Here is a 55,545-nt window from a genome sequence, read left to right on the forward strand (position 1 = left end):
TCTACCGCTTCCATGCGCGTGATCTGCATCTGGTGCTGGGGCCTGGCGCTGACGGTAAGCCGGTGCGTTTCAAAGTCTTGATCGACGGCAAGGCACCGGCTGACGCCCACGGCTCTGACGTCGCCCCCGATGGCAGCGGCAGTGTGACCGAACAACGCTTGTATCAATTGGTGCGCCAGTCCGGTGGTGTCACGGACCGCACCTTCAGCATCGAATTTCTCGACCCGGGCGTGTCGGCGTATGCCTTCACGTTTGGTTGATAGTGACCTCATTTTCTAAGGAGTCAGCCCCATGAAAAACCTATTCACCTGGCGCCGTACCTTACTGGGCCTGGCGGCGGCCAGCGTTATCGGCCAATGCTCGGCATTCTCTTTGGGTGGCTCTGAAGACGCCGTGATCATCCCGCCACCTACCCTTGACGAAACCACCCAGGCCCACAGCGAAACAGCAGTCTTCGCGGGCGGTTGTTTCTGGGGCGTCCAGGGTGTGTTCCAGCATGTCAACGGCGTGAAGAAAGCCGTGTCAGGTTATGCCGGTGGCGCCGCCAATACGGCTGAATACGAGAAGGTCAGCGAAGGCGATACCGGGCATGCCGAGTCCGTCGAAGTCACCTTCGACCCGACTCAAGTCACCTACGGCACCCTGCTGCAAATCTACTTCTCGGTGGCGCATAACCCTACGGAACTCAACCGTCAGGGCCCGGACAGCGGCACCCAATATCGCTCGGCAATCTTCCCGGAAAATCAGGAACAGCAACGCGTCGCCCAGGCCTACATCGCCCAACTCGACGCCGCGCATTTGTTCAACAAACCCATCGTCACCAAACTGGAAACCTACAACGGTTTCTACCCGGCCGAGGACTACCACCAGGACTTCCTCACCGAGCACCCGACGTATCCGTACATCGTGATCAACGACATGCCGAAAGTGGCGCAGTTGAAGCAGTTGTATCCGGATCGGTATCAGGAGAAAGCGGTGTTGGTGAAGGCGGGGTTATAAGCGTTTGCCCATTTCGAAGGCGCGCATTTCATAGCCCAGCTCCTCGTACAGCCGAAGTGCCGGAGCGTTGAATGCCCAAACGGTGAGCCGTAGATCCGTGGCACCTTGTTCGATAGTCCAGGCTTGGGCGTGCTCCATCAGCGCACGCCCGACGCCTTGACCACGAGCACTGTCGTCAACGCAGACCGATCCCACACGGCCGACCTTTTGATGCTGAATCAGTGGACTGTTGAACGACGTGACTTGCACGGTGATGAAGCCAATCGCTTTGCCAGACTGCTCGGCGAGGAAGGTCACTTGATGCTCGCCGTCGAGGCAAGGCTGCCAGTGGGCGCTGTCCCGCGCGAAGTCCTCGGTGGCCGGCGCATAAATGTCGGGCCGCTCACGGTGGTGAAGGCTGTTGAGTTGCTGACCCAGTTCGCAGATGGCGAGAAGATCATCTGGCGTTGCCCGGCGATACAGGGGAGGGGATGTCATTTGGCTTTCCTTGGCGGCTGATTGTTGCAGTGATTACACGTCTGGTTACTTGCTACGCGGACGCTCCATAGCAATGGTCGATACCTCAAAACCCAAACCGGCGAAAAACTCCGAAGCACCTTCCCGACCTGCACGCAGCACCCAGGTGATATCGGAATTTTCCCCCATCAGATGCTCAACCAGCGCACGGCCTACACCTTCACGTCGATGTTTCTCACACACGACCACCATCGATAGATACCCGTTGGACAGTCCGTCGGTAATGCCTCGGGCAAATCCGACGATCCGCGAGTCCTTCACTGCAATCGCGGTGCGCTGGGAATGGGCAATCAACTGCGCAAAATGCTCGGCTGAGCCGGTCCGATGGCCCCAGCCGTTTTGCCCAAGAAACAGCCTCACGGGTTCAACTTCCGAAGGCAGCACATCTCGGATATCCAGGACCGTGCTCATCCCGAAATCACATTCTTGCCCATCATTTTCGAGCGATACAGCGCCTGATCAGCCCGCGCCAGCAGGCCGGTTTGTTGTTCCTCTTCAAAGCGCTGCGCCACGCCAAAACTCATGGTCACCTGGAAGTCTCCCACCGGCAGCAGGTTCGTCAGGTTGTGGCGGATTGTTTCCGCGATGTCCCGGGCATCGGTCAGCGGGGTATTGGGCAGGATCAGGATGAATTCGTCACCGCCCCAGCGCGACAGCAAGTCACCGTCGCGTGCACAGCTTTTCAGGCATTCGACCACCTGCACCAACGCTGCATCGCCCAATGCATGGCCGTAGTGATCGTTAATAATCTTGAAGTCGTCGATGTCCATCGCAATCAGCGACAGCGGTTGGCGGAAGCGCTGGGCGCGGTCACATTCCTGGGGCAGGGTTTTTTCCAGGCGATAGCGATTGGCGACTGAGGTCAGGGCATCGGTTTCCGCGAGTTTGCGGTTTTCTTCGAGCTGGATTTGCAGTTGCTGATTGACGCGGGACAGCTCCCGGGTGCGCTCTTCGACAAGGGCTTCGAGGGAGTGATTACGCCGCTCCAGTTGTTCGAGCAGGCGTTTTTTGTCTTCGATGCTGCGGTGCGCCCCGACCATCCGCGCCACCGAGCCATCGGCATTGCGCGCCAGGATGTAGCCGCGATCTTCGATCCAGGTGTAGGTGCCATCCTGTCGGCGGCAGCGATATTCGGCCTGATAGCCGGGCGCACGCTGATTCAGATAGTCGTCGAACAACGCCATGACCCGCGAATAATCGTCGGGGTGCATCACGGTTTCCCAGGTCAGCACGTTGTTGTGCAGCGAGTGCGGCGTGTAGCCGAGCATCTCGTACCAACCGGGGTTGCGGTAGACGAACCCGGTGTTGGCGTTCCAGTCCCAGATGCCGTCGCTGACCAGTTCCATAATGGTGTGCAGCATGTCTTCGTTGAAGTCCGACAGATTGAACTTCAACGGCTCGATATCCGTTGCGTCGCCCATCACCGCTCTCCTTGCCGCCCCTATATCGATGTGACTCGCCCGTCGAGCAGATTAGTCCATGGGGCATTGGCGCCGCTAGTGCTTGCCCCATATCTGCATGGCGAAGTCGACGAAGCTGCGCAGTTTCGGCAAACGGTAGCGATCCTGGGTGTACACCAGGTTCATCGGCCGGCTCGGCAGTTGGTAATCCTGCATCAGCGCCACCAGTTTTCCGTCCTTGAGGTCTTGTTCGACCAGCGCGTCGGGCACCATGACGATGCCCATGCCGGTGCGCGCCGCTTGGTGCAGGCCGGCCGAGCTATTGATCAGCATCGGACCGCTGACCGCAACCATCACTTCGCCTTCCGGGCCGGTCAGGCGCCATTGTTTTTCCACCGAACGCCAGTCATCGCCTTCCGGGTAGGCGAAGGCCAGGCAGTCGTGGTGTTGCAGGTCTTCAGGTTTTTGCGGGGTGCCCCGGCGCGCCAGGTACGCCTTCGAGGCGCACATGGTCAGGGTGTAATCGATGAGTGGGCGGGCAATCAGGTTGGACGGCTCGATAGCACCCAGGCGAATCGCCGCATCGAAACCGTTTTCCAGCAGGTCCGGACGGCCGTTGGTGAGCACGACGTCCAACTTGACCTGTGGACAACGCAAAGAAAACTCACTGAGTGCCGGCGCCAGCCGTTCTGTGCCGAAGGTCAACGGCGCGGTGACGCGCAGCGTGCCACTCGGTTCATCGAGGGCCTGTTCCGCCAGCCGTTCGGAATCGGCCACCAGCCCCAGCACTTCGAGGCAGCGTTGGTAATACGCGGTACCAAATTCTGTCAGACGCTGGCGGCGGGTCGTACGGTTGAGCAAGCGTACGCCGAGCCGTTGCTCCAGGGCGCGCAAATGATTGCCGGCCATGGTCGTGGACATTTCACACTGCAGCGCGGCGGCGGTCATGCTGCCGGTTTCCACGACGCGGACGTAAACGGTCATTGCCTGAAACAAATCCATTATCAAGCCCAGCTTTTAAATGATTGAAGTATTGCGGCGTTTATCCAGCTCAGGTGGCTAACCATACTGCAAAAACACCGACAATTGATGGAGCTTGATGTCATGACCGCCGCCTGCCTGATGAGCACTTACCAACCCTTGGCCCTGAGTTTCAGCAAAGGCCTGGGCACGCGCCTTTGGGATCAGGCCGGTCGCGAATATCTGGATGCAGTGGCGGGCGTGGCGGTGACCAATGTCGGCCACTCTCACCCCAAGATTGTTGCCGCCATCAGCGAACAGGCCGGTTTGCTGCTGCACACATCGAACCTCTACAGCATCGACTGGCAACAACAACTGGCGCAAAAACTGACCCGGCTCTCGGGCATGGACCGGGCGTTTTTCAACAATTCCGGTGCCGAGGCTAACGAGACGGCATTGAAACTCGCACGGCTTTACGGCTGGCACAAAGGCATCGAGCAACCGCTGGTGGTGGTCATGGAGAATGCCTTTCACGGCCGCACCCTCGGCACCTTGTCCGCCAGCGACGGCCCGGCGGTGCGCCTGGGTTTCAACGAGCTGCCGGGGGACTTCGTCAAAGTGCCGTTCGGCGATCTCAAGGCGTTGGACAAGGTACAGCAATCCCACGGCCCGAGAATCGTGGCGATCCTGATGGAGCCGATCCAGGGCGAAAGCGGCGTGCAACTGGCGCCGCCCGGTTACCTCAAGGCCCTGCGCGAACTGTGCAATCGGCGTTCGTGGCTGCTGATGCTCGACGAAATCCAGACCGGCATCGGCCGCACCGGCCAGTGGTTCGCGTTCCAGCACGAAGGCATCGTCCCGGACGTCATGACCCTGGCCAAAGGCCTCGGCAACGGCGTCCCCATCGGCGCCTGCCTGGCTCGGGGCCGCGCCGCCGAACTGTTCACCCCCGGCAGTCACGGCAGCACTTTCGGCGGCAATCCACTGGCCTGTAGGGTCGGCTGCACCGTGCTGGACATCATCGAAGAACAAGGCCTGCTGGAAAACGCCCGACTGCAAGGCGAGCGTTTGCTCGCCAGATTACGCGTCGAACTGGCCGACGATCCAAACGTCCTGGCCATTCGCGGCCAAGGCTTGATGATCGGCATCGAACTCGCCCAACCAATCCGCGACCTGACCCTGATCGCCGCCCGGGATCACGGGCTGCTGATCAACGTGACACGCGGCAAAACCATACGCCTGCTGCCACCGTTGACGATTGATGAGCGAGAAGTGGAGATGATTGTCAGAGGGGTTTGCCGGGCAGTTAGACCGATCTGAGAACATGTTCAGTAATGGTATCTGCACATAACGATCTGTATCGCGCCATCTTCGATCGCATAGACCAAGCGATGCTCCGCTGTAATCCGGCGAGACCAGAAGCCGCTCAGATTGTATTTGAGCGGCTCAGGTTTTCCGGGGCCGCTGAAAGGCTCACGCTGGATCGCTTTGATCAAAAGGTTGATTCGTTTGAGCCCGGCTTTATCGTTTTGCTGGAACCATAAGTAGTCGTCCCAACCTTCAGGAGTGAACTCGATATTCATTCTTCGATAAGGCGCCTGGCCTTGGTTTTCCCTGCTCGCAGGTTGCCAATTGATTTGATCAAGCGTTCAGCATTGGCTGGGGATCGGAGCAAATATGCGGTCTCTTCGAGCGCGTTGTACTCTGCTAGTGACATCATCACCACCGGTTCGCCCTTCTGGCGAGTTACCAGCAAGGGCGCACGATCTTCATTGACCCGATCCATGGTTTCAGCCAAGTGTGCACGCGCAGTGGTGTAGTTGATGGTTTGCATGGTGTAGTCCTCGCTTAATGCAAAGAACGTACAGAAATGAGTACAGGATGACAAGGCGCTACCTACGAGTGGTCGTTGCGCAGATGAAGTATCTGCGCCTGCATTGAGTATCGCCGAAGGTTCGTCGAGACGTTTCCGTGACTCTTGTAATCCTGTTCCGATAATCATGTGGTGTATTTGTAGGCAATCTGAAGCGAATCACCCAGCCTGACGCGCCTTCTGTTTCCTCCGCCAATGCCGAACCAACGCAATCACCACCGCCAACACCAAGACCCCCAGCGCAATCGGCAGGCGATAAGGTTTCAAATTGCCCAACATTGTTTCCAGCGCCTCGCCAGCCCAATACCCGGCACTGGCGAACAGCGTGGCCCAGACCACCGCGCCCAAGGCATTCAGAAGCGAGAACCGCAGCGGCGACAAGCCGCTGGCCCCGATCACCACCGGCCCCACCAGACGCATGCCGTACAGAAAACGCACGGCAAATACCGAGGTCGATGGATAACGTGCGATCAGCCCCGTCACTCGATCGATCGCCGCTTGTTGCCGATGCAGGCGTGGCAGTAGCCGTCCACCAAAATAACGGCCGCTCCAGAACAGCAATTGATCGCCCAACATCCCGCCGAGGCTGGCCCAGCCAATCACTGGCCACAGGTGCAACAAGTGTTGATGAGCCGCCATCCCGCCCAGAATCAGAATGGTTTCGCCCTCCAGCAAACAGCCGAAGAACACCGCCCAATAGCCGTAAGTGCCGAGCAGGTAGTTGAGATCTATGTGTTCAAACACGGTCGCTCCCCCAGACTTTCCACCAACCGGACCAGATAGCCGTCCGGATCCTGTACCAGAAATTCCCGTTGGCCGACTTCAACCGCGTCCGCGCGATACCAGACATCGGCGCAGGGACGAAACAACGGCCACTGAACTTCGGCCAGTCGCTGGAGGAGGGGTTCAACTGAATCGACGGTAATCTGAAAGTTGATGCCACGACCCAGCGGTGCTTGCAACGGCCCGGTCAACCATTGGCCTTCGCCTGGATCGTATTGCTCTAGCATCAGTTGAACGCCATTTTGATCGAGGTAGGCAAAACCAACTTCGGGACGTTCATAGGCGATGTTGAAACCGATCAGCGACGTCCAGAAGTGCAGGCTTTTTTGAATGTCGGTGACCATTAATTCGGGGACTAACTTGCTCCGTGCAAACATGACGCTTCCTTGTTTAGCGGGGTGGTAACGCATTTATAAATGCCGTGATTTCAGCCCGGCTCGTCAGTTGCAATTTCGAACCGCTGTAACCTTGGAACAAACGCTGATGAGCCTTGAATCCGCTGGACCCATCACGACGACGATAGCTGCCAGCCCAGTCCAGTAACGCTATCAGCAACTCATCATTGGCGCCGCGCCGGGCTTCTCGCTGACGGATTTGGGCGACGCAATCTTCGTCGCCCAGACTCAACCAGATCAACGCTGTCGCTCGGGGTAAGAGTTCGCTGATGATCCAGCCGTAAACCCCTTCGATCACCCAATGTTCTTCACTGGCGGCCACCCGTGCTATTTCCAGGGCTTCATTTCGAGGTCGGGCGATGCTGTGTTCGTCCGAAATCCAGTGAATCCGGTCAAGATCAATCCACGGCACATGCCGCCGTTTGGCCAGGTGCCTGGCCAGCCAACTCTTGCCCGCGCCGGAATTACCGATGATCAGGGTTCGGGTGAGGTTCATGCCGGGTTGGCTATTCAATTCAGTGCAGATCCAATGTGGGAGCGGGCTTGCTCGCGAAGGCTGCTTTACATCCAACATATATGTTGACTGTTATACCGCTTTCGCGAGCAAGCCCGCTCCCACATTGGTTCTGCATCACGCAACGCTGGCGAGTCGACGACTACTCCGGCGCAACCATTCGAGTACGCGGCGAGCCATCAGCATTGTGCTGATATATCTCGCGCGGCTGGCCCTTGTCATTAAACAGCACCTGCCCGATCCCCGCCGAATTCCACAACCGTTCACCTGCTTCAGCATGTTCGGGAATGTGCGGGACGATGCGCATGCGTCGGCGTTTGGTCAGCCAGTTCAGCGGCGAACGGGGCGAGTAGAGCCAGCGGTTGAGCCGATCAAACCATTCGAGCAAGGCCCGTGGGAATTCATTCTTGATGCCGCTGCTGGTGATCTGCCAGATGTGCGGGCCAGCCTTGCGATGTCGGATCAATACTTCGTAGACGAAGGAATAATGCACATCACCTGACAGCACCACGTAGTTACCGGGTGTGCGTGAGTGTCGGAAAATGTTCAGGATGACTTGCGCCGCGCCGCGATGGGCCATCCAGTTTTCGGCGTCCACCAGCAGTGGAAAACCGCACCAACTGAAGACCCGCTGCACCGTTTCGATCAACTTGACGCCGAAGATCGGCGCCGGTGAAACGATGATCGCCGACGGGTGATCCAGCAGTTCCTGTTGCAACTCGCTGAGGGCTTCCCAGTCGAGCAGGCCCGAGGGCTGCTTGAGGTTCATCTCGCTGCGCCAGCGTCGGGTGCGCGTATCGAGCACCACCAGGGCCGGGGTAGTCGGCAACACGTAATGCCAGTTCTGAAAGCTCAGCAGGTCATTAATCAAGTCATCCTGGAGCGTGCTGTCGAGGTAGCGTTCGGTGGTGCTTAATGTGCGGGTTTTCTCCAGCACACCGCCGAACGCATCCGGGTTGTTGCCCCAGCCCTGGCACAACAGATAAGCGAGCAGCGCGTTGCCGATGATGCGTTTGGAGAACGGATGCCCGTAGGCCGTTTCCTCCCATTGCGCGGAAAGATTCCAGTCATCGGTAATATCGTGGTCGTCGAAAATCATCAGGCACGGCAAGTGCGCCATCGCCCGGCCCACACCGCCGAGGCCGGCCTTGAAGGCATCGATGCAGGTCTGTTCGAGGGCATAGCGCTCGCGTCTTTCGGGCGTCAGTGCCGGTGGCTTCGGATCGATCAGCGTCCAGGCGGTGGGCGACCAGACCAGCAGGTACATGGCCATGACTTCGGCGAAAGTCACCAGATGATTGTCGGCACTGCTACTGGTGAAAATCGGCTTACGGGCACCGCCGAAAAATCGCTCGCGCAGGGTTTCATTGCTCTCAAGCGCCGGTAACAAATCCGCACGATGGTAGTAACTGGCCGGGTGTTCGTAGAGCTTGGCACTGTCGCTGACCACCGCGCCTTCGAGGTGCTCTTCGAACAAACCGAGGCGCTGGATCAACGCATGGATCGCCCGCAGCATCGGCCCGGCGACATCGTCGGCGTAGACCTGGTCGCCGCTCATCATCAACAGGGCCGGGCGCTCGACCGCTTCGTGTTCCCCCGCCAACAGCCGATCGACACACAACAAACCGTCCGCCGCCGGGTGATGCGGTTTACGGCAGGAACCGTGCAGCAGTTGATCAATTTTTGAGCGCAGGACGAAGTTCGGAGATTGGGCTTCTCCATAGAGCAGATGCGGCGCCCAGTCGGCGATGCCCGCGTCGTCGATCAGCAAGTCGTACTCGATCAACGTGTCCCAGGGCAGGGCAGTCTCCAGCGGCACGTCGATCAAGTGAATAAAGGCATGAGTGCCGACAGGGATGACCGTGCATTGGCCGTCATCCAGACGAATATCGCCGATACCTTGCAGACGAATCGTCAGCGACAACGCCCGGGATCCTACAAGCCACATCACCAGCCGCGTAGGCTCCAGACGCCGCAACAACGGCCCGACCAGCACGGGGGGCAGGGATTGGTGATCGTCAGGCAGTGACAAAGGCATGGACATCCGGATTCAGGCTACAAAGATGCGCGGGATAATAGCGCAGCGGATGTCAATGAATTGCAATTAGGCGTCCGACCTGATGACCCCTCGCTCACCATTCGCCACCAACCACCGAAACAAATCACTCACCGACACCGTATGACTGCGCTCCATCCAGCGCACCAGCGCCGGGCCGTAATGTTCGGTGTAGCGGCTCAGCACCAACTCGCGACAGTCCGCCGACAAGCGCAGGGTAATCTCCCGGCAGTGCAGATTGGCCGAGTCGTTCTGCGTCACCCGCTGCTGCAGAATCAGACTTTTGCTTTCAGAACCCATCAGCTGGCGCTCCTGTGCATTGAGATTGGGTGGTCTGCGGTGACCCCTGTTTGCCATCGGCCACGTAAGCCGCGCGATGTTCGGCCACCACGTTGCGTAACGCGCTGTAATAGTCCGGCAGTTTTTGCAGGCTATCGGTCAGCGGCAACACTTCTGCGCGGCCATCGACGATGCCGCCGACGGTGTTGATGGTTTTGAGCGTGTCCACGGTGTCGCTGTTGCTGCCAAACGGGTCGACCACAAAACTCAGCACGCGCCCGGCGGCGTCGCGGCTGTTGGAGGTGCCGAACAGCGGCAGTTCGACGATCGGGCCGTTGCCGATGCCCCACACGCCGAAGGTCTGGCCGAAGTCCGCATCGTGACGCGGGATGCCGACTTTGCCGGAGACGTCGATCAACCCCACCACGCCGACGGTGGTGTTAAGCGCGAAACGTCCCAGGGTATTGACCGAGCGCCTCGGGTTGCCTTGCAGCAGGTCATTGATAAACACCTTGGGCTCGCCGAAGTTGGCCACGAAGTTATGCACACCCGCCTGGAAAAAGTCCGGCAGGTAGCGATAGCCGCGTGCGACCGGTGCCAGGGCGTAGTCGTCGAGCACCCGGTTGAAGGCGAACACCCCGCGATTGAGCGGTTCCGCCGGGTCGTACACCGAGTAGTTGATTTCGGCGCAGGTCACGCTGGCGGTGGACGGCGGTTGGCTGCTGCAACCCGCCAACCCGGCGGCCAGCACGGCAATCGAAGTATTGCGGGCCAGCCAGGGAGCACATTTGAAAGGCAACATGGATGTAAGTCTCGGGAGGAATTCGCCGAGATGCTGAGCCCCAAGCCTTGCGCAAAGATGTCTGGTTTATTGCCGCGCTGACGCTTTATTGCACGATTGAAATATATGACGGGCCGGCGTGAATGGTTTTAGATGGCGGTTCCATTCGGCCCTTAAGTGACCTGCGGTGAACAGCCTGTTAATTGTGGACGACGACCTTGAGGTCCTCGATCTGCTGAAAAAATTCTTCGTGCAGCACGGCTACAGCGTCGAGGTCGCCACCGACGGCGCGTCGCTGTGGGCGGCCATTGAGCGCCAGGCGCCGGACCTGATCATTCTTGATGTGATGTTGCCGGGCGACAGCGGGTTGATCCTGTGTCAGCAACTGCGGATTCGCTACGCCACGCCGGTGATCATGCTGACCGCCATGGGTGAACTCAGCGACCGAGTGGTCGGGCTCGAACTGGGCGCCGATGATTACCTGACCAAACCCTTCGACGCCCGCGAACTGCTGGCTCGGGTGCGTGCCGTGTTGCGCCGCGTAGACGAGCGCCGTCCTGCATCCCAGGAACACCCTCGGCCGCTGATCGACTTCGCCGACTGGCATCTGGACGTCACACGCCGGGAACTGCGTTCGCCGGACAACGTGATGATTCCGCTGTCGGCCGGCGAGTTTGACTTGCTGCTGGTCTTCGTCGAACACCCACAACGGATTCTGACCCGCGAGCAATTGCTGGACCTGGCGCGAGGGCATAGCCATGAAGCGTTTGATCGCAGCATCGACGTTCAGGTCAGCCGCCTGCGACGCAAACTCGAATCCGACACCAGGCGCCCGGCGATGATTCGCACCGTGCGCAATGGCGGCTATTTATTCACCCCCAGCGTGACGCGGCGATGAACGGGCTAAAAAGACATTGGCCGCAAGACACGGTCGCGCGTTGGATCGCGTTGACGATCATCCTGGCCATGCTGATTTCACTGGCGCTCAATGGCTTGTTTATCCAACTGGCCGGGGTCTGGGCGCGGCCGCCGCTGACCGAAATCGGTTTGCTGGAAAAAGCCGGGGCCATCACCCGCGTGATCGAGGCGGCGCCCGCGCCACTGCGCAGCCAACTGGCTCAGGCCGTCAGCGATCAAGGTTTCACCGTCAGTTGGCACCTTGATCGGCACGAGCTGAATCTGCCAGCGGTGGAGGATCCCATTTCCCATGACAGCATGGACATCCTGCAACCGCTGTTCAAATCCGCCGACCGGCGAATCGAAGCCTACGAGCCGTCCGACTGGACGGAGAATCTGGCGCAGGCGCATTACGCGCTGGTGATCGAGTTGCCGGACGCGTCGTGGCTGATGTTCTCCGCGCCCTCGCGCAGTTGGGGCCTCGACGAAATGCCGCGTTATTTGATTGTCGTGCTGCTGGCGCTGATCTCGACGGCCCTGGTCGCACTGATCGCCACTCGCCGCCTCGCCACCCCTTTGCAACGTTTCGCCGAGGGCGCCCGACGCTTTGGCACGGACTTCCGCGCACCGCCCATCGAACCGATCGGCCCGCAGGAAATCCGCCAGGCGATCCTCGCGTTCAATGCGATGCAGGCCCAGTTGCAACACTTCATCCGCGACCGCACACAAATGCTCGCCGCTATTTCCCACGACCTGCGTGCGCCCCTGACGCGGATGCGCTTGCGCGGTGAGTTCATCGAAGACACCGAGCAACAGCAACGATTGTTTCGGGATGTGGATGAGATGCAGGCGATGATCAATTCGGCGCTGGAGTTCTTTCGCGACGATGCACGACTTGAGCCGGCGACGCAGTTTGACCTCGCGGAATTGCTGCAAACATTGCTGGATGATTATCGCGATCAGCAGATCGATATTGCGTTTAACGGACCGCTGCGGCTGGTGTATTTCGGGCGGCCGTTGGGGCTTAAACGGGTGATGACCAACTTGCTGGATAACGCGATCAAGTACGCGAGTGAGCCGGCGATTGAGTTGATCGCCGATGATGGGCAGGTGCGGATCAAGGTGTTGGATCGTGGGCCGGGAATTCCAGAGGCCAGCCTTGAGCAAGTGTTTGTGCCGTTCTTTCGCATGGAAGGTTCGCGCAATAAAAGCACCGGCGGCGTTGGCCTGGGGTTATCGGCGGCGCGGGCGATTGTGTTGGAACATGGCGGGGAGTTGAAGCTGCGCAATCGAACCAAGGGTGGGTTGGCGGCGTTGGTGGTATTGCCGGTGCAGGCGGGGTAGGGCCTACACCAGCCCGGTGCGTCTACTGCATCGGGACGACAGACAGCGTAATGGACAACACCACAAGCCCGACAATGAACCCGGAGACGGCCCCGGCGATGTTGCCGAAAATCATGCCCCACGTGCCACGATTGATCACTACCCAGCGCCACATGAATCCCCAGGCTGCTGCAAATATCACAAACCGTAGAAACTCCATCCGATCCCTTCCTTGCCCGCCGTTAACTTGAAACCGCGCCCGACTGTTGGAGGAGCGCTGAAGATGGACGGCACGATATCAAAATAGTCAGGCTGCGCCACTGTCCGGGCGCGCACAGACAAAACCAATCAGGGAATTAGGTAGCCTTTTGTTTCATGTCCGTTATCGTGACGGGAAATTTAACGGGCGTCGGGATCTCGTGACTCAACGTGAGTTTCAATCCCAGTCGATATTCATTCAGGAGCGTAAACGTGATCTGGTTTCTCGAAGGTCAATCCAGCCAGCGCGATATTCTTATCGGCGCGCGCGAAGCACTGCCGGCGAACGTCAGGATTTTTGCGTCCCATCGTCAGGACCGACCTGAAATCACCGCTCAGGCCGACGTCAGCTTTCAGGAACCCCTGGATAACGAGACGCGAATCGACTGGGTGATCGCCACCGCGCTTGAGCACGGCATCAAGGTGATTCTTGCCGGCCGTATCGGCAGTTACTACGAAGCAGCCCGTGAGCGCTTCGACGCCGCCGGTTTGCAGCTTGTGACGGGCGGGATGTCCATGGAGACCTTCAACAACGTGGACGACAAGAGTCGGTTCACCGCAGAGGCCGAGCGGGCGGGGCTGGCCTGCATTCCCGCCGTGACCGTCGGCAATGCCCGGGAACTGGCCGCCGCTTATGAGACGTTGTCGAGCCAGGGGGAGGTTTGCATCAAGCCTGTCGTTGGCATCTACGGGCAAGGCTTCTGGCGGTTCAAGGCGGATGTTGATCCGTTCCGCTGTCTGGAAAACCCGGACGCACGAGAAGTCGATTTTGAAACCTACCTGAACATCTATAAGTCCGGCGCGGAGCGGGCGCCGATGCTCGTCATGCCTTACTTGCCGGGTAGCGAGTGTTCCGTCGACATGGTTTGCGAAGCGGGTAAGCCAGTGGCGTTCGTCGGCAGAAGAAAGCAGGGCGTTCACCAGACATTCGAGCGCGAGTCCGCAGCCGTAGAACTTGCCCTCAAGGCCGCTGCACACTTCAAGTGCGATGGGCTGGTCAATGTCCAGACACGAGACGACCAGGACGGTGTTCCCCACCTGTTGGAGATCAATCCGCGCTATTCCGGCGGAATCGGATACACACGGGCGACCGGGGTGAACCTGGCCGGAATATTCGCCGCTCGTCGGCTGGGCCTGCCTGAACCTGCGGTTCAGTGGGTGAACGATGTCCGAGTGAAGCCAATCACTGTTGCCGTTGTAGCGCCTTCCTGATATTACAAAGCCACACAGACAGTGAATGATTGTAGCTGTCTTGGCATAATTGCCAGCATACCGATCAAGGAATGACAGGATGAAGGCGCTTACGCCTGGAGCGAACGCCGCTATATCGGGCGTAAAATGTGCTTGGACGCTGAATTGCAGCCACTCTTCCGCATTTGGGGAATACGCAGCCGTCGCGCTGCTGCCCGTCACTGAAAAGCGTCTACCGACAGGTGACCCGGCTCTGTTTCAAATCACTCAACAGTGGATGGAATGGAGCGGTACTCCGTCGTCTATTGGCTGTTCCCTGGACTTGTCCCGTCTCCCTGGCGGCAGCGAACGTCTGCTGCTGGTCGTTTATACCTTCTCGGCGGCCGGCCCAATCAGCGAACTCAAAGATTTGCGCCTGCAAGTCGACAATCAAGTCGAACTGTTCCTTGATCTGAAAAGTAATGGCGAATCAGCGATCGTCATTGGCGAGTTCTACAGCCGCAATGATCAATGGAAATTCCGCGCGCTGGCTGAAGGATCAGCTTATGGACTGGCCGCGATGGGCCGTCGCATGGGCATCACGATTGATGATGCGCATCCTACGCGCCGTCCGTACTCGGGTGATTCACCGAGCAGTCGTACCTCGGCAACGGGAACCGGATTCGCCGTTTCACCCGGTCAAGTCATGACCTGCGCGCATGTGATCGAGGGCATGCAGGAGCTGCACATTTCCTCCTTTGCCGGACGCTACCGCGCCGAAGTGGTGGTGGTCGATGAACGCAACGATATGGCCTTGCTGCGCATTCAGGATTGCCCGCCGCTGTCGCCCGTCGTGTTCAAGGACGGCGCCGGTTGTGCACTGGGCGAGTCGGTGATTGCCCTGGGCTTCCCGATGGCAGGCCTGGCGGGTGGCGGCGTTCATGTGACACAGGGCGGGGTGTCCGGTCTGTTCGGGCTGCACAACGATTCAAGTTTGCTCCAATTCACCGCGGCCATTCAGCCAGGCTCCAGCGGTAGTCCATTGTTTGATAGCAGTGGGGCGGTCATCGGGATGGTGACGTCGTCGCTGCCGGACGCGCAAAACATGAACTTCGCGGTCAAGGCCGGGTTGTTGTTGGGCTTTCTGGATGCCTGTCATGTTTCGCCGCCCAAATCTCCAACCGGTCGAATTTTCTCGACCGCCGAAATGGCTCGTGAAGCCCAGTCGTCACTCTGGCGGATCGAAGCCCGAAATCCGTAGAGGCACCCTGCTTTAAAAATAGTGAAGGGTTGTCAGTTCACTACCTCGCCTCTTTTAGGAATGTTGCAAATGGAATTCGCAGTAGAAAAAAACTCGACCACTCGACTCAGCGCGCAGCTCAAACGCGGGCTGATGGAAGTCGACGTCGATGAATCCTCCATCGAACCCCATTCTTTGTTCGGGTTCGCCGAGCGCCGAAATCCTAAACGTGCGTTCCTGTTTGTGTCCCGCGTTCTGGGCCGACATATTCCTGTTCGCCCATCGATCATGCAGATCAGCTACGAGCACCTCGCAGCCAAGATTCCCGATGACCTGCCAGGCCCCGTACTCGTCATCGGTATGGCAGAGACCGCCGTAGGCCTGGGTGCCGGCGTTCACCGCGCTTACAGCAAGACCCGCCCGGACACCGTCTATATGGTCAGCACTCGCCATCCGGTCGGGACTGAGTTGTTCACTCGTTTTGAAGAAGAACACAGTCACGCCAGCGCGCACCTGATTCACCAGCCCATCGATCCCGATGTCCGGGAAATGATGCTGAACGCACGTTCCCTGGTGCTGGTTGACGATGAAGCCTCCACCGGCAAGACGTTCATCAATTTGCATCGCGCCCTCGTGGATGCCGGGCTGAGCAAAGTGGAACGGGTCGTGACCTGTGTGCTCACTGACTGGTCTCGCGGCGCAGTGCGCAACGTTCTGGGCGAGACCGCCACTCAGGTGTCCTTGCTGCAGGGTGCTTATCGCTTCTCTGAAGATCAAGACGCGCCCTTGCCTGAAATGCCGGACGTAGGTGCGGTCGCCGTAGGTGAGTGGCCGATTGATCCGCGTAATGACTGGGGACGCTTGGGCGTGCGTCATGTCGAAGACACATTGGCCCCGGATATTCAGGTCAAGCCAGGCGAGCGCGTGATGGTCGTGGGCACCAGCGAATTCGTGTGGCGTCCGTTCCTGCTGGCCGAGCGTCTGGAGCGGGCCGGTGCTGACGTGCATTTCAGCTCCACCAGTCGCTCGCCGATTGCCTTGGGCCATGAGATCGGACACGCCTTGTCGTTCTCCGACAACTACGGTCTCGGTATCCCGAATTTTCTCTACAACGTGCGTCCGGGGCAGTTTGACCGGGTGTTGATCTGCACCGAAACGCCTGCGCAAGCGGTTCCCCGGTCGCTGATTGATGCATTGAACGCAGAGGTGATTGTCGATGAGCAATAAGCGTCCCCTGATACTCATCGATCTCGATGACACCCTGTTCCAGACCGCCCGCAAGATGCCGCAAGGTGCTGAACGGCACACCGCGACGCTGGATGTCGACGGCCAGCCCAATGGCTACATGAGCGCAGTGCAGAAAAGTTTTGTGGAATGGCTGCTGGCATCGGCAGACGTCGTGCCGGTCACGGCGCGTAGCGTCGAAGCCTACAGCCGCGTGCAATTGCCCTTCGTTGCGGGCGCCGTGTGTTCCCACGGTGGTGTGATCCTTCAGCCCGATGGCTCGCTGGATCGCGATTGGCATGGGCAGATGACCGACGCGCTGGCGGCGTATCAGAACCGCCTTCCGGCACTGAGTGCTGAAACGTTGGCCATCGGTGAGGAAATGGGTTTTTCCCTGCGCGGATGGGTAGTGGAAGAGCAGGGCCTGTTGAATTACGTCGTGACCAAGCACAACGAGTCGGATGATTCGGTGCTGCAGAAGGTTCTGGCCGAGGTCCAGGCTCGAGGTCTGCTGGACGACATGCATATCCACGGTAACGGCAACAATCTGGCCTTCCTGCCGAACGGCTTGTCCAAGCGTCTGGCGGTTCAAGAATTGCTTCGCCGTGATCGCGCCGCCAATGGCGAACGTCCGGTGCTGGGGTTTGGCGACAGCGTTACCGACCTGGGCTTCATGAACGAATGCAACTTCTGGGCGACGCCTGCCCATAGCCAATTGGCCAAGGTTGTGGAGGCGATGATCAATGGTTAATGCCTTTGCCCACCTGAGCACTGTTGGCAGTGGCAGTTACGCGCCGGATGACGTGCACTTCCTTTTGCAGCCGGTCGAAATCGAAGTGACGGATGTAGAAGAGAAAGAGCGCCTGATCCAGACGCGGCAGAAGCATTACTCCGAGATGATCAGCCTGGAGTCGGCCCCGACTGAGGTCCACAAAGGGCTGTACCAGCGCGCAATGCAGCAGAATTCGGCCCGTATGGCCCGGGATGTCCAATCCCTGGCGCTGGCGTTGGACAAGGCCTGTGACGGCCCTTCGATCGCGCTGGTTTCGTTTGTGCGCGCAGGGCTGCCCTTGGGCGTATTGCTGCGCCGGGCGCTCCTGGATCTGGGGCGTGACGCCCATCATTACGGGATCAGCATCGTGCGTGACCGGGGCATCGACATGATTGCCCTGGAAGCCGTGATCGCCGCTCACGGTGCTGAAAACATTGTTTTTGTGGATGGCTGGACCGGCAAGGGCGCCATTTCTGGAGAGATCCAGCGCAGCCTCAAGGGCGACACGCGCTTTCCAGAACAGCCACGCCTTGTGGTGCTGGCCGATCCTTGCGGTCGCGCCTGGCTGGCGGCTTCGGCCGAAGACTGGGTGATCCCGTCGGGCATCCTCGGGGCCACGGTTTCCGGCCTGGTCTCGCGTTCCATCTGGCCCGCCAACGGTGGCCTGCATGGCTGCGTGGTGTACGACCATTTGCATGAACACGACGTGACCCGAGACTTCATCGATCAGATCGAAGCCGTGCGTCAGGCACAGCCTGCGGTCGAGGCCGCTGCCCCATGGACCGAGGCGCAACGCAGCGAACTGCAGGCTTCGGCGCTGGGTGTGATTGACGCGATTGCCGCGCAATTTGGCATTAGCAATCTGAACCGGGTGAAACCCGGCATTGCCGAGGCGACGCGAGCCGTCCTGCGTCGTGTCCCGGATCACGTTCTGGTCCGCGATCGCAGCGATCCGGACGTGCAACTGCTAATGCACCTGACCGAGCGAGCAAACGTGACGGTTGAAGAAGTGGGGGCAGCCCTGGGTCCTTATCGTGCGGTGACCGTCATCCGGAGTTTGAGCTGATGAAAACACTATCGCCCTACGCCCTCGGTGCAACGCTCTACATGCCGGCAACCCGCGAGGACATCCTCGACGTGGTCCTGCATAAAAAGTTGCCTGAACTGCGCTCGATGGTGGTGTGCCTTGAAGATGCAGTCGCGGACATCGACGTCGAGACCGCGTTGGCCAATCTGCACAAGTTACTGCTCTCGATTGAGCAACAGGGCGGCCGTTCGGTAGATGGCCCCATGCTGTTCGTGCGACCGCGTGATTCGCAGATGGCCGCCGTGCTCAACGAATGGCCGTTGATGGCGCATGTGGATGGTTTTGTGTTGCCGAAACTGAGCCTGTCCAATCTGCGCGCATGGGAATTGGCGGTCACCAATCCCGACATCTTTCTTATGCCGACCCTGGAAACCCGGGAAGTCTTCAATCCTGTGGCGATGGTCGAACTGGGTGAGGCGCTCAAGCAGACGCTGAACCATCGCATCATTGCGCTGCGGATCGGCGGGAATGACTTGCTGGGCTGTCTGGGCCTTCGACGCAATCCGGCAACAACGCTTTACAGCACACCCATGGGTTACGTGATCCAGATGTTGGCCGGGGTCATGGGCTCGCAGGGGTTTGCCTTGACCGCCCCGGTGTTCGAGCGTTTGGCGACGCCGCATCTATTGCTGGAAGAGCTGAGCCTCGATATTGCCCACGGTTTGGTGGGCAAAACGGCGATTCATCCAAGTCAGATCAGCAGTATTCAGGACAGTCTGCGCGTCAGCCTTGAAGATCTAAATTGTGCCAAATTGATGCTGAACGAGGTCGCGCCGGCCGTCTTCAATCACAATGACACGATGTGTGAACCAGCAACTCACTTCAAATGGGCCACCAACATTCTTGAACGTGCCAAATGGCACGGCGTCAGGCATGCGGAGCCGAGCCAAACCGATCAATCGATTCGTCTTGCGGAGGCGGGCCGATGACTCAGGAAATGCTCGAGATGGGCCCAGCCGGGGCCAAGGTACTGTCGGTTTTTGACTTCGACGGCACGTTGACCCGGCACGACAGCTTCGTCCCCTTTCTGAAATATGCGTTTGGCAAACTTGAGTTCGCCAAGCGCTTGCGCCTGCTCGCCGGGCCAGGGGTGCGTTACCTGACGCGCCGCTTGTCTCGAGACGAACTCAAGGCACGGCTGATCGCCGCTTTCCTGACCGACGCCAAAGAAGAGTGGGTCCGGCACAAGGCCGCAGAATTCTGCGGATTGCATTGGACTCGCCTGATGCGTCCTGCCGGCCTGGCCTCTGTGGCCGCCGAAAGACAGGCAGGCAGCGAGGTCACGCTGTGCTCGGCCTCGCCGGCGCTGGTCCTGAAACCGTTTGCCGATCGGCTCAATATCAAGCTGATCGCGACTGAACTGGAAGTCGTCGATGGGCGCCTCACGGGGCGCATATCGGGCGACAACTGCCGCTGTGAAGCAAAAGTGCGACGACTTGAAGCGGTCTATGGAGATTTGACGCAATACCGATTGCGCGCCTGGGGCGACACCCGCGGCGACCACGAACTTTTGGCCGCTGCGCAAGACGCGCACTGGCGACATTTCCACCCCGCATGGCGTCGAGGACGCCTTCGGGTCACCAAGACCTTGGCTCGAGACGCAGGCGTTGTGCCGACGGCGACTCATCCGGTTGAGGGAAGCAGCGAAAACCACGAGCAACCGACGATCAACAAGGAGCGTACCGATGGCCCTAACTCTGACTAAAAACCAAACAATTTCCCTGGAAAAAACTGCTGGCGGTGGCCTCACCGCTATCACGCTTGGCCTGGGCTGGGATCCGGAAAAAGCCGGGTTCATGGGGCGGTTGATGGGTAACGGTGGTGATGTCGACCTGGATGCTTCCTGCATTCTTTTCGATGCAGATTACAAACCAGTGGACCTGGTGTGGTTCCGTCAACTGACTTCCCGCGATGGTTCGATCCAGCATTCGGGTGACAACCGCACTGGCGAAGGCGATGGCGACGACGAAACGATCCGGGTTGATCTGCAGCGTCTGCCGGCCACCGTCAAATCCCTGGTGTTTACCGTGAACAGCTTCACTGGCCAGACCTTCGAAAAGATTGCCAACGCCTATTGCCGTATCGTTAACGCGAGCAACAAGACCGAACTGGCGCGCTTCAATCTTTCCGAGAAAGGTCGTCACACCGGTGTGGTCATGGCCAGTCTGGTACGTGAAAACGGCGGCTGGGAATTCAAGGCGATCGGTCAGGTGACCAATGGCCGTACCGCTGACGACCTGGTCAATCTGGCTGTGCAGGCGGTGCGTGCATGACAACCCTGGTACCTGGCGGAAACGCGCCGGTAGCCACCGGTCAGGTACGGATCGATATCAGCTACTCGGCCATCCCGGGTGCCGATATCGACGTGTCTGCATTCGTCCTGGGGGCCGCGGGGAAAGTCCGCGGCGACACCGATATGTGTTTCTACGGCCAGACCAACGTGCTGGGCGGAACGGTGCAGATGACCGAGTCCTCGGCCGGTCGCGCGGTCTTCACCCTTGATTTGTCGCGCCTCGATGCGGCGGTCGAGAAGGTGGCGCTGACGGCGACGATCTACGAGAACAAAGCCAGTTTTGACCGCGTGTCTCAGCTTTCGCTGGCCGTCACTGGCGGCATCGAAGCGCAGATTCCCACGGGTGGAATGAAGGAAACGGCCCTGATCCTCGGCGAGTTTTATCGCCGCCAGGGTGAGTGGAAGTTCCGTTGTGTCGCCCAGGGTTTCGCCGGTGGCCTGGAGCCGTTGGCCAAGTACTTCGGCGTTGAAATTGCCGCGCCGACTCCGGCTCTGGTTGCTGCTCCTGCGCCTGCTCCTGTTGCGGCGCCTGCCGCGCCTGCCGCGCCAGCACCGGCGGCAGCGAAGTCTTCGGTCAGCCTCAGCAAAATCACCCTCGACAAGACCCGCTCCTCCATCAGCCTGGAGAAAACGGCCGGAGGCTTCGGCGAGATCAAGGTCAACCTCAACTGGAACAAAGGCAAGTCCGGTGGCTTCTTCTCGCGAAACAACGCCATCGACCTCGACGTCGGTTGCCTGTTTGAGTTGCAGGACGGGTCCAAGGGCGTTGTTCAGGCGCTGGGCAATTGCTTCGGCGAGCTCAATCACGATCCGTACATTCAGTTGATGGGCGATGACCGTACCGGTGCCGTCAGCGATGGCGAATGGCTCCACATCAACGGTAAGCATTGGGGGGAAATCCGCCGGGTTCTGGTGTTTGCCTTCATCTATGAGGGTGCACCGAACTGGCGGGAGACCGATGGCGTCGTGACCATTTATGTCCCGGGCCAGCCACCTATCGAAGTTCGCCTGAATGAAGAGGGCGGTCGCCTCGGCATGTGTGCAATCGCTCTGCTGGAAAATGAGGGCGGCGGCGTCAAGGTGAGTCGACGCGTCGACTTCCACAAGGGGCATTCGTTCATGGACAAGGCTTACGGCTGGGGCATGCGCTGGGCGGCTGGCTCCAAGTAATTATTTGAATACGGCGGGCCGGTCCGGCCCGCCCTTGAGGTGAACAACATGTTGTCATGGTTGAAAACGAACGCGGCACTTGCCCGCGAAAAACTGACCACCGAAGTGGCCAAGTTCAAGAACAAAGAGTTCATGGAAGCGGTCGCCAATAGCTGTGCCATGGTTGCGGCGGCTGACGGTGAAGTCACCTCGGCAGAAAAAATGAAGATGACCGGGTTCATCAACAACTCGCCAGAGTTGAAGGTGTTCAACCTGACCGACGTCATCAAAGTCTTCAATGACGCGTGTGGCAAGTTCGAGTTTGACTTCCAGATCGGTCAAGCCGAAGCCCTGAAGAACATCAGCAAGATCAAGGGCAAGGACGGCGCAGGTCGCCTGCTCGTGCGCGTTGCGTGCGCCATCGGCGCGTCGGACGGTAATTTCGACGACAAGGAAAAAGCCGTTTGCCGCCTGATTTGCCTCGAGCTGGGTCTACCCCCAGCTGACTTTGAACTGTAAGGAAACAAAACTGTGGAAGTTTCTCACCTGGGTTTCCCCCCGCTGACCATCGCTGTGTTTGTGGCGCTGGCGCTCGGCGCGATGATCCTCGACATGTTCACCCATCGCGGTGACCAGCCGATCAGCCTCGCCAAAGCGTCGGCCTGGTCGGTGTTCTGGATTCTCATCTCGTTTGGCTTTGCAGGGTTTCTGTACGTCGAACACGGTCCGGATGTCGCGACCCTGTTCATCACCGGCTATGCGCTGGAAAAAGTCCTGAGCGTGGACAACCTGTTCGTGTTCATGGCGATCTTCGCCTGGTTCAAAGTGCCGAATGGCTTGCGCCACCGGGTCCTGTACTGGGGCATTATCGGCGCGATCGTTTTCCGCCTGATCTTCGTGGCTATCGGTACTGGCTTGCTGGCGCTGGGGCCGTGGGTCGAAGTGGTCTTTGCCCTGATCGTGGCCTGGACGGCAGTCATGATGCTCAGAGGCGGCGGTGACGACGAAGAAGAAGAGGATTACTCCACGCACATGGCTTACCGCTTCGCGAAGAAGCTGTTCCCGGTGTGGCCGAAACTGCATGGTCATGACTTCTTCGTGCGCCGCAAGACGCTGGAAGCCGAACTGACCAAACCGGAAAACAAGGGCATGTCGCTGGCGGCCAAGGGCGGTCTGTTCGCCACGCCACTGTTCCTGTGCCTGGTGGTCATGGAAGTGTCCGATGTGTTGTTTGCCTTCGACTCCGTCCCGGCGGTTATCGCGGTCAGCCGCGAACCGCTGATCGTGTTCTCGGCGATGCTCTTCGCGATCCTCGGCCTGCGGACCATGTACTTCGTACTGGAAGCCCTCAAGCGCTACCTGGTTCACCTGGAAAAAGCCGTCATCGCGCTGCTGTTTTTCATTGCGGTGAAGCTCGGCCTGAATGCGACTGACCACCTGTTCCATCACGGTTACAACATCGACCCGAACACCAGTCTGCTCATCGTTGTTGTGGTGCTGGCCATCGGCATCTTCGCCAGTGTGATCTTCCCGGAAAAGGAAGTTGCCCCGGCTGATAACCAGTAATTCAAAACGCATTAACCACAAGGAGCTGTACTCATGGCATTGACTCTTCAAAAAGGCGGCAATCTGTCCCTATCGAAGACCGATCCTTCGCTGACCAAGATTCTGGTCGGTCTGGGTTGGGATCCTCGCGCAACTGACGGCACGGAGTTTGACCTGGACGCAAGCGCGTTCCTGCTGGGTGCCAACGGCAAAGTGCGTGGTGACGCCGACTTTATTTTCTACAACCAGCTCAAAAGCGCTGACGGTTCCATCGAGCACACCGGTGACAACCGCACCGGTGCTGGCGATGGCGACGACGAAGTGCTGAAAATCGATTTGAGCCGCGTTCCGGCTGATATCGACAAGATCGCATTCACCGTCACCATCCACGACGCTGATGCACGCAAGCAAAACTTCGGTCAGGTCGGTGGTTCGTTCATTCGTGTAGTCAACGAAATCACCGGTGCCGAGATCGTTCGTTACGACCTGGCAGAAGACGCTTCAACTGAAACCGCGATGATCTTCGCCGAGCTGTATCGCAACAACGGCGAATGGAAATTCCGTGCCGTTGGTTCGGGCTATGCCGGCGGCCTGAAGGCACTGGCTAACTCGTACGGCATGAACTTCTAAAACCCCTCGGTCTACTGAATAAGGAATTTATCCATGGCTGTAAGTCTTTCCAAAGGCGGCAACGTATCCCTCTCCAAAGAAGCGCCAGGCCTGAGCGAAGTGCTCGTGGGTCTGGGCTGGGATCCTCGTGTTACCGACGGCACCGAGTTCGACCTCGATGCGTCGATTTTCATCGTTGGTGAAAACGGCAAAGTGCTCGACGACAACAGCTTCATTTTCTACAACAACAAAAAGTCCACTGACGGCTCCGTTGAACACATGGGCGACAACCGCTCCGGTGCCGGCGAAGGCGACGATGAACAAGTGACCGTCAAACTGACTTCCCTGGCTCCGCTGGTGAAGAAGTTGGTATTCGCAGTCACCATCCACGACTCCGATGCACGCAAACAAAACTTCGGCCAGGTTTCCAACGGCTACATCCGCGTTGTGAACAAGGCTGACGGTAAAGAACTGGCACGTTTCGACCTGAGCGAAGACGCTTCGACCGAAACCGCCATGATCTTTGGCGAGCTGTATCGCAGCGGTGAAGAGTTCAAGTTCAAGGCGATCGGCCAGGGTTTTGCTGGCGGCCTGAAGCCTCTGGCTGAATCCCACGGTGTCAGCATCGGCTAACCCTTACGGGTTAAAAAAGCCCCGCTTTCGAGCGGGGCTTTTTTTTGCGTGTCGATCTCGTCAAAACCTGTGGGATCGCGTTTGGGTCAATGGAAAAAGAACTCGCTGCAGGAGAGGCTGAAATCAGGATTAAAAAACAATCCCTTTAGCCTTCGCGTCCTTCAGCCATTGTGGGAACTCTTCCATCAGCTTGTCGTAAAGCTGTTCTTCGCTGATGTCGTGCAGGTCATCCAGGGCGAAGAAACCGCAGTTGTCGACGACTCGGCCGGTCATGGTGTCGAGTTTTTCCAGGATGCCGTAGTTGTGCCCACCAATCCCGACGAACTGCCAGAAGATCGGCAGTTTGGCCGCTTCTATCATCAGCTTTTTGATCGCGCCACTGGCTGACACACCTCCATCACTGATGAACAGGATGTAGATCGGGGTGGTGTCCCGGGACTGCTTGTAAAAGTCGATCACTTTCTTGATGGCTTTGGGTTCGTCGTTGTAACGAGCGCCGATCTTCCAGTCTTTCCAGCCTCGGCTGTCGGTGTTGATGAAGTCTTTGTGGTTGGCCAGTGTCACGGCAGACAACTGCAATGTTTCGGCGCCAAAAGCCCAGCAATCGAGAGTGCCATCGTCGTCAAAGTGCAGCGCCAGCGGCAGCAGCCGATTGACCACTTCCTGAACGCGACCGGTTTGGTATTGGTTATTCATGGAGCCGGACGCGTCCAGCACCAGGCCGACCCGCGCCTTAACATCCGTCAGCTTGGCTTTTTCGAGGCTGACCTGAGCTTTCTTCGCCAGGCTGATCAGGTGAGGCGCAGCATCGCCGATCTTCTTCTCAAGGGAAATTTTGTTTGTGACGGGGGCCGTTACAGGGGCAGGAGCGGGTGCCGGCGCCGGCTCATCAGCCACATCGCCGCCGAAATGTTTCACCAGCGCTTCCAGACCCGCGTTGAACCCTTGCAGATTGGACGCCAGGCGCCATTCGCCCGACTTGCGATAAAGCTCGACGATCATGATTGCCTTTTCGTCGGCGAAGGTCGCTCCCGAAAACGCGCATTGCGCCAACACATCGCCAGACAGGCTCTTGATGCTGAAACTGCTGGCCTGGATATCGCGCATCGCACCGGCGCCGTCGATCGAGGTGGTGAAGACCAGACGATCAATCGTGGCGGGGAGTTTTGAAAGGTCGAGGGTGAAATCACCGCCGGTCGCCATGCTCACGCCATTGCACGGCGTCGTCGGCTGATTGAAAAACACCATGTAGCGATCATCGGACAGCTTGCCCTGGGCATCGATGCCGAAGCATACAAAGTCGAGCACATGGGGCGACTGGACGTTGATCGAAAGGGTAAGTTGCGAGCCCGGCATGAGGCTGGACAAGGGTAACCGTTGTCCTTGGCTGATTTGCATATTGCGTCCTTGTAATGGTTGCACCGTGGAACTGGCATTCATGGGAAGTGCAGGTGCGCGATTATGCGGGAGTAAGGGATCGATGGGGGCGAAGTTTATAAGGTGGGCGTTGCCCTGATTGTCTGCCCTGCGCGACCACGCTACCCTTCGCATCGCTCGGTATATCGACTTATCAACAGGGAAAAATAATATGGACGTTAAGCACTCTCCTTCAGTGCGTCGTTTGATACAGGTTCAAGCGATCCTCTTGCTTCTCATCACACCGCTATTTGCTCATGCCGATGTTACGGAAGAAGAGGCGGCTGCCAACTGCCTCAAGATCAGTGAGTATTCCGCCGAGGGCGGGAAGTATTACAAGCTCAAGCAATATGCCAAGGCCCGGGAGCAGTACGAGCGGCAGGCTGGCTGGTCGGAGAGTTGTCAGCTGGACGAAGATAAAATCGCGATGGCCTACAACAACGTTGCGCTCACCTACATCCACGAAGGCAATTACCTTAAGGCCCGTGCGTGGCTGAGCATTTTACCGAACGACAAAAAGTCGATCTTCAACCTTGGCAAGATCAGTGGCGACATAAAGAACTCACTGGAGAAACTGTCGAGTAAGCCAGCAGGGCAATATTGGCAATATGCCGGGGCTGCGTTGTGGAACAGCATGACGATCAAGCCACAAGGTTCGCAGTTCCAAGTTGATTTTCAGGGTTATTACGCTGGCCTGATGGCGATGTATTACGGTCCCAATATCGGGGAGTTTTCCACCGTATTGGCGATTAACAACGGCAAGGCTCATTACGCCATGACCGGCGATGATGTTGGCGACTGTGCCTACGACTTCGAGATCAAAAAAGACCTGCTCACGGTAAAGCGTACGGCCGGTGAGTGGTGTGGTTTTGGCCACAATGTCGGCGCTGAAGGGAGTTATAACCGGGTCGAGCTGTAGTTTGAAACTGGGGAAAGCCCCGAAAAACTCGGGGCTGACTCCAGGGGATCGTTAACCTAAGCCTCCCATCCCGCCCCACTGACCGCCGCCTGCGCCAGCGGGTGCATGTCCGCCCCTTGATGCTCCGTCTGCCACGCCAGCAATTCCTTGCGCATGCCCGGCGTCCAGTACATCTGCAGGTGATTGCGCACACCGAGCACGGCCAGTTGCTGATCCGGTTCGGTGGCGAAGTACTGGGCGATCTGGTTGGCCATCTTGATCAGATTGTCCGTGCTCATCGACGCACCTCGGCTTTGGCACCGCGTGCATGCCGACGGTCTTTCAGCAAACGATCCTGTTCATCGCTGAAGGCCTGATAGCGTTTTTGCCATTCCGAAGGGTGGTAGACGCGGCTGACTTCCACCGCCGTGACCTTGTACTCCGGACAGTTGGTGGCCCAGTCGGAGTTGTCGGTGGTGATCACGTTGGCCCCGGATTCCGGGAAGTGGAACGTGGTGTACACCACGCCCGGCGCGACCCGTTCGGTAACCCGCGCACGCAGCACGGTCTGGCCGGCGCGGCTGCCGATACCGACCCAATCGCCTTCGTTGATACCACGGCTCTCGGCGTCGGTTGGGTGAATTTTTAGGCGATCTTCATCGTGCCAGGCGACGTTCTCGGTGCGCCGGGTCTGCGCGCCGACGTTGTACTGGCTGAGGATGCGCCCGGTGGTCAGCAGCAGCGGATAGCGATTGTTGACCTTCTCTTCGGTGGGCACGTAGCCGGTGAGCATGAAGCGCCCCTTGCCGCGCACAAATTGCTCGATGTGCATGGTCGGCGTGCCATCCGGCGCGGCGGCGTTGCACGGCCATTGCAGGCTGCCGTGGCTGTCCAGCGCGGCGTAGCTGACGTTGGTGAAGGTCGGCGTCAGGCTGGCGATTTCATCCATGATTTCTGACGGATGTTGGTAGCTCATTGGATAGCCCAACGCGTTGGCCAACGCCACCGTGCCTTCCCAGTCGGCTTTGCCGCCCAGCGGTTCCATGACTTTGCGCACGCGAGAGATGCGGCGCTCGGCGTTGGTGAAGGTGCCGTCCTTTTCCAGGAACGAACTGCCCGGCAGGAACACGTGGGCAAACTTCGCGGTTTCGTTGAGGAAGATGTCCTGCACCACCACGCATTCCATGGCCGACAGGGCGGCGGTGACGTGCTGGGTGTTCGGGTCGCTTTGCGCGATGTCTTCGCCTTGGCAATACAAGCCTTTGAAACTGCCGGCCAGTGCCGCTTCAAACATGTTCGGAATGCGCAGGCCCGGATCAGGTTGCAAGGTGACGTTCCATGCCTGTTCGAACTGCGTGCGCACCACTTCGTTGGAGATGTGGCGGTAGCCGGGCAACTCGTGAGGGAAGGAACCCATGTCGCAGGAACCCTGGACGTTGTTCTGTCCACGCAGCGGGTTCACGCCGACGCCTTCGCGCCCGATATTGCCGGTGGCCATGGCCAGGTTGGCGATGCCCATGACAGCGGTGCTGCCCTGGCTGTGTTCGGTGATGCCCAAGCCGTAGTAAATCGCGGCATTGCCGGCGTTCGCGTACAAACGGGCGGCGGCACGGATGTCGCCAGCGTCTACGCCGCAAATGGCGCCAAGCACTTCCGGCGAGTTTTCCGGACGGCTGACAAATTCGCTCCAGCGTGCGAAGTCGCTGCCCTCGCAACGCTCATCGATAAAGGCTTGGTTGAGCAGGCCTTCGGTAACGATGGTGTGGGCCAGCGCGTTGAGCATGGCGACGTTGGTGCCCGGACGCAGGGCCAGGTGCAGTTCGGCGCGGGCGTGCACCGAGTCCACCAGATCAATGCGCCGTGGGTCGATCACGATCAGTCGCGCGCCTTCACGCAAGCGGCGTTTGAGCTGGGAAGCGAACACCGGGTGGGCGTCGCTCGGGTTGGCGCCCATCACCAGGATCACATCGGCCTTCATGACCGAATCGAAACTCTGGGTGCCGGCAGATTCGCCCAACGTTTGTTTCAAGCCATAACCGGTCGGCGAGTGGCAGACCCGCGCACACGTATCGACGTTGTTGTTGCCGAACGCGGCGCGCACCAGTTTTTGGACGAGGTAGGTTTCTTCGTTGGTGCAGCGGCTAGAAGTGATGCCACCAATGGAGTCGCGACCGTATTTTTGCTGCAACCGGCGGAATTCGCTGGCGGCGTAGGTCACCGCTTCATCCCAACTGACTTCCTGCCACGGATCGTTGATGTGATTACGGATCATCGGTTTGGTAATGCGATCCGGGTGCGTGGCGTAGCCCCAGGCAAAACGTCCTTTGACGCAGGAGTGCCCGTGGTTGGCCTGGCCGTTTTTGTCCGGAACCATGCGCACCAGTTTGTCGCCTTTCATCTCGGCGCGGAACGAACAGCCGACGCCGCAATAGGCGCAGGTTGTGATCACGCTGCGTTCGGGCTGACCCAGTTCGACCACGCTTTTTTCCATCAGCGTCGCGGTCGGGCATGCCTGCACACAGGCGCCGCAGGACACGCATTCCGAGTCGAGGAAGTTATCGCCACCGGCCGCCGCGACCCGGGATTCGAAACCGCGCCCGGTGATGGTAAGGGCAAACGTGCCCTGGGTTTCTTCGCAGGCGCGCACGCAGCGGTTGCAGACGATGCACTTGCTCGGGTCGTAGTCGAAGTAGGGGTTGGACGTGTCCTTCACATCCGCCAGATGATTCTCGCCTTCATAGCCGTAACGCACTTCCCGCAAGCCAACCTGGCCGGCCACGGTTTGCAGCTCGCAGTTGCCGTTGGCCGAGCAGGTCAGGCAATCCAGCGGGTGATCGGAGATGTACAGCTCCATGACGTTGCGCCGCAGCGTGGCAAGTTTCGGCGTCTGGGTGTGCACGCTCATGCCTTCAGTGACCGGCGTGGTGCAGGACGCCGGGTAACCGCGCATCCCGTCGATTTCCACCAGACACATGCGGCACGAGCCGAAGGCTTCAAGGCTGTCGGTGGCGCACAGTTTGGGAATGGTGGTGCCGAGCAGCGCGGCGGCGCGCATCACCGACGTGCCTTCGGGCACGCTGATGCTGCGACCGTCGATGTTCAGGGTGACCTGCACCTGACTTTCGCGGGCCGGGGTGCCCAGATCGATATCGGTTTTCGGGTCGAAGAGGGTGATCATTGGTCGGCCTCCGAGGGCTGCAGACCGAAGTCGGCGGGGAAGTACTTGAGGGCGCTGGCCACCGGGAATGGGGCCATGCCGCCCAACGCGCACAGCGAACCGTATTGCATCGTGTCGCACAGGTCCTTGAGGATGATCGCCTGCTCATCGCGACCGCTTTGGTCCGGCGCGGCGAGCAGGCGATCGATCACCTCCACACCGCGGGTCGAGCCGATGCGGCAAGGCGTGCATTTGCCACAGGATTCCTCGGCGCAGAACTGCATCGCGAAACGCGCCATGTGCGCCATGTCCAACGTGTCGTCCGCCACCACCACACCACCGTGACCGAGCATCGCGCCCATGGCGGCGAAGGCTTCGTAATCTAGCGGCGTGTCGAATTGCGACGGCGGCACCCACGTGCCGAGAGGGCCGCCCACTTGTGCGGCTTTCAGCGGCCGGCCAGTCGCAGTGCCTCCGCCATAATCTTCCACCAGTTCGCGCAGGGTCAGGCCAAACGCCCGTTCCACCAGGCCGCCGCGAAGAATATTGCCGGCCAACTGGAACGGCATGGTGCCCAGGGAACGGCCCATGCCGTAGTCGCGATAGAACTGCGCACCCTTGGCCAGAATCAGCGGCACCGAAGCCAGGGTCAGCACGTTGTGCACCAGCGTCGGCAGGCCGAACAGGCCCTGCAACGCCGGGATCGGCGGCTTGGCGCGCACGATCCCGCGTTTGCCTTCGAGGGAATCCAGCAGCGCGGTTTCCTCACCGCAGATGTAGGCGCCGGCACCGACCCGCACTTCCATATCGAACGCCTGACCGCTGCCGCCGACATTGGCGCCGAGGTAGCCGTTGGCCCGGGCAATCTCCAGCGCCTCGCGCAGGGTGGCCACGGCTTGTGGATATTCCGAGCGCACATAGATGTAACCGTAACTGGCGCCGACGGTGATGCCGGCAATCGCCATGCCTTCGATCAGCAGGAAGGGATCGCCTTCCATCAACATGCGATCGGCAAAGGTACCGGAATCGCCTTCGTCGGCGTTGCACACAATGTATTTCTGCGCGGCTTGGGTGGCGCGCACCGTGCGCCATTTGATCCCCGCCGGGAACGCTGCGCCGCCACGGCCACGCAGGCCGGAGTCGAACACTTCCGTTGCGCTCTGCTCGCCGCCAATGCTGACGGCCCTTTGCAAACCCTCGAAACCACCGTGAGCCCGGTAATCATCCAGGGACAGCGGCCGGGTAATGCCGGCGCGGGCAAACAGCAGGCGTTGTTGGGTTTTCAGATACGGCAATTCTTCCACCAGGCCCAAGGCCAGTGGATGCGCGGACGGCTCGCCTTGCAGCGCATCCAGCACCGACGGCACGTCGGCAGCGGTCAGCGGGCCAAAGCCGATCCGACCTTGCGGGGTGTCGACTTCCAGCAGCGGTTCCAGCCAGTAGAGGCCACGGGAACTGGTGCGTTGCAGATCCTGACCGGCAAGGGCCAACGCCACCTCATCGGCACCTACGGCGCGGGCCAGGGAATCACTCGGCAAATAGAGGCTCATACGTCCTCCCGGCAAGCGTCGAGCAAGGCATCCAGACGCTCGGCACTCAGCCGCGCATGCACCTTGCCATCCAGCTCCAGGGCCGGCGAACAGGCGCAAGCGCCGAGGCAATACACCGGCCGCAAACTGATGCTGCCGTCGGCACTGCTGCCGTGGTCGTCCAGTTGCAGACGGTCGCGCAACTGCGCCGCAAGCTGCTCGGCGCCGCGACTCTTGCACGACTCGGCCCGGCACAGCCGCAAGATATGCCGGGCGGGCGGCGCGGTGCGGAAGTCATGGTAAAAGCTGATCACCCCACGAATCTCGGCCTGACTCTGGTTGAGGGCGTGGGCAATCTCGGGAATGGCAACATCGGGGATGTAACCGATGCCCTCCTGAATCTCATGGAGGATCGGCAACAGTGCACCCGGAGAGCGTTTGTGGCGCTCCAGCAAGCTGTTGACCATCGGCAGGTGCAACAACATCTCATCAGGCATACAGCATTCCTCACGGTCACGGACAAACCAGAAGGTCGTCGGTTGTCCGAAAGTGTCGGCTGCGGCGTTCACACCACGTCACGGTATCGTGGCATTTTTTGCCGTTGGCCAGGCACCCTGAGCGGGCATCTTGTTGGGCCCGGTACGGTCTTCGCCGCACCTCTTCAGGGCATAAATTGCAGCTTGCCACGCCGGCATTGATTCAACGGTACAAAAGCGACGTGCTCGGTTCTTTCCACGACCACCCGTTAAGTCTAGAAGAGCACTGACGAAGGCGCGCACTGTCTGAAATGTTTTGTGGCACAAGCACTGCGCACCCATCCACTACAGTGAACGTACGATGCCGTTCGGCGCGAACTGATCGCCAAGGAGTCAACATGAAGAGAGCTATCCTGCCGGCGCTGGCCATCCTGATCGCGGCGCAATCCCCGGCCTACGCCATCAACGACAAATATCGCAAACAACTGGAGCAATCCGGCTGCACCCAAGTCAGCGAAACCCAAGGCTGCGACATCCACAAAACCAAAGCCGAAAACGCCAAGGCCGGCTTCACCAACCCCGCCGCCGACAATCCAGGCACCCAGACTCCTTACGCCGGGCAGTGGGTGGCCAAGAGTGAAGCGGGCACGACCGTCGCCACCATCCGCATCGATGCCAAAGAACAAGTGTGGGTCAACGGCAAACGGGTCAACGCCAAACGCACCGACGGCACATTGCAGTTTCGCGAGGGTAAGATCGTCTTCACCATTCAGGGTGATCGGCGATTGCAAAATCAGGACTATTGGACCGACCGCGATGCAGGGACCAAAGGACCGATCCAAATTGAATAACAGGAGCGACACATGATTGATTTCAACAACAAGGGATTCTTCAAACTCAAGCAAAACGATGAATACGCCGAACGCGTTGCCGATCTTTTGCTCAACGGCGAACAGGTCATCGACTCGTACAAATCCATGCGCGATGGCGTGGTCTTCACCAACAAACGCATCATCGCCGTAAACGTCCAGGGCATCACCGGCAGCAAAAAAGACTTCACCTCGCTGCCATACAAAAACATCGTCGCGTACTCGGTGGAAACGTCTGGCACGTTCGATCTGGATTCCGAACTGGAGATCTACTTTTCGTCGCTTGGGAAGGTGAAATTCGAATTCACCGGCAGGACATCAATGGTGGAAATCTCAAAACTCATCTCCCAACACGTCCTCTGACCCCAACACGAAAAAGCCCCGAAAACTCGGGGCTAAAACTGGCTAAACACATGCCCTTGTAGGAGCGAAGCTTGCTCGCGAAAGCGCCAGCCCAGCCAACACCAATGCTGAACCTACTACGACCCTCCCAAACAACCCGCTCCCCCGTTTCTACTTCTCCGCCGCCCGCTTAGGCGGCACAGTAGAATCCCGCCCCCGCGTCAACACCTTCACCGCATCATCCACCAACGCCTTACTCATCGACGTCAAATAATGCGCAGCCCAGGCATGACGGTCGGTGTCCCTGTCAAAGGCAGCCTCTTCGGTAAGCGACTTAGCCAAACGCAGAAAGTCAGAAGCCATGGACAACGCATCACCAAGCGGCACATCGCGAGTGACGTGGAACAGCGGTTGATCTGCACAGTAAATGGCCGGGGTCAGGCCGATGGTTTTGAGTTCGGTTGGATCGGTCATTGGGCTTCTCCGGTGATGGAGAGGCGATGGGGTAGGGCGGGTGAGGCGTTACGCGAATGGGGACTGCGTAGAGGGGAAAGGCAAAGTTTGTACGGATTGCTGGTGATAGTCATGGTCAACGTCCTTGATATGAGGAGCTGCCACGTTCGTTACCACACGAATGGGTGACAGCTGTGCGCAGGGTGGTAAACCGGGAATCAAGGAAACCGGCACGTCCGAAGACGTCCCACGCACAGCTGCCATAACTCACGCTTGCTGGCATAAAAAAAGCGCCGGCAGACGTGATTGGGGCGCTGTAGCGCCTTGAATAACACGGGTTACCACACCCGGTCACTGAATTGGCAGCGACGGTGGGAGGTTATCGTGCATGCTCTTTTCCCGCAACCTTAGAAATCCCATACGCAAACTGCTGAGATGAAAAAAGCGGTTTGTCACCTTTTCTGCAGGTAGCATCCGTGGAACAAATCTGTCCCTTATCGCCGTTAATTAAAGGTCATGGCTCTATTTTTTAGATTGATACGATCAACTATTTTGCCTGAGCGATTAAATTTGTAGTTCATATAGCTTGATATGTTTGTGTCGTGCGTTGAAAGTATAAACTGGTGTTCGCTGAACTCGTAACGCAATAACTGAGTGAGTGAAGCCATATTTATTTCGTCCATAGACTGCATTGGGTCGTCAATGAGGACGCATTTTAGTTTTGAAGGGTAAAGTTTGTTCATTGCAAGGGCGAATGAAATAATTAATCCGGAAAGTTGACCGGAGCTCATTGTGTACCAGGCATCGTGGTCATCATTTCGCTCAGAGCAAAATCGTATATAAGGTATGGAACCTTTGCTTCCAGTGTCGAGGGTCTTTAAAAATATCCCGGTTCCTTCTGGTCTGGTTTGTAAGACTTTGGAACTGTAGACGTAGAAAGGAATTGCTATTTTTGCAGCGACTATAGACTCATAACTTTGGATTTCTTTTTTGTAAATAGTCGAAACTTCTAATATGTCTAATTTTCTATCCGATATTTTTGATAGTCTATTGTTTAGAGTGTTTTGAAGGTCGAGGTTTCTGTTTATTAGCTCATTTTTGTTATGCAGATCAATTTGGGTTAGGAAGTTATAATCGTTAGTTATATCGTTGTTCGTGATTGTCATAAGAACCGCCTTATCCATTTCAAGAAATTTCGCTGCTGTAATAATGTCTTGGAATTTTGGTAGTTCGTCGCTGATAGGGATCTTTGTCTGGTTTATAGATGATTTTAGCCGTGCTAGTTGGGTCGAGTAATCGGCTCTAAATTTATAAATACCGTTATCGATTAGTGCTGATGTGTCTATATTTTTATCGTTTAGCCAAGACTGAACTTTCTTGAATTTTTCAAATCTATCCTCGTTGATTAGCTTCTGTTCAAAAAAAACCTTCTGACTATTTGTAAAATATTTTGAGTATTTATCAACGATGTGTTGGCATCGATTAATGGTTTTAAGAATGTAATCAGGAATGAGCTTTTCTAAAATTTCAGCTATGCGCTGCGTGCTTTGGGATGCTTGACTCATGAGTCGCGAGTAATGAGTGTCTACGTCGCTAATTAACTCGGATAGTCCGGATTTTTTTACGTCGCCACATAATGGGCAAGACACCTCGCCCTCGGGTTCTTTTTGGTTGAGCGCTTTATAAGCATCTATAAGTGAGATTCGGCTGGAGTTGATTTGGTTTAATGCCAGAGATAAGCCTTTATTTTGTAGCCGTACACTATTTAGTTCTTGAACGCTTTTAAGTGTCGCATTGTCAGGTGGATAATGACTGGTTATCTTGTCTATAAAGTTTTCGCTAATCGCATTGTTATCCTCTTGATGCATGCTAATTAGCATTCTTGCCGCATCTACTTTTGTGGAAAGGGTTAGCCACTTGTTTTGCGTTCTATAAAGTTTTTGGATTTCTGAAAAGGAGTCTGCTGAACCCAAACGTATAAGATCATTTAACTGCTGGTCGCGATCTAAAAGCAAAATATCAACGGTATTGTTTGAGCTTAACGTTGTATAGATACCAGGTGCGTCTGCAATGTGGCGTACGGTATCCAAGCTAGCCTTCAAAAAGGTTATTTTCTCGGTATCAATAGTGTTTATGTTTGGCTGTAGGAGCAATGGGCACTTGCCTGATGGGAGCGAGTTTGTGTTTTTCTCAGTTGTAGTTTGGTTTGGGGTGATAAACGATGAGGCGAGTTTCTTAAGTTCGGCGAGTTCAACCGTTGTTTTTTTGAAAGCAAAATCAAGAGCTTTTCTTAGTTTTTCAATTTTTTCGAATTCAGTGGTCTGTTTTTCGGTGCCGAATAAGTGACTTAACTGCTTATGTCTGCTGCCTTCATTATTGTTTTTTAAAAAGCCAGCAGTTTCTTCTTGTTGTATATAATGCTGGATGTGAAATAATGATTCTATGGACTTTAGTCCTATGAAGTCTCCGAGGTTATTTTGAGTCAGTTCTAGCCATTTATCGTCTGTTTCCCAAGATCGTTTGTAAGTTCGTAAAATACACAGATGATAGTCTCGGACTGAAGCTTTTATTCCTTTTATGTCGGGAGAAATGTACGCCTTTATCACAAGAGTGGTTTTGTCAATTGTATTGATTAATTCAAGTATGATTGTGGTTGATTTACTGTTGTCATATTTAAGTATGTGAGAGTTCTTTGCTTTTTGATCGCTCGATCCTGTGGCAGACTCAAATCTTGAGATTTTTCCGGTGAAGCAAAGTTCTATGGCGTCGAATAAAGTTGTTTTTCCGAAACCGTTCGGTCCATCAAAAATGACTGTGTCAACTTCTGAAAAGTTTAGTGAAAGTTTCTTGCTTATGGATTTGAAGTTTTCAATTTCAAAGCGTCCGATTTTATACATTTTTATCTTCCTTTGATGAGGCTATCCACGCCTCAAGCGCATCAGCGCTATCTATGTCTAATTCAAGTGCCTCGTCTCGAATAGTATAAAGATTTTTCAACTGAAGCTTTTGGTCGATTTCGTTGCCTAATTGAATTTGGTCTTCTGGCTTTAGATTGTAGGTTAGAAATGGTAGCTTGGTATATAACTTAGTTACTACGCTGAATAGGGGGTTGGTGTTATGATCGCGGAACTCTATGAAATCTTCATAGTTGTGCATTACTTCTTCAATCGTAGTCGCTAGATTTTTATCTGGTGTTTCTAAGATTTTTGAAGATAGAGCTTCCATCTCCTCGATGGTGTAAGCTAAAACACTTTTCTTGAAAAAATATGGGTTTTCTTCTATTTCAGATATTTTGCGATTCAATAGTGTAGCTTGAGCGTTGGTTGGGGCTGGGTGGCATTTCATTAGTATAAGATTTGTGTTTTTTTCTGCTCCTTCAACTAAAGAGAAGAAAGGAGCTAGGCTCAAATAAATATCTGATTGTAGTTCGTCTATTATCTGGCTGCTTTCTGTAGAAAAATCTTTGACAATAAAAAACTCGTCTTGGAGTGCGCCGGTTCGTCGATACAGTCTAGCGTCGAAATCGTTAGGATAGTCAGCGCGAGAATATCCGGCGCCATCGAAGATTAGCTCAATTAGATTTATCATGAAGCACCGTCGATAGTAGTTACAGCGTCTGCAATGGAAATTAACCTGGTGTGAAGTTTTTTACCAAAATTTGGATGTGGTGATGCTTGATCATCACTGTAGTCGTTGCCAACTTTTGGAAGTTCGATAGGTGTATTTGTTGATTCTCCAGGCTTAGTTCTAATAGTTATGAAATGATAATTATAGATTAGTGCATCTATAATTGTGTCAGTATCACAGGCGTGAGTTATACTCTGTGCTATTTTTTTGTATGCTCTATCTGGATGTCCGATTTCATGCTCTAGGTTAATGCAGCTTGGAGAATAGCGAAGGTTTTTTTTGCATACTGGATGAAATTCTTTTAGCGTTGTAGATAGTGACGTAATAAATTCTAAAAACACGTTTTTGAATTCAGAGTGTTGCAGTATTTCGTTGAAATATATATCTAGTGGCGATGTTTTTTTTATGTGTGGTGAGGCTTGCTGTAGTTTTGTTAATAGTTCTGTTGGTGTTAGTTTTTCTAGGATGTTTGTTTTGTAGTTTTGCAGTCTTTGCAATTTTTGGGAAAGCTGAATGCCAGTTTCGCTCGTGGTAGATTCAGTTTCGAGTTCCTCTGATAGTGCTTGCTCTATTTTTGAGATTATATTTGTAATTGTGTATTCTGCTCTTGTTGCGAAATATGTTGTATCGTGTTCTCTGATTTCCTTTTCTAAAATATTGAGCACTGTGGTTAGGTAAAAAGGAGTCACCGGTCTGTTGAACTTTCCAACGGTCGCTCTAGGTCTTAAGTTTTCGTGTCTTTCGCAAATGTGTTTGTCTACAGACTCTAGTAATGCGCCCATGTAGCAGGTATAGCTTGCCTCGGATATTAATGTTGTTTCTTTGGGGGTTATTATTGTTTTTATAGATTTAATATTTTCCAGGATTGAATGGTTGAGCTCAATATCATTTAGCGCAAGAATGTAAGGCGTGTTTGTACTCTGTCTAAAAAAAATATTGTAGTTGTCGAGTGTCTTGTCTGGAGATATGGGCGTACTTGCAGTTGAAGACCATGTGTATTTGTCTAGCTCTTGGCTGGGTTCTGAAATTGGGAGTGATGTGTGTACGTAGTTGGGAACCTTGTCGGAGTAGGCGTTGATTAATAAATTTTGATATTCTTGTAGGCAGCTATTTGTTGGTAGGCGGAGTGATTCTTCAAGTAGTGGGATTTTTTTTTGCCAGTCTACTAGAAGTGAATGTTCTGGGGATATTAGCCCGTATGCTATGAGGTCTCGTAGAAGTTGTGTCGATTTTTTTTTCTGGTTCAGAGATGTCGTGCACACTTAAGTAGTCTAAGAGGTCGTTTTTAGATATTGTGCCTGATCTTCTGGTAAGTATTGTGTCGATTGCATCTTTGTACTTGCTGAAGTTTGTTTCTTTGTAGTGTTTAACTTGGTGGAGGGATTCGTATTGATCTCCATTTTTAATGGAAAAGTCTTCGAGCCACTCATACTCTAGTTTTATATGCTCTATTTCCTTTTCGAAGGAGTATTTGTCGTACGCCTTTAAGGTTAGCAGTTTGAGTATTTTTGTCAGGGCAGTGTTTAAGCCAACTTTACCTTGGTAGTTGAATCCATTCCAAGAGGGAGTAGCGTCATGGAGCGATGATTTACTTCCATTTTGATTCATCTGATCGATGCCATTCGTTCTGTTTTATTATGATAATTAGATTTAACATTACTCTATATTTTGCAGTGATGTCAAATTGATATTTCTGAGTTGTTTTGGTGTGAGGTTTTTCGGTTCTTTGAGCTTCGTATGGTGTGGAAGTAAATATTCGATGCTCTTAATTTCTTAAGTTTAGCTTTAATAATAAAGTGCAGCAGTGTGCAGTGTTTTTTTGCTTGTTAAAAACATGTAACTATAGGAAAGGCGGCAGATTATTGGCTACCGTTGACATTAAAAAGGAGCTGCTCATGGTAAAGCGCACGTGGGGGGCAGTGCGGTATTTGGCAGAAGTTAACGCAGTAGGTGTGTATCACAGTGTTGAGTTGTAGCAACTTTAGGGAAACTCACACAACTTGGCAAAGACGCGAAAGCCGACATACTCAGATGGGTATTTGTACAGGCGACGATAGTAGCAATCCCAATAACTGATCATGCGTGCATGCGTCGTTTGAAAGTACACCTGATTGTCACGAATGAAGCGACCGTAAAGCGCCGGATCAAGCGTCGGCAAATGCGCTTCAACGGTTTCAAGAATCTGAATGACGTACTCGCCCATCAGTTGAACCACGAACGGAACAACCCACGGTTCACGCACTGAGAGAATTCGTTCCAGATGCCGTTGGCGCATGTGACCATCGTGATGCCGTGTCAGAAGACATGAGTACAAAATGCTCTGGGTTTCAGTCAGGTGGTCAAAGACGACCTCATAACCTTGGTCATAAATCCGGTAGGGAATGACCAATTCCTCCCCACCGACTCTGACCTCTATGAATCGATGCATTGCCTCGCGCGCCTGGCTGAGCTGGCCCAAAACCTGGTCGAGAGCCTTCGATTCTTGTTCAAGACAAGACGGAAACGCCCGGTGTGCAAGCTGCATCATCATTCACTGGATGTCTTTCAAATAATCCCTAAGCGCAATGACCGGCGCTTCAAGCTGCTCCATCGTCCGAGCATCACTGAAATCAGCAGCCAACCGATGCAGCTCACGCCCAAGCGGCGTATCAACACCACCGATAGCCTCCAACGCCAACCCAACACAATGCCCCACCCGAAACTGAATCCCCTCAACATCCCCCCGCCGCACCAGCAACCCAAACACCTCTCGCTCATAATCACTCATGATCGGATCGTCCCGCAGGATCGGGCTTTCACCCTCCCGCTCATACGCCAGCTTGAGGGCGAACAGGGCAACGGTTTCCAGGTGCAATTCCATTGTGTGAATCCTTGATTCGTTAGCCGAGCGGTTTGGTTTTTGGCGCCTCAAGGGCAAGATCAAAAGATCGCAGCCTTCGGCGGCTCCTACGGGGTGGTGGGGTGTCGGCCACTTTATCGCAGGCGAAAAAAAAGGCCTTGCTAAGCAAGACCTTTCTTAATTTTGGTGCCCCGAGGGAGACTCGAACTCCCACTCCTTTCGAAAACGGATTTTGAATCCGCCGCGTCTACCAATTCCGCCATCAGGGCTCAATGGCGGCGAAGTATAGAGATGAGATTACCGTCGGTCAATCAGGTACATAGAGAATTTTCACTATTTCGGCTAGACTTCCGGCCCCTGCTAGACGAACCCCATCATGCGCGTTGCTGACTTTACTTTCGAACTCCCTGATTCGCTGATTGCTCGCCACCCTTTGGCCGAGCGTCGCAACAGTCGCCTGTTGACCCTGGATGGGGTCAGCGGCGCCCTGGCGCACCGTCAATTCACTGATTTGCTCGAGCATTTGCGCCCGGGCGATTTGATGGTGTTCAACAATACCCGGGTGATTCCGGCGCGGCTGTTTGGCCAGAAGGCTTCCGGCGGCAAGCTGGAAATTCTGGTGGAGCGGGTGCTCGACAGTCATCGCGTGCTGGCGCATGTGCGCTCCAGTAAATCGCCGAAGCCTGGTTCCAAGATCCTGATCGACGGCGGCGGCGAGGCAGAAATGCTGGCGCGGCACGACACGTTATTCGAGTTGGGTTTCACCGAAGAGGTGTTGCCGCTGCTCGACCGCGTCGGGCACATGCCGCTGCCTCCTTATATAGATCGCCCGGATGAAGGCTCGGACCGCGAGCGTTATCAGACGGTGTACGCCGAGCGCCTGGGCGCGGTGGCGGCGCCGACGGCGGGGCTGCATTTCGATCAGCCGCTGATGGAGGCGATTGCCGCCAAAGGCGTCGAGACCGCTTTCGTGACCTTGCACGTCGGTGCGGGCACGTTCCAGCCGGTGCGGGTCGAGAAGATCGAAGATCACCACATGCACACCGAATGGCTGGAAGTCGGCCAGGACGTGGTGGATGCGGTGGCTGCGTGCCGCGCGCGCGGCGGTCGGGTGGTTGCGGTGGGGACCACCAGCGTGCGTTCCCTGGAAAGCGCTGCCCGCGATGGCGTGCTCAAGCCGTTCAGTGGCGACACGGACATCTTTATCTACCCGGGCCGGCCGTTTCATGTGGTCGATGCCTTGGTCACTAACTTCCATTTGCCCGAATCCACGCTGTTGATGCTGGTTTCGGCGTTCGCCGGTTATCCCGAAGCCATGGCTGCCTACAAAGCAGCGGTGGAGCATGGTTACCGCTTTTTCAGCTACGGTGATGCGATGTTTATCACCCGTAATCCTGCGCCGACTGCCCCTAAAGAATCGGGCCCTGAGGAAACTGTATGAGTCGTATGTCGTTTGAACTGCTGGCCACTGACGGCAAGGCGCGTCGCGGTCGTTTGACCTTTCCGCGCGGCACCGTCGAGACCCCGGCCTTCATGCCGGTGGGCACGTACGGTACGGTCAAGGGCATGTTGCCACGGGATATCACCGCCACTGGCGCGGAAATCATTCTGGGCAACACCTTCCACTTGTGGCTGCGTCCTGGCACCGAAGTGATCAAGAAGCACGGCGACCTGCACGATTTCATGCAGTGGAAAGGCCCGATTCTTACAGACTCCGGCGGTTTTCAGGTGTTCAGCCTGGGCGCGATGCGCAAGATCAAGGAGGAGGGCGTGACCTTCGCTTCCCCGGTCGACGGCGCCAAAGTGTTCATGGGCCCGGAAGAGTCGATGCAGGTCCAGCGTGACCTGGGCTCTGACATCGTGATGATTTTCGACGAATGCACTCCGTACCCGGCCGACGAAGACGTCGCTCGGGTGTCCATGGAGCTGTCGTTGCGTTGGGCCCAGCGTTCGAAAAACGCCCATGGCGACAACACGGCAGCGCTGTTCGGCATCGTGCAGGGCGGCATGCACCAGGACCTGCGCATGCGCTCCCTGGAAGGCCTCGACAAGATCGGCTTCGATGGCCTGGCCATTGGCGGTCTGTCGGTGGGCGAGCCCAAGCACGAGATGATCAAGGTGCTGGATTATCTGCCAGGCCTGATGCCGGCTGACAAACCTCGTTACCTTATGGGCGTTGGCAAACCGGAAGATCTGGTTGAGGGTGTGCGCCGCGGTGTGGACATGTTCGATTGCGTGATGCCAACCCGTAATGCCCGCAATGGGCATCTGTTCATTGATACAGGCGTGCTGAAGATCCGTAACGCGTTCCATCGCCATGATGATTCGCCGCTGGATCCGACCTGCGATTGCTACACCTGCCAGAACTTCTCCCGTGCTTATCTGCACCATCTGGACAAGTGCGGCGAAATGCTGGGTAGCATGTTGAATACCATCCACAATTTGCGCCATTACCAGGTGCTTATGGCTGGTTTGCGCGAGGCTATTCAACAGGGTACATTGGCCGCCTTTGTCGATGCCTTCTACGCCAAACGCGGGCTACCTGTTCCGCCTTTGGACTGAGTTTTCTGACCCCAAGATTCAACATTTGCAACTGGAGTGCTAAATGAGCTTTTTTATCTCTAATGCCATGGCCGACGCTGCTGCACCGGCAGCTGCAGGCCCAATGGGTGGCGGCTTTGAGTGGATTTTCCTGGTCGGTTTCCTGGTCATCTTCTACCTGATGATCTGGCGTCCACAGGCCAAGCGCGCCAAAGAACAGAAGAACCTGCTCGGCAGCCTGCAAAAAGGCGACGAAGTTGTGACCACCGGTGGTATCGCCGGCAAGATCACTAAAGTGGCAGACGATTTCGTGGTTCTGGAAGTTTCCGACACCGTGGAAATGAAGTTCCAGAAAGGCGCCATCGCCGCCACGCTGCCAAAAGGCACGCTAAAAGCGATCTAAGTTTCAACTTCTACTCAATCGACGGGGCGCGCAAGGCGCCCCGCGTCATAAGCGGGCGGCGTGATGCTGAACAAATACCCTCTGTGGAAATACATTCTGATCCTGGCGGTGCTGGCGGTCGGTCTGATTTATTCCGCTCCCAATCTTTACCCTGATGACCCGGCCATTCAGGTCAGCGGTGCAAGTACTGCACTGTTGGTCAATCAGGCTGATCTGGATCGTGTGAGCACTGCGCTCAAGGAATCCGGGATCAACGTCAAGGCAGCCACGCTGTCGGCCAACGGCAAGGGCGGCCTGATTCGCCTGACCAAGGCTGAAGACCAATTGCCTGCCAAGGATGTTGTGCGCAAGGCATTGGGTGATGACTACGTCGTTGCACTGAACCTGGCACAAACCACTCCACAATGGCTGCGTAGCCTCGGCGCGCACCCGATGAAGCTGGGTCTGGACTTGTCCGGTGGTGTGCACTTCCTGCTGGAAGTGGACATGGACAAAGCCCTCGACGCACGCCTGAAAGTCTACGAAGGCGACGTCAAGAGCCTGTTGCGTAAAGAGAAACTGCGCTATCGCAGCCTGCCGCAACTCAATGGCGCCATTCAACTGGGCTTCACTGATGAAGCTACCCGCGAACAAGCCCGCGCGCTGGTCCGCAAGAACTTCAACGATTTCGACATTGTTCCGGCCGACCTGAATGGTCAACCGGTGCTGCGTCTGGCGATGACCCCGGCCAAGCTGGCGGAAATCCGTGAATACTCCATCAAGCAGAACTTGACCACGGTACGTAACCGCGTCAACGAACTGGGTGTTGCTGAGCCGATCGTCCAGCGTCAGGGCGCCAACCGCATCGTGGTTGAGCTGCCGGGCGTGCAGGACACCGCAGAAGCCAAGCGTATCCTCGGCAAGACGGCCAACCTTGAGTTCCGTCTGGCTGCAGAGCCAGGCGCTTCGAAAGCCACTTCCGAAAGCTTCGAGTTCCGTGAAGGCAAGCGTCCGCCGGCACAGATCGAGCGTGGCCTGATCATCACCGGTGACCAGGTAACTGACGCCAAGGCTGGCTTCGGCGAGCACGGCACACCAGAAGTGAACATCCGTCTGGATGGCCACGGTGGTGAGCTGATGAGTCGTGCGACTCGCAGCAACGTCGGTCGCAGCATGGCGGTAATCTTCATCGAGCAACGTCCGGTTACCACTTACTCCAAGCAAGTGGTTGATGGCGTCGAAAAAGACGTAGCCGTTCAAACGTTTAAAGAAGAGAAGAAGATCATCAGCCTGGCGACCATCCAGTCGCCGCTGGGTGCTCAGTTCCGCATCACTGGCCTGAACGGTCAGGGCGAGTCGTCCGAACTGGCGCTGTTGCTGCGTGCCGGTGGTCTGGCCGCGCCGATGTACTTCGCTGAAGAGCGCACCATTGGCCCGAGCCTGGGTGCTGACAACATCACCAAAGGTATCGATGCATCGCTGTGGGGCATGCTGTTTGTCTCGCTGTTCATCATCGCCATCTACCGCTTCTTCGGCATCATCGCCACGGTCGCTCTGGCCGTGAACATGGTGTTGCTGCTGGCCTTGATGTCGCTGCTGGGTGCAACGCTGACCCTGCCGGGTATCGCCGGTATCGTATTGACCATGGGTATGGCGGTCGACGCCAACGTTCTGATCTTCTCGCGGATTCGTGAAGAGATTGCGGCGGGCATGACCGTGCAACGGGCAATCAACGAAGGCTTCGGCCGGGCATTCACCGCGATTCTCGACGCCAACCTGACAACATTGCTGGTCGGCGGGATTCTCTTTGCGATGGGCACCGGCCCGGTCAAAGGCTTCGCAGTGACCATGTCCCTCGGGATCTTTACCTCGATGTTCACGGCCATCATGGTGACCCGCGCGATGGTCAACCTGATCTTCGGCGGTCGGGACTTCAAGAAGTTGTGGATTTAAGGGGCTGCCATGTTACGTACAATCAACTTCATGGGCGTTCGCAACTTCGCGTTCGGCGTCACATTGTTCCTTACCGCACTGGCGTTGTTCAGCTGCTGGCACAAGGGCATGAACTGGGGCCTGGACTTCACCGGCGGTACGCTCATCGAGCTGACCTACGAGCGTCCGGCCGATGTATCCAAAGTGCGTACCCAACTCACTGAGTCGGGTTACCACGAAGCCATCGTGCAGAGCTTCGGTGCAACTACCGACCTGCTGGTGCGTATGCCTGGCGAAGACCCGCAACTGGGTCACCAGGTCGCTGAAGCACTGCTGAAAGTCGGCGGCGATAACCCGGCGACGGTCAAGCGCGTCGAGTTCGTCGGCCCGCAGGTCGGTGAAGAGCTGCGCGACCAGGGCGGCCTCGGCATGCTGATGGCGCTGGGCGGCATCCTGATCTACCTGGCTTTCCGCTTTCAGTGGAAGTTCGCGGTTGGCGCCATTGTTTCGCTGATCCACGACGTGATCGTGACCATCGGTATCCTGTCGTTCTTCCAGATCACCTTCGATCTGACGGTGCTGGCGGCGGTATTGGCGATCATCGGTTACTCGCTCAACGACACGATCGTGGTATTCGACCGGGTTCGTGAGAACTTCCGTGTGCTGCGCAAGGCGACCCTGATCGAGAACATCAACATCTCGACCACGCAAACCCTGCTGCGGACCATGGCGACGTCGATCTCCACCTTGCTGGCGATCGCGGCACTGCTGTTCTTCGGCGGCGACAACCTGTTCGGCTTCTCCATCGCCCTGTTCATCGGTGTTCTGGCGGGTACCTACTCGTCGATCTACATCGCGAACGTGGTGCTGATCTGGCTGAACCTGAGCAGCGAGGATCTGATTCCTCCTGCGGCGACCGAGAAGGAAATCGACGACCGTCCATAACGGCCATCGTTTTTCCAGTTGTCTGCCAAAAAAGGCGCGAGTTGAACTCGCGCCTTTTTTTATGCTCCAAGGCTGGGAGAAGCGCGGACAACGATCCGCATGTGATGGTCAGGAGGTTCATGTGAACAAGTCGTTGCTGGTTGGTGCGGTACTGGGTGCTGTCGGTGTGACTGCCGGGGGCGCTGTTGCCACCTACAGCCTGGTTAAAAGCGGCCCTGAGTATGCGCAAGTATTGGCCGTTGAACCGGTTAAGACACAGATCAAGACTCCACGTGAAGTATGCAAGGATGTTGCAGTAACCCGTCAGGCACCGGTCAAGGATCAACACCAGATCCTCGGTACGGTCCTGGGTGCGGTAGGCGGTGGTTTGCTCGGCAACCAGATCGGCGGCGGTAACGGCAAGAAGCTTGCTACCGTGGCGGGTGCTGTTGGCGGTGGCTACGCGGGTAACAAGGTCCAGGAAGGTATGCAGAATCGCGATACCTACACCACGACCCAGACTCGCTGTAACACTGTGAATGACATCAGCGACAAAGTTGTCGGCTACGACGTCCGTTACTCGCTGGATGGCAAGGAAGGCAAAGTGCGGATGGACCGCGATCCGGGGAACCAGATTCCGGTCGACAAGGAAGGTAAATTGATCCTGTCGCAGAATGAGCCGGGTCAGTGATGAGCTGATTGCCAGGTACAAAAAGAAGCACCCGGAAGGGTGCTTTTTTTATGCCCTCAATTCTTCCATCCACCAAAAATCCCCTGTGGGAGCGGGCTTGCTCGCGAAAGCGGTGTATCAGTCGACATCTATGTTGAATGTAAGACTGTATTCGCGAGCAAGCCCGCTCCCACATGGGTTTTGTGGTGGTCTTGAGGCAAATCCAAGGCATAAAAAAAGCACCCCGAAGGGTGCTTTTTTTGTGGGCGTTCGCTTAGCGCTTCAGCGAAGCCGGCAGGTGCGGCTGGATGGCCGTCAGGACTGCTTTGAAGCATTTGGTGTTACCAGCAACGACGTGGCCTTTTTCAAGGAAGTCGTGACCGCCGGTGAAGTCGCTCACCAAGCCGCCGGCTTCCTGGATCAGCAGGGCGCCTGCAGCCATGTCCCATTCGGACAGGCCCGACTCCCAGAACGCGTCGAAACGACCGGCAGCCACGTAGGCCAGGTCCAGGCTTGCCGAACCTGCGCGGCGGATGCCGGCGGTCTGGCCAACCAGGGCGCGGAACATACCCAGGTAGTTGTCGAGGTTGTCCATCTGGTCGTCACGGAACGGGAAGCCGGTGCCCAGTAGGGCGCCGTCGAGGCTGGTGCGACCGCTGACGCGCAGACGACGACCGTTCAGTTGAGCGCCGCGACCACGGCTGGCGGTGAATTCTTCCTGGCGAACCGGGTCCAGAACAACAGCGTGTTCCAGGCGACCGCGGTATTTGCAGGCGATGCTGACAGCGAAGTGTGGAATGCCGCGCAGGAAGTTGGTGGTGCCGTCCAGTGGATCGATGATCCACAGGTATTCTTCGCCTTCGCCGCTGCCCGGGTGCATGCCGGTTTCTTCACCGAGAATGCCGTGGGTAGGGTAGGCCTTGCGCAGCGCGTCGATGATTTTCTGTTCGGCGGCGCGATCCACCTCGGATACGTAATCCTTGGCGTCTTTTTCGTCGACCTTGATGGTATCCAGGCGCTCGATGGAGCGGAAGATCAATTCACTGGCGCTGCGGGCGGCGCGCAGCGCGATATTCAGCATGGGCTGCATGGATGTGTCACCTAAGGTTGTTAAAGAAAGCCGGGCATTCTATCAGAACTTTTCTACAGGTGAAGGTCGGTGTTCGCTTTCATAGCTTAACGGTAGCGTGAGCTGTAAGATTCGGCTCCCCAATTCTGTGTTCGAGATCGCCTCCCGTGCTGCATAACATTCGTGTCGTCCTGGTCAATACCAGCCATCCCGGCAACATCGGCGGGGCTGCGCGTGCCATGAAGAACATGGGCCTGTCGCGGCTGGTGCTGGTCGAACCGCGGTTGTTCCCGCATCACGAGGCCGATGCCCGTGCCTCTGGCGCCGGGGACATCCTTGAAAACGCGCAAGTCGTCGCCACTTTGGAAGATGCCTTGGTCGGCTGCAATCTGGTCCTCGGCACCAGTGCCCGTGACCGTCGCATCCCTTGGCCGCTGCTCGATCCCCGCGAATGCGGTACGAAAGTCGTCGAGGAAGCCGCTCAAGGTGCAGAGATCGCCTTGGTCTTTGGTCGTGAAGATTCCGGCCTGACCAATGAAGAGCTGCAGCGATGTCATTATCACGTGCACATCCCATCAGACCCTGAGTTCAGTTCGCTGAACCTAGGGGCAGCGGTGCAGGTGTTGAGTTATGAAGTGCGCATGTCCTGGCTCGCGGCCCAAGGCCAGCCGAGCAAGGTCGAGAAGGATGAAGTGGCGTCCACCAAGAGCGGTGAGCTGGCGACCATGGATGAGTTGGAGCGATTCTATGAACACCTGGAGCAAACTCTGGTGGCCATCGAATTCCTCGACCCGGAAAAGCCACGGCACTTGATGGCGCGCCTGCGCCGGTTGTACGGACGAAGCTCGGTCAGCCGGGCGGAAATGAATATATTGCGTGGCATCCTCACGGAAACCCAGAAAGCGGCCCGTGGCGAGCTTCTTAAGCGGAAGGATTAAAAATGTTCGAGCGTTTGCGTGAAGATATCCAGAGTGTTTTCCACCGTGATCCGGCTGCGCGTAACGCTTTTGAAGTCCTGACCTGCTACCCCGGCATGCACGCGATCTGGATCCATCGCCTGTCGTCGGCCCTGTGGGGCATGGGCTGGAAGTGGCTGGCGCGGTTGGTGTCGAACTTCGGGCGCTGGTTGACCGGGATCGAGATTCATCCGGGTGCCAAGGTGGGTCGTCGCTTCTTTATTGACCACGGCATGGGCATTGTCATCGGCGAAACCGCTGAAATCGGCAATGACGTCACCCTTTATCAGGGTGTGACCCTGGGTGGCACCAGTTGGAACAAGGGCAAGCGTCACCCGACCCTGGAAGACGGCGTAGTGGTGGGGGCGGGCGCCAAGGTGCTCGGTCCGTTCACGGTCGGCGCCGGCGCTAAGGTCGGTTCCAATGCGGTGGTGACCAAGGCTGTTCCGCCGGGTGCGACGGTTGTTGGGATTCCGGGGCGGATCATCGTCAAGTCCGATGAAGAGCAGGACGCCAAGCGCAAGGCCATGGCCGAGAAGATCGGTTTCGATGCTTATGGTGTTGGTGAAGACATGCCGGACCCGGTGGCGCGTGCCATCAATCAATTGCTCGATCATTTGCAGGCGGTTGATGGCCGTCTGGAGGGGATGTGCGGGGCGCTGAAGGATCTGGGCAGTAATTACTGTGCGAAAGATCTGCCTGAGCTGCGCGAAGAAGATTTCGCTTGTGTGAAGGACAAGGATCAGAGCCAGGCCAGCTAAACCGTTTCAAATGCTTCGCGGGCAAGCCTCGCTCCTACTGGGCGGCGTAATCCATGTAGGAGCGAGGCTTGCCCGCGAAGAACGATAACGCGCATTTGCTGGTGGTACGCAGCCAGCATTTGCTATGATGCGCGCGCTCTTTTGCGGGTAAACCTGACTAAAGTACTAGGTCTTATAGTTGACTTAAATACTCGGGAATAGCATACTCGCCCCCATTCCGAACTCCGTGGTAATTGTCCATGAGACTGACTACAAAAGGCCGATACGCCGTGACCGCCATGCTTGACCTGGCGTTGCATGCGCAGCACGGGCCGGTGTCCCTGGCCGATATCTCCGAGCGCCAAGGCATCTCCCTGTCCTACCTCGAACAGCTTTTCGCCAAATTGCGTCGTAGCAATCTGGTTTCCAGCGTTCGCGGCCCGGGCGGCGGCTACCAACTGTCCCGCGACATGCAGGGCATCCAGGTCGCCCAGGTGATCGATGCGGTAAACGAATCGGTCGATGCAACCAAATGCCAGGGGCAGGGCGATTGCCATCAAGGTGACACCTGTCTGACCCACCACTTGTGGTGCGATCTGAGCCTGCAGATTCACGAATTTTTGAGTGGTATCAGCTTGGCTGACCTTGTGACTCGCCGTGAGGTGCAAGAAGTAGCCCAGCGTCAGGACCAGCGCCGTTGCAATGGCAAGGCGCCACGCCTGGACAAGATTGAAGCGTCCGCCGTCGAATGACAGCCAAAGAGCTAGCGGCACGCCAGCCAGCCTGATTTAGGAGATAGTCCATGAAATTGCCGATTTACCTTGATTACTCTGCGACCACCCCGGTTGATCCGCGTGTCGCGCAAAAGATGAGTGAATGCCTGCTGGTCGACGGAAACTTCGGTAACCCGGCGTCCCGTTCCCACGTGTTCGGCTGGAAAGCTGAAGAGTCCGTCGAAAACGCTCGTCGTCAGGTCGCAGACCTGGTCAACGCCGACCCGCGTGAAATCGTCTGGACCTCCGGTGCCACCGAGTCCGACAACCTGGCAATCAAGGGTGCGGCGCATTTCTATGCGACCAAGGGCAAACACCTGATCACCACCAAGATTGAGCACAAGGCTGTCCTCGACACCATGCGCCAACTGGAGCGTGAAGGCTTCGAAGTGACTTACATCGAGCCGCGCACCGATGGTCTGGTGACGCCTGAGATGGTTGAAGCTGCCCTGCGTGACGACACCATCCTGGTTTCGATCATGCACGTGAACAACGAAATCGGCACCGTCAACGACATCGCCGCCATCGGCGAACTGACCCGTTCCAAGGGCATTCTGTTCCACGTTGACGCTGCTCAGTCCACCGGCAAGGTCGACATCGACCTGTCGAAGCTGAAAGTCGACATGATGTCGTTCTCTGCCCACAAGACCTACGGTCCTAAAGGTATCGGCGCACTGTACGTCAGCCGCAAGCCGCGTGTTCGCATCGAAGCGACCATGCACGGCGGCGGTCACGAACGTGGCATGCGTTCCGGCACCCTGGCGACCCACCAGATCGTTGGTATGGGTGAAGCCTTCCGCGTAGCCAAGGAAGACATGGCTGCCGAGAACGTGCGCATCAAAGCCTTGAGCGACCGCTTCTTCAAACAGGTCGAAGGCCTGGAAGAGCTGTACATCAACGGCAGCATGACCGCTCGCGTACCGCACAACCTGAACCTGAGCTTCAACTACGTTGAAGGCGAGTCGCTGATCATGGCCCTTAAAGACCTGGCGGTTTCGTCCGGTTCGGCCTGCACCTCGGCTTCCCTTGAGCCTTCGTACGTACTGCGCGCCCTGGGCCGCAACGACGAACTGGCACACAGCTCGATTCGCTTCACCTTCGGCCGTTTCACTACCGAAGAAGAAATCGACTACGCCGCGCAGAAAGTCTGCGAGGCCGTTACCAAGCTGCGCACTCTGTCGCCGCTGTGGGACATGTACAAAGACGGTGTCGACATTTCGAAAATCGAGTGGGCGGCACACTGATTTCAAGTCGCCGCAAATCGGCCCTGTAAACCACGGTTCGCAGGGCTTCAAGAGCGACTCTCTGATGAGTGAGGATTAAGAATCATGGCTTACAGCGAAAAGGTCATCGACCACTACGAGAACCCGCGCAACGTCGGCAAGATGGACGCGGAAGACCCGGATGTCGGCACTGGCATGGTCGGCGCTCCGGCGTGCGGCGACGTGATGCGTCTGCAGATCAAGGTTAACGAGCAAGGCATCATCGAAGACGCCAAGTTCAAGACCTATGGTTGCGGTTCGGCTATCGCCTCCAGCTCCCTGGCGACCGAGTGGATGAAAGGCAAGACTCTGGATGAAGCAGAGACCATCAAGAACACTCAACTGGCCGAAGAACTGGCCTTGCCGCCAGTGAAAATTCACTGCTCCGTACTCGCTGAAGACGCTATCAAAGCGGCCGTTCGCGATTACAAGCAGAAGAAAGGCTTGATCTGACTTTCAAGATTTGGCGACGAGTAAGGAGTCACCGATGGCTATCAGCATGACAGAAGCGGCAGCTCAACACGTGCGACGCTCCCTCAACGGGCGCGGCAAAGGTGAAGGGATTCGTCTGGGTGTTCGCACCACAGGCTGTTCCGGCCTTGCCTACGTGCTGGAGTTCGTCGACGAGGTGGTTGCAGAGGATCAGGTGTTCGAAAGTCACGGCGAGAAAGTGATTATCGACCCGAAAAGCCTGTCGTACCTGGACGGCACCGAGCTCGATTTCGTCAAGGAAGGGTTGAACGAAGGCTTCAAGTTCAACAATCCCAACGTACGCGGTGAATGTGGCTGCGGCGAAAGCTTCAACATCTGAGGCTGCGCGTGGGTACTCCTTGTCATTTCGCTTTATTTGAACTGCAGCCGAGCTTCCGTCTGGATCTCGAGCAGTTGGCCACGCGCTATCGTGAGTTGGCGCGCGGTGTTCATCCAGACCGCTTTGCCGACGCTCCCGAGCGCGAGCAGCGGCTGGCGCTCGAGCAATCCGCGAACCTCAACGAGGCTTACCAGGCGCTCAAAAACCCCCCGAAACGCGCGCGTTATTTGCTCGCCATGGGTGGTCGCGAGTTGCCACTGGAAGTCACCGTGCATGATCCGGAGTTTCTTCTGCAGCAGATGCAATGGCGCGAAGAGCTCGAAGACCTGCAAGACAGCGCCGACCTGGCCGGCATTGCCGTGTTCAAGCGTCGCTTGAAAGTTGCGCAGGATGAACTGAACGAAAGCTTCGCAGCCTGTTGGGATGATGCAGCGCAACGTGAACAGGCCGAACGCCTGATGCGGCGCATGCAGTTCCTCGACAAGCTCACCTACGAAGTGCGCCAGTTAGAAGAGCGCCTCGACGATTAACCCAGTGCCGCTCCGGTCGCACGCCTGATATACAGATAAGTCCTGATTACGATGGCCCTACTGCAGATCGCCGAACCCGGCCAAAGTCCTCAACCGCACCAGCGTCGTCTGGCTGTGGGGATCGACTTGGGCACTACCAATTCGCTGGTCGCTGCATTGCGCAGTGGTCTTTCCGAGCCTCTGGCTGACGACAACGGCCAGGTCATCCTGCCGTCTGCCGTGCGCTATCACGCCGATCGCGTGGAAGTGGGCGAGTCCGCCAAGCTTTCAGCCGCTACCGATCCCTTGAACACCGTGCTGTCGGTCAAGCGCTTGATGGGTCGTGGTCTGTCCGACGTCAAGCAATTGGGCGATCAACTGCCATACCGCTTTGTCGGTGGCGAGTCGCACATGCCGTTCATCGACACTGTGCAAGGCCCGAAAAGCCCGGTCGAAGTCTCCGCCGAAATCCTCAAGGTGCTGCGTCAGCGCGCCGAAGCGACGTTGGGCGGTGAATTGGTCGGCGCGGTGATCACCGTTCCTGCCTATTTCGACGACGCTCAGCGTCAAGCCACCAAGGACGCGGCCAAACTGGCCGGCCTGAACGTGCTGCGTCTGCTCAATGAGCCGACTGCTGCTGCGGTGGCTTACGGTCTGGATCAGCATGCTGAAGGCCTGGTCGCGATTTATGACCTGGGCGGCGGCACCTTCGATATTTCGATTCTGCGCCTGACCGGCGGTGTGTTTGAGGTCTTGGCCACCGGTGGCGACAGCGCCCTGGGCGGCGATGACTTCGATCACGCGATCGCTGGCTGGATCATCGAGAGCGCCGGTCTGTCCGCCGACCTCGATCCGGGTGCGCAACGTAATCTGCTGCAAACCGCGTGTGCGGCCAAAGAAGCGCTGACCACTGTGTCGAGCGTTGAAGTCGCTTACGGTGACTGGAAAGCCCAACTGACCCGTGAAGCCTTTGATGCGCTGATCGAGCCGATGGTCGCTCGCAGCCTGAAAGCCTGCCGTCGCGCCGTGCGTGATTCCGGCATCGAGCTGGAAGAAGTGCACGCCGTGGTCATGGTCGGTGGTTCGACGCGTGTTCCTCGGGTTCGCGACGCTGTTGCAGAAGCCTTCGGTCGCCAACCGCTGACCGAAATCGATCCGGATCAAGTGGTGGCCATTGGTGCCGCGATCCAGGCCGATACCTTGGCTGGCAACAAGCGCGATGGCGGCGAATTGCTGCTGCTCGACGTGATTCCGTTGTCCCTGGGGTTGGAAACCATGGGCGGCCTGATGGAGAAGGTGATTCCGCGCAACACCACCATCCCCGTCGCCCGCGCCCAGGACTTCACCACTTATAAAGATGGCCAGTCGGCCATGGCGATTCACGTCTTGCAGGGTGAGCGCGAGCTGATCAGCGACTGCCGCTCCCTGGCCCGTTTCGAACTGCGTGGCATTCCAGCAATGGTGGCCGGTGCGGCGAAGATTCGTGTCACCTTCCAGGTCGATGCTGACGGTCTGCTCAGTGTCGCGGCCCGCGAACTGGGTTCAGGCGTGGAAGCCAGCATTCAGGTCAAGCCGTCCTACGGCCTGACCGATGGCGAAATTGCCAAGATGCTCAAAGATTCGTTCCAGCACGCCAACGACGACAAGGTCGCCCGTGTGTTGCGTGAGCAACAAGTCGATGCCCAGCGCCTGATCGAAGCGGTACAGGGCGCCCTCGAGGTCGATGGCGAACGCCTGCTCGACGCCGAAGAGCGCATGGTCATCGAGATGCAAGTGCAGGAACTGACCGAATTGATGAAAGGCACCGATGGTTATGCCATCGAGCAACAGACCAAGCGTCTGTCGCAAGTGACCGATGCCTTTGCTGCCCGCCGCCTGGACTCGACGGTGAAAGCCGCGCTGGCGGGGCGCAACCTGAATGAAATCGAGGATAACTGATGCCGCAGGTCATTTTTCTGCCACACGATAAGTTTTGCCCGGAAGGCATGGTTGTCGAGGCTGAGCCGGGGACTTCCATCCTCGAGCTCGCCCATGAGCACCATATCGAGATGGAAAGCGCCTGTGGCGGCGTCTGTGCGTGCACCACGTGTCATTGCATCATTCGTGAAGGCTTTGACTCGCTGGAAGAAGCGGACGAACTGGAAGAAGATTTTCTTGATCGGGCCTGGGGTCTGGAAGCGCAATCGCGTCTAGCCTGTCAGGCACTCGTCGGAAATGAAGACCTGACCGTCGAGATTCCGAAATACTCGCTCAACCATGCAGCTGAAGCGCCGCACTGATTCAAGGAAGTGTTTTATGAGTCTGAAATGGGTTGATGTGCTGGAAATCGCGATCCAACTGGCTGAATCCAAGCCAGAAGTGGACCCGCGCTACGTGAACTTCGTCGATCTGCACAAATGGGTGCTGGCATTGCCGGAGTTCAGTGATGATCCGACCCGCGGTGGCGAGAAGGTACTTGAAGCCATTCAGGGCGCCTGGATCGAAGAAGCAGAGTAGGAGCTGACGAGCGCAGCGAGGCTGCGATCTTTTCCCGATGCCACTTGAATCTCAAGCGCAAGATCAGGATCAAAGGATCGCAGCCTTCGGCAGCTCCTACAGAGGCCGCGACCTTACT

62 protein-coding genes and 1 tRNA gene (1 of these 63 cut by a window edge) are annotated in these 55,545 nt (G+C 56.9%); 37 read left to right on the top strand and 26 right to left on the bottom strand.

Annotation, left to right across the window (positions count from 1 at the left end; all coding sequences use genetic code 11):
• Both NK667_RS00830 and msrA read left to right on the top strand, forming a co-directional pair.
• A protein-coding gene (locus NK667_RS00830) for a cytochrome c biogenesis protein DipZ (RefSeq protein WP_054613580.1) crosses the window boundary here: on the top strand, positions 1-260 show its 3' end. The gene continues 1,504 nt to the left of window position 1, outside the view; only the last 260 of its 1,764 coding nucleotides appear in the window; its start codon lies off the left edge, out of view; the stop codon is at positions 258-260.
• A gap of 31 nt (positions 261-291) precedes the next feature.
• On the top strand, positions 292-999 hold the full coding sequence (gene msrA / locus NK667_RS00835) for a peptide-methionine (S)-S-oxide reductase MsrA (protein ID WP_054045475.1): 708 nt from the start codon (positions 292-294) through the stop codon (positions 997-999).
• Here the strand turns inward: msrA and NK667_RS00840 are convergent.
• The 4 genes from NK667_RS00840 to NK667_RS00855 form a co-directional block, all read right to left on the bottom strand.
• Positions 994-1,476, bottom strand: a complete 483-nt coding sequence (locus NK667_RS00840) for a GNAT family N-acetyltransferase (protein ID WP_054613581.1) — start codon at positions 1,474-1,476, stop codon at positions 994-996. The genes msrA and NK667_RS00840 overlap by 6 nt on opposite strands.
• A 45-nt stretch (positions 1,477-1,521) precedes the next feature.
• A complete protein-coding gene (locus NK667_RS00845; protein WP_054045471.1) occupies positions 1,522-1,926 on the bottom strand; it encodes a GNAT family N-acetyltransferase in 405 nt (134 codons plus the stop codon).
• A complete protein-coding gene (locus NK667_RS00850) occupies positions 1,923-2,936 on the bottom strand; it encodes a sensor domain-containing diguanylate cyclase (protein WP_054613582.1) in 1,014 nt (337 codons plus the stop codon). The genes NK667_RS00845 and NK667_RS00850 overlap by 4 nt, the downstream gene beginning before the upstream one ends.
• 75 nt (positions 2,937-3,011) lie before the next feature.
• Positions 3,012-3,917: a LysR family transcriptional regulator gene (locus tag NK667_RS00855; protein WP_054613583.1), complete on the bottom strand. Its 906-nt coding sequence runs from the start codon at positions 3,915-3,917 to the stop codon at positions 3,012-3,014.
• A 102-nt stretch (positions 3,918-4,019) separates the two neighbouring features.
• Between NK667_RS00855 and NK667_RS00860 the strand changes: the two genes are divergently transcribed.
• On the top strand, positions 4,020-5,195 hold the full coding sequence (locus tag NK667_RS00860; protein WP_054613584.1) for an aspartate aminotransferase family protein: 1,176 nt from the start codon (positions 4,020-4,022) through the stop codon (positions 5,193-5,195).
• 8 nt (positions 5,196-5,203) lie between these two features.
• On the opposite strand, the gene NK667_RS00865 is transcribed toward NK667_RS00860, so the two are convergent.
• The 8 genes from NK667_RS00865 to NK667_RS00900 all read right to left on the bottom strand — a co-directional run bounded on the left by NK667_RS00865 (position 5,204) and on the right by NK667_RS00900 (position 10,577).
• Positions 5,204-5,458, bottom strand: a complete 255-nt coding sequence (locus NK667_RS00865) for a Txe/YoeB family addiction module toxin (RefSeq protein ID WP_054613585.1) — start codon at positions 5,456-5,458, stop codon at positions 5,204-5,206.
• Positions 5,455-5,709: a type II toxin-antitoxin system prevent-host-death family antitoxin gene (locus tag NK667_RS00870; protein WP_054613586.1), complete on the bottom strand. Its 255-nt coding sequence runs from the start codon at positions 5,707-5,709 to the stop codon at positions 5,455-5,457. Before NK667_RS00870 ends, NK667_RS00865 begins: the two co-directional genes overlap by 4 nt.
• A 198-nt stretch (positions 5,710-5,907) precedes the next feature.
• Positions 5,908-6,492, bottom strand: coding sequence for a DedA family protein (locus tag NK667_RS00875; RefSeq protein WP_054613587.1), 585 nt, complete (start codon positions 6,490-6,492; stop codon positions 5,908-5,910).
• Positions 6,477-6,908, bottom strand: a complete 432-nt coding sequence (locus NK667_RS00880; protein ID WP_054613588.1) for a bleomycin resistance protein — start codon at positions 6,906-6,908, stop codon at positions 6,477-6,479. Before NK667_RS00880 ends, NK667_RS00875 begins: the two co-directional genes overlap by 16 nt.
• Before the next feature lie 13 nt (positions 6,909-6,921).
• Positions 6,922-7,422, bottom strand: coding sequence for a P-loop NTPase family protein (locus tag NK667_RS00885; protein WP_054613589.1), 501 nt, complete (start codon positions 7,420-7,422; stop codon positions 6,922-6,924).
• Between the two features lie 160 nt (positions 7,423-7,582).
• Positions 7,583-9,484, bottom strand: coding sequence for an alkaline phosphatase D family protein (locus tag NK667_RS00890; protein ID WP_054613590.1), 1,902 nt, complete (start codon positions 9,482-9,484; stop codon positions 7,583-7,585).
• A 60-nt stretch (positions 9,485-9,544) separates the two neighbouring features.
• The gene (locus tag NK667_RS00895) at positions 9,545-9,796 is read right to left on the bottom strand and encodes a hypothetical protein (RefSeq protein WP_054613591.1); all 252 of its coding nucleotides are present in this window, start codon (positions 9,794-9,796) and stop codon (positions 9,545-9,547) included.
• Positions 9,786-10,577, bottom strand: coding sequence for an MlaA family lipoprotein (locus NK667_RS00900; protein ID WP_054613592.1), 792 nt, complete (start codon positions 10,575-10,577; stop codon positions 9,786-9,788). The genes NK667_RS00895 and NK667_RS00900 overlap by 11 nt, the downstream gene beginning before the upstream one ends.
• Before the next feature lie 166 nt (positions 10,578-10,743).
• On the opposite strand from NK667_RS00900, the gene NK667_RS00905 reads away from it, so the two are divergent.
• Together NK667_RS00905 and NK667_RS00910 are read left to right on the top strand one after the other, a co-directional pair.
• Complete coding sequence (locus NK667_RS00905) at positions 10,744-11,454, top strand: response regulator (protein WP_054613593.1); 711 nt, start codon at positions 10,744-10,746, stop codon at positions 11,452-11,454.
• Positions 11,451-12,797 carry a sensor histidine kinase gene (locus tag NK667_RS00910; protein WP_054613594.1) on the top strand — a complete coding sequence of 449 codons (1,347 nt, stop codon included), beginning with the start codon at positions 11,451-11,453 and terminating at the stop codon, positions 12,795-12,797. Before NK667_RS00905 ends, NK667_RS00910 begins: the two co-directional genes overlap by 4 nt.
• Positions 12,798-12,819: 22 nt before the next feature.
• On the opposite strand, the gene NK667_RS00915 is transcribed toward NK667_RS00910, so the two are convergent.
• Positions 12,820-12,996: a hypothetical protein gene (locus NK667_RS00915; RefSeq protein WP_156339444.1), complete on the bottom strand. Its 177-nt coding sequence runs from the start codon at positions 12,994-12,996 to the stop codon at positions 12,820-12,822.
• Positions 12,997-13,247: 251 nt separating this feature from the next.
• Here NK667_RS00915 and NK667_RS00920 point away from each other — a divergent pair, with 251 nt between their 5' ends.
• The 13 genes from NK667_RS00920 (at position 13,248) to NK667_RS00980 (ending at position 24,756) form a co-directional block, all read left to right on the top strand.
• Positions 13,248-14,246 carry an ATP-grasp domain-containing protein gene (locus tag NK667_RS00920; RefSeq protein WP_054613595.1) on the top strand — a complete coding sequence of 333 codons (999 nt, stop codon included), beginning with the start codon at positions 13,248-13,250 and terminating at the stop codon, positions 14,244-14,246.
• Between the two features lie 79 nt (positions 14,247-14,325).
• Positions 14,326-15,465, top strand: a complete 1,140-nt coding sequence (locus tag NK667_RS00925; RefSeq protein WP_054613596.1) for a trypsin-like peptidase domain-containing protein — start codon at positions 14,326-14,328, stop codon at positions 15,463-15,465.
• Positions 15,466-15,534: 69 nt separating this feature from the next.
• Complete coding sequence (locus NK667_RS00930; RefSeq protein ID WP_054613597.1) at positions 15,535-16,671, top strand: phosphoribosyltransferase domain-containing protein; 1,137 nt, start codon at positions 15,535-15,537, stop codon at positions 16,669-16,671.
• A complete protein-coding gene (locus tag NK667_RS00935) occupies positions 16,661-17,419 on the top strand; it encodes an HAD family hydrolase (RefSeq protein WP_054613598.1) in 759 nt (252 codons plus the stop codon). Before NK667_RS00930 ends, NK667_RS00935 begins: the two co-directional genes overlap by 11 nt.
• The gene (locus tag NK667_RS00940; RefSeq protein ID WP_054613599.1) at positions 17,412-18,506 is read left to right on the top strand and encodes a cysteine protease StiP family protein; all 1,095 of its coding nucleotides are present in this window, start codon (positions 17,412-17,414) and stop codon (positions 18,504-18,506) included. The genes NK667_RS00935 and NK667_RS00940 overlap by 8 nt, the downstream gene beginning before the upstream one ends.
• Positions 18,506-19,456, top strand: coding sequence for an HpcH/HpaI aldolase/citrate lyase family protein (locus tag NK667_RS00945; protein WP_054613600.1), 951 nt, complete (start codon positions 18,506-18,508; stop codon positions 19,454-19,456). The genes NK667_RS00940 and NK667_RS00945 overlap by 1 nt, the downstream gene beginning before the upstream one ends.
• Positions 19,453-20,232 (top strand): HAD-IB family hydrolase, encoded by a 780-nt coding sequence (locus NK667_RS00950; RefSeq protein ID WP_083471268.1) that lies wholly within the window; start codon positions 19,453-19,455, stop codon positions 20,230-20,232. Before NK667_RS00945 ends, NK667_RS00950 begins: the two co-directional genes overlap by 4 nt.
• Positions 20,213-20,800, top strand: a complete 588-nt coding sequence (locus tag NK667_RS00955) for a TerD family protein (protein ID WP_054045436.1) — start codon at positions 20,213-20,215, stop codon at positions 20,798-20,800. The genes NK667_RS00950 and NK667_RS00955 overlap by 20 nt, the downstream gene beginning before the upstream one ends.
• Complete coding sequence (locus tag NK667_RS00960; RefSeq protein ID WP_054613601.1) at positions 20,797-21,990, top strand: TerD family protein; 1,194 nt, start codon at positions 20,797-20,799, stop codon at positions 21,988-21,990. Before NK667_RS00955 ends, NK667_RS00960 begins: the two co-directional genes overlap by 4 nt.
• Positions 21,991-22,038: 48 nt before the next feature.
• Positions 22,039-22,488 carry a tellurite resistance TerB family protein gene (locus tag NK667_RS00965; protein ID WP_054045432.1) on the top strand — a complete coding sequence of 150 codons (450 nt, stop codon included), beginning with the start codon at positions 22,039-22,041 and terminating at the stop codon, positions 22,486-22,488.
• A gap of 12 nt (positions 22,489-22,500) precedes the next feature.
• On the top strand, positions 22,501-23,535 hold the full coding sequence (locus NK667_RS00970) for a TerC/Alx family metal homeostasis membrane protein (RefSeq protein WP_054045431.1): 1,035 nt from the start codon (positions 22,501-22,503) through the stop codon (positions 23,533-23,535).
• Between the two features lie 33 nt (positions 23,536-23,568).
• The gene (locus tag NK667_RS00975) at positions 23,569-24,144 is read left to right on the top strand and encodes a TerD family protein (RefSeq protein WP_054045429.1); all 576 of its coding nucleotides are present in this window, start codon (positions 23,569-23,571) and stop codon (positions 24,142-24,144) included.
• 33 nt (positions 24,145-24,177) lie between these two features.
• Positions 24,178-24,756, top strand: a complete 579-nt coding sequence (locus tag NK667_RS00980) for a TerD family protein (protein ID WP_054045427.1) — start codon at positions 24,178-24,180, stop codon at positions 24,754-24,756.
• Positions 24,757-24,885: 129 nt separating this feature from the next.
• On the opposite strand, the gene NK667_RS00985 is transcribed toward NK667_RS00980, so the two are convergent.
• The gene (locus tag NK667_RS00985) at positions 24,886-26,154 is read right to left on the bottom strand and encodes a VWA domain-containing protein (RefSeq protein ID WP_054613602.1); all 1,269 of its coding nucleotides are present in this window, start codon (positions 26,152-26,154) and stop codon (positions 24,886-24,888) included.
• A 190-nt stretch (positions 26,155-26,344) separates the two neighbouring features.
• On the opposite strand from NK667_RS00985, the gene NK667_RS00990 reads away from it, so the two are divergent.
• The gene (locus NK667_RS00990; RefSeq protein WP_054613603.1) at positions 26,345-27,091 is read left to right on the top strand and encodes a tetratricopeptide repeat protein; all 747 of its coding nucleotides are present in this window, start codon (positions 26,345-26,347) and stop codon (positions 27,089-27,091) included.
• A 56-nt stretch (positions 27,092-27,147) separates the two neighbouring features.
• Here the strand turns inward: NK667_RS00990 and NK667_RS00995 are convergent, their stop codons facing one another.
• The 4 genes from NK667_RS00995 to NK667_RS01010 are packed head-to-tail and all read right to left on the bottom strand — an operon-like array spanning position 27,148 to position 32,253.
• Positions 27,148-27,369, bottom strand: coding sequence for a formate dehydrogenase subunit delta (locus NK667_RS00995; protein ID WP_054045421.1), 222 nt, complete (start codon positions 27,367-27,369; stop codon positions 27,148-27,150).
• Positions 27,366-30,248, bottom strand: coding sequence for a formate dehydrogenase subunit alpha (fdhF, locus tag NK667_RS01000; RefSeq protein ID WP_054613604.1), 2,883 nt, complete (start codon positions 30,246-30,248; stop codon positions 27,366-27,368). The genes NK667_RS00995 and fdhF overlap by 4 nt, the downstream gene beginning before the upstream one ends.
• The gene (locus NK667_RS01005) at positions 30,245-31,777 is read right to left on the bottom strand and encodes a formate dehydrogenase beta subunit (protein WP_054613605.1); all 1,533 of its coding nucleotides are present in this window, start codon (positions 31,775-31,777) and stop codon (positions 30,245-30,247) included. The genes fdhF and NK667_RS01005 overlap by 4 nt, the downstream gene beginning before the upstream one ends.
• Entirely contained in the window at positions 31,774-32,253 is a 480-nt protein-coding gene (locus NK667_RS01010; protein WP_054045416.1) for a formate dehydrogenase subunit gamma, read from the bottom strand. Before NK667_RS01010 ends, NK667_RS01005 begins: the two co-directional genes overlap by 4 nt.
• 377 nt (positions 32,254-32,630) lie before the next feature.
• Between NK667_RS01010 and NK667_RS01015 the strand changes: the two genes are divergently transcribed.
• Both NK667_RS01015 and NK667_RS01020 read left to right on the top strand, forming a co-directional pair.
• Positions 32,631-33,083, top strand: coding sequence for a hypothetical protein (locus NK667_RS01015; protein WP_054613606.1), 453 nt, complete (start codon positions 32,631-32,633; stop codon positions 33,081-33,083).
• A gap of 12 nt (positions 33,084-33,095) precedes the next feature.
• Positions 33,096-33,464 (top strand): PH domain-containing protein, encoded by a 369-nt coding sequence (locus NK667_RS01020; protein ID WP_054613607.1) that lies wholly within the window; start codon positions 33,096-33,098, stop codon positions 33,462-33,464.
• 150 nt (positions 33,465-33,614) lie between these two features.
• Here the strand turns inward: NK667_RS01020 and NK667_RS01025 are convergent, their stop codons facing one another.
• The 7 genes from NK667_RS01025 to NK667_RS01055 form a co-directional block, all read right to left on the bottom strand.
• Entirely contained in the window at positions 33,615-33,917 is a 303-nt protein-coding gene (locus NK667_RS01025) for a DUF3077 domain-containing protein (RefSeq protein ID WP_054613608.1), read from the bottom strand.
• A 482-nt stretch (positions 33,918-34,399) separates the two neighbouring features.
• On the bottom strand, positions 34,400-36,793 hold the full coding sequence (locus NK667_RS01030) for an ATP-binding protein (RefSeq protein WP_054613609.1): 2,394 nt from the start codon (positions 36,791-36,793) through the stop codon (positions 34,400-34,402).
• Entirely contained in the window at positions 36,786-37,484 is a 699-nt protein-coding gene (locus NK667_RS01035; RefSeq protein ID WP_054613610.1) for an ABC-three component system middle component 1, read from the bottom strand. The genes NK667_RS01030 and NK667_RS01035 overlap by 8 nt, the downstream gene beginning before the upstream one ends.
• Positions 37,481-38,785, bottom strand: coding sequence for a hypothetical protein (locus NK667_RS01040; RefSeq protein ID WP_254744539.1), 1,305 nt, complete (start codon positions 38,783-38,785; stop codon positions 37,481-37,483). The genes NK667_RS01035 and NK667_RS01040 overlap by 4 nt, the downstream gene beginning before the upstream one ends.
• A 719-nt stretch (positions 38,786-39,504) precedes the next feature.
• Entirely contained in the window at positions 39,505-40,053 is a 549-nt protein-coding gene (locus NK667_RS01045; RefSeq protein ID WP_152980828.1) for a hypothetical protein, read from the bottom strand.
• A complete protein-coding gene (locus NK667_RS01050) occupies positions 40,054-40,383 on the bottom strand; it encodes a hypothetical protein (protein ID WP_054613611.1) in 330 nt (109 codons plus the stop codon).
• A 163-nt stretch (positions 40,384-40,546) separates the two neighbouring features.
• Positions 40,547-40,631, bottom strand: a tRNA-Leu gene (locus NK667_RS01055).
• Positions 40,632-40,738: 107 nt separating this feature from the next.
• Between NK667_RS01055 and queA the strand changes: the two genes are divergently transcribed.
• The 6 genes from queA to NK667_RS01085 all read left to right on the top strand — a co-directional run bounded on the left by queA (position 40,739) and on the right by NK667_RS01085 (position 46,832).
• Entirely contained in the window at positions 40,739-41,803 is a 1,065-nt protein-coding gene (queA, locus tag NK667_RS01060; protein WP_054045401.1) for a tRNA preQ1(34) S-adenosylmethionine ribosyltransferase-isomerase QueA, read from the top strand.
• A 5-nt stretch (positions 41,804-41,808) separates the two neighbouring features.
• A complete protein-coding gene (gene tgt / locus NK667_RS01065; RefSeq protein WP_161807656.1) occupies positions 41,809-42,924 on the top strand; it encodes a tRNA guanosine(34) transglycosylase Tgt in 1,116 nt (371 codons plus the stop codon).
• A gap of 43 nt (positions 42,925-42,967) precedes the next feature.
• Positions 42,968-43,306, top strand: coding sequence for a preprotein translocase subunit YajC (gene yajC / locus NK667_RS01070; RefSeq protein WP_003185175.1), 339 nt, complete (start codon positions 42,968-42,970; stop codon positions 43,304-43,306).
• Positions 43,307-43,369: 63 nt separating this feature from the next.
• Positions 43,370-45,238 (top strand): protein translocase subunit SecD, encoded by a 1,869-nt coding sequence (secD, locus tag NK667_RS01075; protein ID WP_054613612.1) that lies wholly within the window; start codon positions 43,370-43,372, stop codon positions 45,236-45,238.
• 9 nt (positions 45,239-45,247) lie between these two features.
• On the top strand, positions 45,248-46,162 hold the full coding sequence (secF, locus tag NK667_RS01080; RefSeq protein WP_054613613.1) for a protein translocase subunit SecF: 915 nt from the start codon (positions 45,248-45,250) through the stop codon (positions 46,160-46,162).
• A gap of 121 nt (positions 46,163-46,283) precedes the next feature.
• On the top strand, positions 46,284-46,832 hold the full coding sequence (locus NK667_RS01085) for a glycine zipper 2TM domain-containing protein (protein WP_054045393.1): 549 nt from the start codon (positions 46,284-46,286) through the stop codon (positions 46,830-46,832).
• Positions 46,833-47,085: 253 nt separating this feature from the next.
• Here NK667_RS01085 and suhB read toward each other — a convergent pair whose 3' ends face one another.
• Entirely contained in the window at positions 47,086-47,901 is an 816-nt protein-coding gene (suhB, locus tag NK667_RS01090; RefSeq protein WP_008147729.1) for a type III secretion system regulator SuhB, read from the bottom strand.
• Between the two features lie 146 nt (positions 47,902-48,047).
• Here suhB and trmJ point away from each other — a divergent pair, with 146 nt between their 5' ends.
• The 10 genes from trmJ to iscX all read left to right on the top strand — a co-directional run bounded on the left by trmJ (position 48,048) and on the right by iscX (position 55,427).
• Positions 48,048-48,818, top strand: a complete 771-nt coding sequence (trmJ, locus tag NK667_RS01095; RefSeq protein WP_054613614.1) for a tRNA (cytosine(32)/uridine(32)-2'-O)-methyltransferase TrmJ — start codon at positions 48,048-48,050, stop codon at positions 48,816-48,818.
• A 2-nt stretch (positions 48,819-48,820) separates the two neighbouring features.
• The gene (gene cysE, locus NK667_RS01100) at positions 48,821-49,597 is read left to right on the top strand and encodes a serine O-acetyltransferase (protein WP_007903579.1); all 777 of its coding nucleotides are present in this window, start codon (positions 48,821-48,823) and stop codon (positions 49,595-49,597) included.
• Between the two features lie 239 nt (positions 49,598-49,836).
• Positions 49,837-50,328, top strand: a complete 492-nt coding sequence (iscR, locus tag NK667_RS01105) for a Fe-S cluster assembly transcriptional regulator IscR (protein WP_054045389.1) — start codon at positions 49,837-49,839, stop codon at positions 50,326-50,328.
• 50 nt (positions 50,329-50,378) lie between these two features.
• Positions 50,379-51,593 (top strand): IscS subfamily cysteine desulfurase, encoded by a 1,215-nt coding sequence (locus tag NK667_RS01110; protein WP_054045387.1) that lies wholly within the window; start codon positions 50,379-50,381, stop codon positions 51,591-51,593.
• A gap of 84 nt (positions 51,594-51,677) precedes the next feature.
• A complete protein-coding gene (gene iscU / locus NK667_RS01115) occupies positions 51,678-52,064 on the top strand; it encodes a Fe-S cluster assembly scaffold IscU (protein ID WP_003443374.1) in 387 nt (128 codons plus the stop codon).
• Positions 52,065-52,098: 34 nt separating this feature from the next.
• On the top strand, positions 52,099-52,422 hold the full coding sequence (gene iscA / locus NK667_RS01120; RefSeq protein ID WP_054045385.1) for an iron-sulfur cluster assembly protein IscA: 324 nt from the start codon (positions 52,099-52,101) through the stop codon (positions 52,420-52,422).
• An 8-nt stretch (positions 52,423-52,430) separates the two neighbouring features.
• Positions 52,431-52,952, top strand: a complete 522-nt coding sequence (gene hscB, locus NK667_RS01125) for a co-chaperone HscB (protein WP_054613615.1) — start codon at positions 52,431-52,433, stop codon at positions 52,950-52,952.
• A 51-nt stretch (positions 52,953-53,003) separates the two neighbouring features.
• Positions 53,004-54,869 carry a Fe-S protein assembly chaperone HscA gene (gene hscA, locus NK667_RS01130; RefSeq protein WP_054613616.1) on the top strand — a complete coding sequence of 622 codons (1,866 nt, stop codon included), beginning with the start codon at positions 53,004-53,006 and terminating at the stop codon, positions 54,867-54,869.
• On the top strand, positions 54,869-55,210 hold the full coding sequence (fdx, locus tag NK667_RS01135; protein ID WP_054045379.1) for an ISC system 2Fe-2S type ferredoxin: 342 nt from the start codon (positions 54,869-54,871) through the stop codon (positions 55,208-55,210). The genes hscA and fdx overlap by 1 nt, the downstream gene beginning before the upstream one ends.
• Before the next feature lie 16 nt (positions 55,211-55,226).
• Positions 55,227-55,427: a Fe-S cluster assembly protein IscX gene (iscX, locus tag NK667_RS01140; RefSeq protein WP_054613617.1), complete on the top strand. Its 201-nt coding sequence runs from the start codon at positions 55,227-55,229 to the stop codon at positions 55,425-55,427.
• The last annotated feature ends 118 nt before the right edge of the window (positions 55,428-55,545 follow it).

Origin of the sequence: Pseudomonas nunensis (assembly GCF_024296925.1) — a bacterium.
GTDB classification, from domain to species: Bacteria; Pseudomonadota; Gammaproteobacteria; order Pseudomonadales; family Pseudomonadaceae; genus Aquipseudomonas; species Aquipseudomonas nunensis.

Coding starts and splice junctions, on each gene's coding strand:
- msrA (WP_054045475.1), top strand. CDS start 292: ATGAAAAACCTATTCACCTGGCGCCGTACCTTACTGGGCCTGGCGGCG.
- NK667_RS00840 (WP_054613581.1), bottom strand. CDS start 1,476: ATGACATCCCCTCCCCTGTATCGCCGGGCAACGCCAGATGATCTTCTC.
- NK667_RS00845 (WP_054045471.1), bottom strand. CDS start 1,926: ATGAGCACGGTCCTGGATATCCGAGATGTGCTGCCTTCGGAAGTTGAA.
- NK667_RS00850 (WP_054613582.1), bottom strand. CDS start 2,936: ATGGGCGACGCAACGGATATCGAGCCGTTGAAGTTCAATCTGTCGGAC.
- NK667_RS00855 (WP_054613583.1), bottom strand. CDS start 3,917: ATGGATTTGTTTCAGGCAATGACCGTTTACGTCCGCGTCGTGGAAACC.
- NK667_RS00860 (WP_054613584.1), top strand. CDS start 4,020: ATGACCGCCGCCTGCCTGATGAGCACTTACCAACCCTTGGCCCTGAGT.
- NK667_RS00865 (WP_054613585.1), bottom strand. CDS start 5,458: ATGAATATCGAGTTCACTCCTGAAGGTTGGGACGACTACTTATGGTTC.
- NK667_RS00870 (WP_054613586.1), bottom strand. CDS start 5,709: ATGCAAACCATCAACTACACCACTGCGCGTGCACACTTGGCTGAAACC.
- NK667_RS00880 (WP_054613588.1), bottom strand. CDS start 6,908: ATGTTTGCACGGAGCAAGTTAGTCCCCGAATTAATGGTCACCGACATT.
- NK667_RS00885 (WP_054613589.1), bottom strand. CDS start 7,422: ATGAACCTCACCCGAACCCTGATCATCGGTAATTCCGGCGCGGGCAAG.
- NK667_RS00890 (WP_054613590.1), bottom strand. CDS start 9,484: ATGTCCATGCCTTTGTCACTGCCTGACGATCACCAATCCCTGCCCCCC.
- NK667_RS00895 (WP_054613591.1), bottom strand. CDS start 9,796: ATGGGTTCTGAAAGCAAAAGTCTGATTCTGCAGCAGCGGGTGACGCAG.
- NK667_RS00900 (WP_054613592.1), bottom strand. CDS start 10,577: ATGTTGCCTTTCAAATGTGCTCCCTGGCTGGCCCGCAATACTTCGATT.
- NK667_RS00910 (WP_054613594.1), top strand. CDS start 11,451: ATGAACGGGCTAAAAAGACATTGGCCGCAAGACACGGTCGCGCGTTGG.
- NK667_RS00915 (WP_156339444.1), bottom strand. CDS start 12,996: ATGGAGTTTCTACGGTTTGTGATATTTGCAGCAGCCTGGGGATTCATG.
- NK667_RS00925 (WP_054613596.1), top strand. CDS start 14,326: ATGAAGGCGCTTACGCCTGGAGCGAACGCCGCTATATCGGGCGTAAAA.
- NK667_RS00930 (WP_054613597.1), top strand. CDS start 15,535: ATGGAATTCGCAGTAGAAAAAAACTCGACCACTCGACTCAGCGCGCAG.
- NK667_RS00935 (WP_054613598.1), top strand. CDS start 16,661: ATGAGCAATAAGCGTCCCCTGATACTCATCGATCTCGATGACACCCTG.
- NK667_RS00940 (WP_054613599.1), top strand. CDS start 17,412: ATGGTTAATGCCTTTGCCCACCTGAGCACTGTTGGCAGTGGCAGTTAC.
- NK667_RS00945 (WP_054613600.1), top strand. CDS start 18,506: ATGAAAACACTATCGCCCTACGCCCTCGGTGCAACGCTCTACATGCCG.
- NK667_RS00950 (WP_083471268.1), top strand. CDS start 19,453: ATGACTCAGGAAATGCTCGAGATGGGCCCAGCCGGGGCCAAGGTACTG.
- NK667_RS00955 (WP_054045436.1), top strand. CDS start 20,213: ATGGCCCTAACTCTGACTAAAAACCAAACAATTTCCCTGGAAAAAACT.
- NK667_RS00960 (WP_054613601.1), top strand. CDS start 20,797: ATGACAACCCTGGTACCTGGCGGAAACGCGCCGGTAGCCACCGGTCAG.
- NK667_RS00965 (WP_054045432.1), top strand. CDS start 22,039: ATGTTGTCATGGTTGAAAACGAACGCGGCACTTGCCCGCGAAAAACTG.
- NK667_RS00975 (WP_054045429.1), top strand. CDS start 23,569: ATGGCATTGACTCTTCAAAAAGGCGGCAATCTGTCCCTATCGAAGACC.
- NK667_RS00980 (WP_054045427.1), top strand. CDS start 24,178: ATGGCTGTAAGTCTTTCCAAAGGCGGCAACGTATCCCTCTCCAAAGAA.
- NK667_RS00985 (WP_054613602.1), bottom strand. CDS start 26,154: ATGCAAATCAGCCAAGGACAACGGTTACCCTTGTCCAGCCTCATGCCG.
- NK667_RS00990 (WP_054613603.1), top strand. CDS start 26,345: ATGGACGTTAAGCACTCTCCTTCAGTGCGTCGTTTGATACAGGTTCAA.
- NK667_RS00995 (WP_054045421.1), bottom strand. CDS start 27,369: ATGAGCACGGACAATCTGATCAAGATGGCCAACCAGATCGCCCAGTAC.
- fdhF (WP_054613604.1), bottom strand. CDS start 30,248: ATGATCACCCTCTTCGACCCGAAAACCGATATCGATCTGGGCACCCCG.
- NK667_RS01005 (WP_054613605.1), bottom strand. CDS start 31,777: ATGAGCCTCTATTTGCCGAGTGATTCCCTGGCCCGCGCCGTAGGTGCC.
- NK667_RS01010 (WP_054045416.1), bottom strand. CDS start 32,253: ATGCCTGATGAGATGTTGTTGCACCTGCCGATGGTCAACAGCTTGCTG.
- NK667_RS01015 (WP_054613606.1), top strand. CDS start 32,631: ATGAAGAGAGCTATCCTGCCGGCGCTGGCCATCCTGATCGCGGCGCAA.
- NK667_RS01020 (WP_054613607.1), top strand. CDS start 33,096: ATGATTGATTTCAACAACAAGGGATTCTTCAAACTCAAGCAAAACGAT.
- NK667_RS01025 (WP_054613608.1), bottom strand. CDS start 33,917: ATGACCGATCCAACCGAACTCAAAACCATCGGCCTGACCCCGGCCATT.
- NK667_RS01030 (WP_054613609.1), bottom strand. CDS start 36,793: ATGTATAAAATCGGACGCTTTGAAATTGAAAACTTCAAATCCATAAGC.
- NK667_RS01035 (WP_054613610.1), bottom strand. CDS start 37,484: ATGATAAATCTAATTGAGCTAATCTTCGATGGCGCCGGATATTCTCGC.
- NK667_RS01045 (WP_152980828.1), bottom strand. CDS start 40,053: ATGATGATGCAGCTTGCACACCGGGCGTTTCCGTCTTGTCTTGAACAA.
- NK667_RS01050 (WP_054613611.1), bottom strand. CDS start 40,383: ATGGAATTGCACCTGGAAACCGTTGCCCTGTTCGCCCTCAAGCTGGCG.
- queA (WP_054045401.1), top strand. CDS start 40,739: ATGCGCGTTGCTGACTTTACTTTCGAACTCCCTGATTCGCTGATTGCT.
- tgt (WP_161807656.1), top strand. CDS start 41,809: ATGTCGTTTGAACTGCTGGCCACTGACGGCAAGGCGCGTCGCGGTCGT.
- yajC (WP_003185175.1), top strand. CDS start 42,968: ATGAGCTTTTTTATCTCTAATGCCATGGCCGACGCTGCTGCACCGGCA.
- secD (WP_054613612.1), top strand. CDS start 43,370: ATGCTGAACAAATACCCTCTGTGGAAATACATTCTGATCCTGGCGGTG.
- secF (WP_054613613.1), top strand. CDS start 45,248: ATGTTACGTACAATCAACTTCATGGGCGTTCGCAACTTCGCGTTCGGC.
- suhB (WP_008147729.1), bottom strand. CDS start 47,901: ATGCAGCCCATGCTGAATATCGCGCTGCGCGCCGCCCGCAGCGCCAGT.
- cysE (WP_007903579.1), top strand. CDS start 48,821: ATGTTCGAGCGTTTGCGTGAAGATATCCAGAGTGTTTTCCACCGTGAT.
- iscR (WP_054045389.1), top strand. CDS start 49,837: ATGAGACTGACTACAAAAGGCCGATACGCCGTGACCGCCATGCTTGAC.
- NK667_RS01110 (WP_054045387.1), top strand. CDS start 50,379: ATGAAATTGCCGATTTACCTTGATTACTCTGCGACCACCCCGGTTGAT.
- iscU (WP_003443374.1), top strand. CDS start 51,678: ATGGCTTACAGCGAAAAGGTCATCGACCACTACGAGAACCCGCGCAAC.
- iscA (WP_054045385.1), top strand. CDS start 52,099: ATGGCTATCAGCATGACAGAAGCGGCAGCTCAACACGTGCGACGCTCC.
- hscA (WP_054613616.1), top strand. CDS start 53,004: ATGGCCCTACTGCAGATCGCCGAACCCGGCCAAAGTCCTCAACCGCAC.
- fdx (WP_054045379.1), top strand. CDS start 54,869: ATGCCGCAGGTCATTTTTCTGCCACACGATAAGTTTTGCCCGGAAGGC.
- iscX (WP_054613617.1), top strand. CDS start 55,227: ATGAGTCTGAAATGGGTTGATGTGCTGGAAATCGCGATCCAACTGGCT.